Source organism: Pseudomonas sp. R1-7 (assembly GCF_051132105.1).
In the GTDB taxonomy this organism is placed as follows: Bacteria; Pseudomonadota; Gammaproteobacteria; order Pseudomonadales; family Pseudomonadaceae; genus Aquipseudomonas.
Map to the genome: position 1 here is coordinate 4,305,106 of NZ_CP071661.1, position 57,671 is coordinate 4,362,776.

45 protein-coding genes and 2 pseudogenes (1 of these 47 running past the window's edge) are annotated in these 57,671 nt (G+C 57.4%); 20 read left to right on the top strand and 27 right to left on the bottom strand.

All coding sequences use genetic code 11. The features are described 5' to 3' along the window. Nucleotides 1–999 carry the start of a retention module-containing protein gene (locus J3P79_RS19140; protein WP_434605066.1) on the bottom strand. The gene continues 5,373 nt to the left of window position 1, outside the view, so the window shows 999 of its 6,372 coding nt (coding positions 1–999); it begins with the start codon at nt 997–999; the stop codon falls past the left edge of the window. A gap of 449 nt (nt 1,000–1,448) precedes the next feature. Here J3P79_RS19140 and J3P79_RS19145 point away from each other — a divergent pair, with 449 nt between their 5' ends. From J3P79_RS19145 to J3P79_RS19155, 3 genes are all read left to right on the top strand, one after another. Next, entirely contained in the window at nt 1,449–2,807 is a 1,359-nt protein-coding gene (locus tag J3P79_RS19145; RefSeq protein WP_434605068.1) for a TolC family outer membrane protein, read from the top strand. Between the two features lie 19 nt (nt 2,808–2,826). Further along, a complete protein-coding gene (locus J3P79_RS19150) occupies nt 2,827–4,986 on the top strand; it encodes a type I secretion system permease/ATPase (RefSeq protein WP_434605070.1) in 2,160 nt (719 codons plus the stop codon). Between the two features lie 70 nt (nt 4,987–5,056). Then, nucleotides 5,057–6,421: an HlyD family type I secretion periplasmic adaptor subunit gene (locus tag J3P79_RS19155; RefSeq protein WP_434605072.1), complete on the top strand. Its 1,365-nt coding sequence runs from the start codon at nt 5,057–5,059 to the stop codon at nt 6,419–6,421. A gap of 143 nt (nt 6,422–6,564) precedes the next feature. On the opposite strand, the gene J3P79_RS19160 is transcribed toward J3P79_RS19155, so the two are convergent. Together J3P79_RS19160 and J3P79_RS19165 are read right to left on the bottom strand one after the other, a co-directional pair. Beyond that, nucleotides 6,565–7,161, bottom strand: a complete 597-nt coding sequence (locus J3P79_RS19160; protein WP_434605074.1) for a tRNA-uridine aminocarboxypropyltransferase — start codon at nt 7,159–7,161, stop codon at nt 6,565–6,567. A gap of 3 nt (nt 7,162–7,164) precedes the next feature. After that, nucleotides 7,165–8,058: a LysR family transcriptional regulator gene (locus J3P79_RS19165; protein ID WP_434605076.1), complete on the bottom strand. Its 894-nt coding sequence runs from the start codon at nt 8,056–8,058 to the stop codon at nt 7,165–7,167. A 163-nt stretch (nt 8,059–8,221) separates the two neighbouring features. Between J3P79_RS19165 and speB the strand changes: the two genes are divergently transcribed. The 4 genes from speB to J3P79_RS19185 all read left to right on the top strand — a co-directional run bounded on the left by speB (nt 8,222) and on the right by J3P79_RS19185 (nt 12,723). Then, a complete protein-coding gene (gene speB, locus J3P79_RS19170; protein ID WP_434605078.1) occupies nt 8,222–9,172 on the top strand; it encodes an agmatinase in 951 nt (316 codons plus the stop codon). A 9-nt stretch (nt 9,173–9,181) separates the two neighbouring features. Next, nucleotides 9,182–9,589 (top strand): YybH family protein, encoded by a 408-nt coding sequence (locus tag J3P79_RS19175; RefSeq protein WP_434605080.1) that lies wholly within the window; start codon nt 9,182–9,184, stop codon nt 9,587–9,589. Between the two features lie 49 nt (nt 9,590–9,638). Beyond that, nucleotides 9,639–11,144, top strand: coding sequence for a purine-cytosine permease family protein (locus J3P79_RS19180; protein ID WP_434611546.1), 1,506 nt, complete (start codon nt 9,639–9,641; stop codon nt 11,142–11,144). A gap of 190 nt (nt 11,145–11,334) precedes the next feature. Continuing rightward, on the top strand, nt 11,335–12,723 hold the full coding sequence (locus J3P79_RS19185) for a sodium:solute symporter (RefSeq protein WP_434605081.1): 1,389 nt from the start codon (nt 11,335–11,337) through the stop codon (nt 12,721–12,723). A gap of 121 nt (nt 12,724–12,844) precedes the next feature. Here the strand turns inward: J3P79_RS19185 and J3P79_RS19190 are convergent, their stop codons facing one another. Both J3P79_RS19190 and ptrR read right to left on the bottom strand, forming a co-directional pair. Then, nucleotides 12,845–12,973: a PA1414 family protein gene (locus tag J3P79_RS19190; RefSeq protein WP_256222727.1), complete on the bottom strand. Its 129-nt coding sequence runs from the start codon at nt 12,971–12,973 to the stop codon at nt 12,845–12,847. Between the two features lie 139 nt (nt 12,974–13,112). After that, nucleotides 13,113–14,006: a putrescine utilization regulator PtrR gene (ptrR, locus tag J3P79_RS19195; protein ID WP_434605083.1), complete on the bottom strand. Its 894-nt coding sequence runs from the start codon at nt 14,004–14,006 to the stop codon at nt 13,113–13,115. A 103-nt stretch (nt 14,007–14,109) separates the two neighbouring features. Here ptrR and J3P79_RS19200 point away from each other — a divergent pair, with 103 nt between their 5' ends. Then, nucleotides 14,110–15,282 carry an MFS transporter gene (locus J3P79_RS19200; protein WP_434605085.1) on the top strand — a complete coding sequence of 391 codons (1,173 nt, stop codon included), beginning with the start codon at nt 14,110–14,112 and terminating at the stop codon, nt 15,280–15,282. On the opposite strand, the gene J3P79_RS19205 is transcribed toward J3P79_RS19200, so the two are convergent. Then, nucleotides 15,283–16,737, bottom strand: coding sequence for an NCS1 family nucleobase:cation symporter-1 (locus J3P79_RS19205; RefSeq protein ID WP_434605087.1), 1,455 nt, complete (start codon nt 16,735–16,737; stop codon nt 15,283–15,285). It abuts the gene before it with no gap. A gap of 304 nt (nt 16,738–17,041) precedes the next feature. Continuing rightward, on the bottom strand, nt 17,042–17,878 hold the full coding sequence (locus J3P79_RS19210; protein ID WP_434605089.1) for a CvfB family protein: 837 nt from the start codon (nt 17,876–17,878) through the stop codon (nt 17,042–17,044). 329 nt (nt 17,879–18,207) lie between these two features. Here J3P79_RS19210 and J3P79_RS19215 point away from each other — a divergent pair, with 329 nt between their 5' ends. The 3 genes from J3P79_RS19215 (at nt 18,208) to J3P79_RS19225 (ending at nt 20,251) form a co-directional block, all read left to right on the top strand. Further along, entirely contained in the window at nt 18,208–18,396 is a 189-nt protein-coding gene (locus tag J3P79_RS19215; RefSeq protein WP_018607615.1) for a hypothetical protein, read from the top strand. Between the two features lie 196 nt (nt 18,397–18,592). After that, a complete protein-coding gene (locus J3P79_RS19220) occupies nt 18,593–19,303 on the top strand; it encodes a TorF family putative porin (RefSeq protein WP_039593143.1) in 711 nt (236 codons plus the stop codon). An 81-nt stretch (nt 19,304–19,384) separates the two neighbouring features. After that, nucleotides 19,385–20,251, top strand: a complete 867-nt coding sequence (locus J3P79_RS19225) for a DUF6279 family lipoprotein (RefSeq protein WP_434605092.1) — start codon at nt 19,385–19,387, stop codon at nt 20,249–20,251. 136 nt (nt 20,252–20,387) lie between these two features. Here J3P79_RS19225 and J3P79_RS19230 read toward each other — a convergent pair whose 3' ends face one another. After that, entirely contained in the window at nt 20,388–20,780 is a 393-nt protein-coding gene (locus J3P79_RS19230; RefSeq protein ID WP_030141150.1) for a hypothetical protein, read from the bottom strand. 180 nt (nt 20,781–20,960) lie between these two features. On the opposite strand from J3P79_RS19230, the pseudogene J3P79_RS19235 reads away from it, so the two are divergent. Further along, nucleotides 20,961–21,691 (top strand): annotated as a pseudogene (locus tag J3P79_RS19235) (DUF899 domain-containing protein). Between the two features lie 235 nt (nt 21,692–21,926). Continuing rightward, nucleotides 21,927–22,199 (top strand): hypothetical protein, encoded by a 273-nt coding sequence (locus J3P79_RS19240; protein ID WP_434605094.1) that lies wholly within the window; start codon nt 21,927–21,929, stop codon nt 22,197–22,199. 198 nt (nt 22,200–22,397) lie between these two features. Here J3P79_RS19240 and imm45 read toward each other — a convergent pair whose 3' ends face one another. The 16 genes and pseudogenes from imm45 to J3P79_RS19320 all read right to left on the bottom strand — a co-directional run bounded on the left by imm45 (nt 22,398) and on the right by J3P79_RS19320 (nt 47,670). Then, a complete protein-coding gene (gene imm45, locus J3P79_RS19245) occupies nt 22,398–22,736 on the bottom strand; it encodes an Imm45 family immunity protein (RefSeq protein WP_434605096.1) in 339 nt (112 codons plus the stop codon). Beyond that, nucleotides 22,736–23,416: a hypothetical protein gene (locus tag J3P79_RS19250; RefSeq protein WP_434605098.1), complete on the bottom strand. Its 681-nt coding sequence runs from the start codon at nt 23,414–23,416 to the stop codon at nt 22,736–22,738. Before J3P79_RS19250 ends, imm45 begins: the two co-directional genes overlap by 1 nt. Before the next feature lie 422 nt (nt 23,417–23,838). Continuing rightward, on the bottom strand, nt 23,839–24,540 hold the full coding sequence (locus tag J3P79_RS19255; RefSeq protein ID WP_434605100.1) for a transposase: 702 nt from the start codon (nt 24,538–24,540) through the stop codon (nt 23,839–23,841). 139 nt (nt 24,541–24,679) lie between these two features. Further along, entirely contained in the window at nt 24,680–24,955 is a 276-nt protein-coding gene (locus J3P79_RS19260; RefSeq protein WP_434605102.1) for a YrhB domain-containing protein, read from the bottom strand. Beyond that, a pseudogene (locus J3P79_RS19265) lies at nt 24,955–27,942 on the bottom strand (DUF637 domain-containing protein); the annotation flags it as partial. The gene J3P79_RS19260 and the pseudogene J3P79_RS19265, both read right to left, overlap by 1 nt. A 342-nt stretch (nt 27,943–28,284) precedes the next feature. Further along, the gene (locus J3P79_RS19270; protein ID WP_434605105.1) at nt 28,285–28,839 is read right to left on the bottom strand and encodes a hypothetical protein; all 555 of its coding nucleotides are present in this window, start codon (nt 28,837–28,839) and stop codon (nt 28,285–28,287) included. Between the two features lie 34 nt (nt 28,840–28,873). Beyond that, a complete protein-coding gene (locus J3P79_RS19275) occupies nt 28,874–29,239 on the bottom strand; it encodes a hypothetical protein (RefSeq protein WP_434605106.1) in 366 nt (121 codons plus the stop codon). Next, entirely contained in the window at nt 29,232–29,612 is a 381-nt protein-coding gene (locus J3P79_RS19280) for a hypothetical protein (RefSeq protein ID WP_434605108.1), read from the bottom strand. Before J3P79_RS19280 ends, J3P79_RS19275 begins: the two co-directional genes overlap by 8 nt. A 239-nt stretch (nt 29,613–29,851) precedes the next feature. Continuing rightward, nucleotides 29,852–30,298, bottom strand: a complete 447-nt coding sequence (locus J3P79_RS19285) for a hypothetical protein (protein WP_434605110.1) — start codon at nt 30,296–30,298, stop codon at nt 29,852–29,854. Beyond that, nucleotides 30,295–30,492, bottom strand: coding sequence for a hypothetical protein (locus J3P79_RS19290; RefSeq protein ID WP_434605112.1), 198 nt, complete (start codon nt 30,490–30,492; stop codon nt 30,295–30,297). Before J3P79_RS19290 ends, J3P79_RS19285 begins: the two co-directional genes overlap by 4 nt. Nucleotides 30,493–30,826: 334 nt before the next feature. Then, nucleotides 30,827–31,570 (bottom strand): hypothetical protein, encoded by a 744-nt coding sequence (locus tag J3P79_RS19295; protein WP_434605114.1) that lies wholly within the window; start codon nt 31,568–31,570, stop codon nt 30,827–30,829. A 70-nt stretch (nt 31,571–31,640) separates the two neighbouring features. Then, complete coding sequence (locus tag J3P79_RS19300) at nt 31,641–32,342, bottom strand: transposase (protein WP_434605117.1); 702 nt, start codon at nt 32,340–32,342, stop codon at nt 31,641–31,643. A gap of 263 nt (nt 32,343–32,605) precedes the next feature. Further along, nucleotides 32,606–32,998, bottom strand: a complete 393-nt coding sequence (locus J3P79_RS19305; protein ID WP_434605120.1) for a hypothetical protein — start codon at nt 32,996–32,998, stop codon at nt 32,606–32,608. 339 nt (nt 32,999–33,337) lie between these two features. Further along, on the bottom strand, nt 33,338–33,739 hold the full coding sequence (locus tag J3P79_RS19310; protein ID WP_434605122.1) for a contact-dependent growth inhibition system immunity protein: 402 nt from the start codon (nt 33,737–33,739) through the stop codon (nt 33,338–33,340). Continuing rightward, a complete protein-coding gene (locus tag J3P79_RS19315; protein WP_434605125.1) occupies nt 33,736–45,942 on the bottom strand; it encodes a hemagglutinin repeat-containing protein in 12,207 nt (4,068 codons plus the stop codon). Before J3P79_RS19315 ends, J3P79_RS19310 begins: the two co-directional genes overlap by 4 nt. Nucleotides 45,943–45,963: 21 nt before the next feature. After that, entirely contained in the window at nt 45,964–47,670 is a 1,707-nt protein-coding gene (locus tag J3P79_RS19320; RefSeq protein WP_434605128.1) for a ShlB/FhaC/HecB family hemolysin secretion/activation protein, read from the bottom strand. Nucleotides 47,671–47,913: 243 nt separating this feature from the next. Between J3P79_RS19320 and J3P79_RS19325 the strand changes: the two genes are divergently transcribed. Further along, entirely contained in the window at nt 47,914–48,189 is a 276-nt protein-coding gene (locus J3P79_RS19325) for a hypothetical protein (protein WP_434605131.1), read from the top strand. Nucleotides 48,190–48,313: 124 nt separating this feature from the next. Here the strand turns inward: J3P79_RS19325 and J3P79_RS19330 are convergent, their stop codons facing one another. Continuing rightward, nucleotides 48,314–49,660: a DEAD/DEAH box helicase gene (locus J3P79_RS19330; RefSeq protein WP_434605133.1), complete on the bottom strand. Its 1,347-nt coding sequence runs from the start codon at nt 49,658–49,660 to the stop codon at nt 48,314–48,316. 191 nt (nt 49,661–49,851) lie between these two features. On the opposite strand from J3P79_RS19330, the gene J3P79_RS19335 reads away from it, so the two are divergent. From J3P79_RS19335 to J3P79_RS19360, 6 genes are all read left to right on the top strand, one after another. Continuing rightward, nucleotides 49,852–51,141 carry a mechanosensitive ion channel family protein gene (locus tag J3P79_RS19335; protein ID WP_434605135.1) on the top strand — a complete coding sequence of 430 codons (1,290 nt, stop codon included), beginning with the start codon at nt 49,852–49,854 and terminating at the stop codon, nt 51,139–51,141. A 156-nt stretch (nt 51,142–51,297) separates the two neighbouring features. Then, a complete protein-coding gene (locus J3P79_RS19340) occupies nt 51,298–52,677 on the top strand; it encodes an iron-containing redox enzyme family protein (RefSeq protein ID WP_434605138.1) in 1,380 nt (459 codons plus the stop codon). 10 nt (nt 52,678–52,687) lie between these two features. Beyond that, the gene (locus J3P79_RS19345) at nt 52,688–53,014 is read left to right on the top strand and encodes a Rieske 2Fe-2S domain-containing protein (protein ID WP_434605140.1); all 327 of its coding nucleotides are present in this window, start codon (nt 52,688–52,690) and stop codon (nt 53,012–53,014) included. Beyond that, nucleotides 53,011–54,192 carry an MFS transporter gene (locus tag J3P79_RS19350; RefSeq protein ID WP_434605142.1) on the top strand — a complete coding sequence of 394 codons (1,182 nt, stop codon included), beginning with the start codon at nt 53,011–53,013 and terminating at the stop codon, nt 54,190–54,192. The genes J3P79_RS19345 and J3P79_RS19350 overlap by 4 nt, the downstream gene beginning before the upstream one ends. Before the next feature lie 10 nt (nt 54,193–54,202). After that, nucleotides 54,203–55,420: an ATP-grasp domain-containing protein gene (locus J3P79_RS19355; protein WP_434605144.1), complete on the top strand. Its 1,218-nt coding sequence runs from the start codon at nt 54,203–54,205 to the stop codon at nt 55,418–55,420. A gap of 4 nt (nt 55,421–55,424) precedes the next feature. Beyond that, a complete protein-coding gene (locus tag J3P79_RS19360) occupies nt 55,425–56,108 on the top strand; it encodes a phenylalanine--tRNA ligase beta subunit-related protein (protein ID WP_434605146.1) in 684 nt (227 codons plus the stop codon). A 42-nt stretch (nt 56,109–56,150) separates the two neighbouring features. Here the strand turns inward: J3P79_RS19360 and J3P79_RS19365 are convergent, their stop codons facing one another. Both J3P79_RS19365 and J3P79_RS19370 read right to left on the bottom strand, forming a co-directional pair. Then, the gene (locus tag J3P79_RS19365; protein ID WP_434605148.1) at nt 56,151–56,567 is read right to left on the bottom strand and encodes an Lrp/AsnC family transcriptional regulator; all 417 of its coding nucleotides are present in this window, start codon (nt 56,565–56,567) and stop codon (nt 56,151–56,153) included. Nucleotides 56,568–56,626: 59 nt separating this feature from the next. Beyond that, on the bottom strand, nt 56,627–57,502 hold the full coding sequence (locus J3P79_RS19370) for a carboxylate/amino acid/amine transporter (RefSeq protein ID WP_434605150.1): 876 nt from the start codon (nt 57,500–57,502) through the stop codon (nt 56,627–56,629). Nucleotides 57,503–57,671 lie beyond the last annotated feature (169 nt).

Genomic DNA, 57,671 nt, shown 5'->3' on the forward strand with positions numbered 1-57,671 from the left:
GATCGCCCCAGGGACGTCGTCGGTGATGTTGACGTCCAGGCTTGCGTTCGCGGTATCACCGTCGGTGTCGATGGCCACCACCGGAAACTGCTCGCTGATGGTGTTGGCACCGCCGCCCGCCGGATGCGTTTCGTTGTCGGTCAGGGTGTAGCTGTAGCTGACGACGCCGGTGGCCGGATCATAACCGGTAATTGTCAGCGTATTGCCCAAGGGCGAAGTGACGGACTGCGGTAACCCTGCGGGCACGCCGCCGGTGATGACGCTGATGCCGCCGATGCTCAAGCTGCTCAGGCCGTCAGGCGCCGAAACGCTAAAGGTGCCGCTTCGCACCAATGCACCGGGGTTGCTGGCGGTGCCCTCGGCAAGGTTGGATTCGTTGGCGGTCAGTTCACCCTCGTCCACGGTCAGGCCACCGAGGGTGACGGGGTTGTCGGGGGTTTCTGGAACCACCGGCGGTACGCTTGCGTCGTCGCCATCGACGTCGCCATCCGGGTCAGCCGCCAGTTGCAGCTGCGGGAGCTCCGGTATGCCATTGAAGCCGGCAGTCGGGAAGCCGATTTGTGGATCGACCTGTCCAGCAACCTCTTCAAGCAACACAAAGCTGTGCCCGCCGCCCACCGCGCCCGGGTTGCCGCCCTCGGCCCCGGCAGCCGTGGCCTCGCCAGCCTGGGTCGGGTCGGCGCCGGCGGCGATGGCTTGCTGCAGTTGCTGCACATCAGTGAGCTGGGCCTCGCTCGGCGTCGGCGTTTGTGGTGTGTCCACCCGAGGCGCCTGCTGGTCGGCGAGCAATTGCGGGGTCAAGGTCAAGTCGCTGCCGCGCCCCAGGGTCAGCTCATGGCCGTTTTGCAGATGCACCGCGACAGCGCCTTCAGCCCCGGTGACCAGGTGCTCGCCGGCATACAGCCGATCACCTTCGACCAGGGGGCGCCGCAGCCCACCGGCGTCCTGTGCGAAAACCTGCCCCACCACCTTGCTGACGGTACCGATGAGCGCTGCCATGTGCTTTCCCTCCGCTGCCAACCAAGTCGGCACCTGTCTAGGTGAAGAATCTGTGCTCAGGTCGCCGTCAGATTTTGGAAAATCTGTCAGCTTTCGGAACGGTAGAAGGGACCATCAAATTGTCACAACGACAAAAAAACGTCACTAAAACTGTCTCGTTTTTGAACCATCCAGCGCTTCTTCACATCGTTTCAAAAATTATCAGGAACTTTTTATTGACGCCCAAAAGTCGTCAGAAGCCTTGTACAGAAAGGCTTTCGCTTTGAACAATGTGCTGGTTTTTTCCAACCACATAAGTTTTTTTTGGAATAAGCGTTATGAGAAATTCTTCTTAGGTTTGCTCTAGGATGTTCTTAGCTGTGTTGTTACAAGGTTGAAACGGTTTTGATCTTTTAAACGTCAATATTCTGGCGACAACGAAGCACAACAGACCTCAGGAGAAGCACCCCATGCGCGTTCTTACCCCCCTCTGCAGCGCGGTTTTACTGGCCATGGCCTGCTCTTCTTACGTGCAGGCCATGTCCTTGACCGAAGCGATCCAGAGCACCATTGCGACGCACCCTGAACTGGCGCAACGGGTGGACAGCCGTTTGTCGGCCAACGAAGACGTCAAGGTCGCCAGGGGGGGCTTTTTCCCGTCGGTGGATTTGAACGCAGGTTATGGCCGCGGCTACAGCGACAACACCAATACCCGCGCGCTGGGAAACCATCACACCAACATCCTGACCTACACCCAGTCGGAGCTGCGCCTGCGGCAAATGATCTTCGACGGGTTCAACACCGCCAATGAAGTGCAGCGTACCCAGGGCGTGGTCAATTCCCGGGCCTATTACGCCCAGGGCACCGCCCAGGACCTTGCGCTGCGGACCATCGAGGTCTACCTGGAAGTGCTCAAGCGCCGGGAATTGGTGACCCTGGCCAAGAACAACCTGCAAGCGCACCTGCGGGTCAACGACCAGATCGGCCTGCGCACCGAGCGCGGGGTGGGCAGCACCGCCGACTCCGACCAGTCCAATGCCCGTCGAGCCTTGGCGGAAAACAACTACGACACCGCCCAGGTCGACCTGGCCGACGCCGAAGCGAACTTCTACAGCGTGGTCGGGCGTATGCCCGATGAGTTGGAAACCCCAGCGTCCACCAAAGGTGAAATCCCCGCCGACCTGCGCGAAGCCCAGCAAAGTATGGTGGATAACAACCCGTACCTGAAATCGGCCCAGGCTGACATCCAGTCCGCCGAAAGCCAGTACGAAGTCGCTAAGTCGCCGTTCTATCCGCGCTTCGATGCCGAAGCAGCAGTGGGCGCCAACAACAACCTCGGCGGCGAGGAAGGCCATGACAACAACTGGCGGCTGGGCGTAGTCATGAACTACAACCTGTTCCGTGGCGGCAGCGACAAGGCGCGGCTGGCGTCCAACGCCCACCAGATCAACCAGGCCATGGACATCCGCAACAACGCCCTGCGCCAGCTCAACGAAGACACGCGCCTGGCCTGGAACGCCATGCTCAACGCCCGCAAACAGACCCCGACGGCCCGCGAGTACGCCGAAACCACCTCCCGCGTGCGCGCCGCGTACCAGGACCAGTTCGGCCTCGGCCAACGCACCCTGCTCGACCTGCTCGACAGCGAAAACGAGCTGTACAACGCCAACCGCCGCTACACCGAGGTGCGTTACACCGAGGAGTATTCGATGTACCGGGTGCTGGCGAACATGGGCCTGCTGCTGCAAAAACAACGGATCGTGCTGCCGGCCGACGCAGTCGCGCAGACCGAAGTCAAGAACCAGGCTCGCCTGCCGGAACTGAAGTAATCCAGTGGGAGCGATCGAAGTGACCAGCATGGAACCCACAAACCCGAGCGCCGACCCGCGCTTGAATTTCGATGATCCCTTGCTGGACGGCTTGTTGATCCTCTGCAAACTCCATGGCGCGACCGTCAGCCGCGCCAGCCTCAGCGCCGGGCTCCCTATGGCGCACCAACGCTTGAGCCTGGACCTGCTGCCCCGCGCAGCGGCCCGGGCCAGCTTGCAGGCGCGACTGTTGCGTCGTGAGCTGGCGGACATTTCGGCGCTCAATCTGCCGGTCATGCTGATCCTCGCCGGGGGCCGCTGTGCAGTATTGCGGCGCTGGGGCGAGGACGGTCGCGCACTGATCCTGCCCAGCGAGGCCGATGGCGGCGAACAATGGGTCAGCCGCGAGGAACTGACCACCGACTACAGCGGCCAGGCACTTTTCGCCCGGCCGCGCCACGAACTCGAAGACCTGCGCGCGCCGCTGGTGCCGCGGGTCGAAGCCTGGTTTCGCGACACCTTGAAACTGTCGCGCTGGCTGTACAGCGACGCGATCCTGGCGAGTTTCCTGATCAACCTGCTAGGGCTGATGGTGCCGCTGTTCGTCATGCAGACCTACGACCGCGTGGTACCGAACCAGGCCACCTCAACGTTGTGGGTGCTGGCCGTGGGACTGTTGATAGGTACCGGTTTCGAACTGGTGTTGCGGGTGGTGCGCGCTCATCTGCTGGACACCGCCGGCAAGAAGACCGATGTGATTCTTTCCGCCACCCTGTTCGAGCGCATCACCGGCATGGCAATGAAGGCCAAGCCGGTGACCATCGGCGGCTTTGCCCAGAGCATCCATGACTTCCAGGGCCTGCGGGAATTTCTCACGGCGGTGACCCTCACCAGCCTGATCGACCTGCCCTTCGCCCTGCTGATGCTGGTGGTGATCGGCCTGTTGGGCGGCTGGCTGGTGGTGATTCCCGTGGTCGCGTTTCCGATCACCATTGTCTTCGCCATGATCATCCAGGCGCGCCTGCGCGACACCGTGCAAAAAAGCCTGGCCTTGGGCGCCCAACGCCAAGCCCTGTTGATCGAAACCCTCGGCGGCCTGGAAACGCTCAAGGCCTGCAGCGCCGAAAGCGAGCGCCAGCATCAATGGGAGAGTACCCACGGCGCCCTCACCCGCCTGGACAGCCATGCGCGCAACCTCTCGGCCCTGGCAACCAACGGCACCTTGTTCCTGCAACAACTGGCGGGCATGGCCACCATCGTCGCCGGGGTCTACAGCATCATCGCCGGCAACCTCAGCGTCGGCGCACTGGTGGCGACCTACATGCTCGGCAGCCGTGTACTGGCCCCACTCGGGCAGATCGCCGGGCTTATCACCCGTTACCAGCAAGCCCAGCTCACCATGCGCAGCACCGACGCGCTGATGGCCTTGCCCCAGGAGCGTGACGCCAAGCAGCGCCCGCTGGATCGCACCCAATTGCAGGGCGCGCTGGACGTCAACGGCGTGACCTTCCACTACAGCGGCCAGGACGCTCCGGCGCTGGCCGATGTCAGTTTCAGCCTCAAGCCGGGCGAACGGGTCGGGATCATCGGCCGCAGCGGCTCGGGCAAAAGCACCCTGGCGCGCCTGGTGATGGGTTTCTATGCACCGGAGCAAGGCCAGTTGCTGCTGGACGGCCTGGACCTGCGGCAGCTGGACGTCGCCGACCTGCGCCAACAGATCGGCTACGTCGCCCATGACCTGCCACTGCTGGCCGGCAGCCTGCGGGACAATCTCACACTCGGCGCTCGCTACATCAGCGACGCACGCATGCTCGAAGTGGCGGAACTGACCGGAGTCACCGAACTTGCCCGCCAGCATCCCCAAGGCTTCGACCGTCCGGTGGGCGAGCGCGGGCAGTTGCTGTCCGGCGGCCAGCGCCAGGCCGTGCTGCTGGCCCGGGCCTTGTTGCTCGACCCGCCGATCCTGCTGCTGGACGAACCCACCAGCGCGATGGACAACAGCAGCGAAGACGCCCTGCGGCAAAAGCTTCATACCCACGTGCAAGGCAAGACCGTGCTGCTGGTCACCCACCGCACCTCGATGCTGAGCCTGGTGGACCGTTTGGTGGTGCTGGATAACGGCCGGATCGTGGCGGACGGGCCGAAGGACGCGGTGATCGATGCGCTGCGCAAGGGACGGGTGGGCTCCGCGGCGGTATAGAAGCCGACACATCCCCTCGCCACCAAAGCCGCACACCAGATCATTACATTCAATCAACGGGTACCGCCCCATGTCTGCTCAAACACCCGATCCAGCCGCCCGAAGCTACTTCGGCAGTTTCAGCAAAAGCGCCGAAAGCGAGTTCATGCCGGAAACCGCCGGCGCGACGCTGCAGGACTCGCCCCGTCGCTCGCGCGTCACCGTGTGGCTGGCGGCCGGGCTGATTGTCAGTGGGCTGGTCTGGGCGAAACTGGCGGTCCTGGAGGAAGTCACCACAGGCGAAGGCAAGGCGATTCCGTCGAGCAAGATCCAGGTGATCCAGAACCTGGAGGGCGGCATCGTCACCGAGATTTTCGTGCGCGAAGGCCAGATGGTGAACAAGGGCGACACCTTGCTGCGCCTGGATGACACGCGGTTCCTGTCGAACAAGGGTGAGAGCGAAGCCGATCGTTATGCCTTGATGGCCCAGGTCGAACGTTTGTCGGCGGAAGCGGAAGGACGGCCGCTGCAGTTATCCACCGAAGTCACCGGCAAGGCGCCGCAAGTGGCCGAAGACGAACGCGCACTGTATGAACAACGCCAGCGGCGCCTGGCCAGCGAACAACGGACCCTGACCGAACAACTGCGGCAGAAAACCCAGGAACTGGCGGAGTTTCGTTCCAAGCAAGGGCAGTTCAGCTCGGCGCTGGCCCTGCTGCAAGAAGAGATGAACATGTCGGCCCCGCTGGTGCGCACCGGGGCGGTTTCACCGGTGGAGATCCTGCGGCTCAAGCGTAGCGCGGTGGAAATCCGGGGCTCGCTCAACGCCACCACCCTGGCGATTCCGCGGGCTGAGTCGGCGATCAATGAAATCAAGAGCAAGATCGACGAATCGGAACAGTCCTTCCGTTCCGACGCGGCCAAGGAGCTCAACGAGAAACGCACGGAACTGTCGAAAATCACCGCCTCGAGCATCGCCATCGATGACCGTGTGACGCGCACCACCGTGGTCTCGCCGGTACACGGGGTGATCAAGCAACTGAAGGTCAACACCATCGGCGGCGTGGTCCAGCCCGGCAGCGACATGATCGAGATCGTGCCCTTGGAAGACAACCTGCTGATCGAAGCCAAGGTCCGCCCCCAGGACGTGGCCTTCCTGCACCCGGGCCAGAAAGCCATGGTCAAGTTCAGCGCCTACGACTACACGATCTATGGCGGCCTGAGCGCCAAGCTCGAATTGATCGGCGCCGATACCATCACCGATGACAAGGGCAACAGTTTCTATCTGATCCAGGTGCGCACCGACAGGAACCATTTGGGTGGGGATGCAAAACCGTTGCTGATCATTCCGGGAATGGTGGCGACGGTGGATATCATCACCGGGGAGAAAAGTGTCCTCGATTATCTGCTCAAGCCGGTGTTGAAGGCGCGGACCGAGGCGATGCGCGAGCGGTAGTTTCTAGCTGGGCCTCTCTGATCATGAGGCCGCCATCGCGAGCAAGCTCGCTCCTACATTGGATTTGTGGCGGTCACAAATCTTGTGTGCACTGAAGATCAACTGTGCGAGCTTGCTCGCGATGGGGCCGGCAAGTACAACTCTCATTTCTCAGCATGATTGCGCCGAAACGTCTCCTCCCCCATCGCCGCAATCTGCCCCTCGATCAGCGTCTCGAATGGCCGTAATAGCGGCTCGAAACTCACCGGTGCCTCCAGAACCTGCAACGCCTGGACAATCGCCTCCACCGTCGACAACGCCCCCGGCCCTGGCGCCTTGCGCAAGCGGTAGCGAGACACACCGCCATCGGCCAACGTCACCCTCGGCAGCGCCGCCAGCAACGGATTGAGGTGCAGCAATTTGCGCGCCTTGCGCCAGGTGCCATCGGGAACGACCAACAGCAGCGGCTCGTCGGTGGGGCTGTAGGTTTGCAGCGGCTGTGCGTCGTCGGTGGGAAACAGCAACCGCGCCCGATAGCCCGGTTGATCGAGCAGCCGGGGCAGATCCTCGAACACCTCGCCCACGATCAACTCGGCATTCGTCAGCCCCAACGCCGCCAGCCGGGCGGTGTTCAAGGCGTGGTTCACTTCGCTGGGATGCTGCAACAACAAGACGCGAGTGCGGCTGTCGAGGCGGGGGATCAACGGGCACAGGCAATGGCTTTGGGGCCTGAGGCAGCGCGGGCATTGGAGTCTGGACATTGGTCAGGCCTGGTTCAGTTGAGCTTTGAGCAGATCACGGAAGGTCTGGATCAGCGGCTCGCGGCTGCGACCCCGGCGCACGATCATTGAGAACGGCGCTTGATAGCCGAAGGTCGCCGGCAGCAGCACGCGCAAATCGCCCTTGTCGACCCAGGCCTGGGCGTAATGCTCGGGCAGGTAACCGATGTAGGCGCCTGACAGCACCAGGATCAACTGCGCTTCCATGCTCTCCACTGTCGCCGCGCTGTGCTTGAAGCCATGGCGAGCCAGTTCGGCCTGGCTCCAGTAACCGCGCCCGACCATGCGTTGCTGGGTGATGAGTTGTTCCGGGATACGTCGTTCGCTGAACAACGGGTGGCGGTTGCTGCAATACAGCCAGTGCTGCTCGCGGTACAGCGGCATATAGACCAACCCGCTCATGCGCGTGGAAAACGCGCCGATGGCCAGGTCCAGGCGGTTGTCCTGCACGCCGAGTTGCAATTCATAAGGGCTGAGGACCGACAGATGCAGGTGCACCGCCGGATGTTCCTGGCTGTAGGCACCAATGGCTTCGGCGAACGGCAAGGCCTTGTCGCTGACGGTGGAGTCGATCACACCCAGGTTGAGCGTGCCACGCAGTTCACCCTTGAGCGCGGCGGCGTATTGCTCGAACCCTTCCAGCTCGCCCAACAGGCGCAGGGTTTCCTGATGGAACAACTCGCCCTTGCTGGTCAGGCTGAACCCGCCCCGTCCACGATGACAAAGCACCAGGCCCAGGGTCGATTCGAGCTGGCTCATATAAGTGCTGATGGCCGAGGTGGAGAGGTTCAGCTCGTGCTGGGCATTGGCGAACCCCTGGTGCCGGACCACGCTGACGAAAATGCGCAGCAGTTTCAGGTCGGGTAGAGGGTTGGCCATTGGGGGACTCCAAATTCGGGCGGGGCACGGCGGAGTCTATCCCCTGGCCCACCATTAGTTTAGAAAAATCTGAACTAAGTATTTGCCGCCAGCGATTCTTCATGCCAACGGCTTTTCGCAAAATCGGCCCCTGATAAATAAAACAAACGATGAGGCCCTACCCGTGGACAAGATTCTTCACCAACCACTGGGCGGCAACGAAATGCCGCGCTTCGGCGGCATCGCCACCATGATGCGACTTCCCCATTTGCAAACCGCTGCCGGCCTGGACGCTGCCTTTGTCGGCGTGCCGCTGGACATCGGCACCTCCCTGCGCGCCGGCACCCGCTTCGGCCCGCGCGAAATCCGCGCCGAATCCGTGATGATCCGCCCCTACAACATGGCCACCGGTGCCGCGCCGTTCGACTCATTGGCGGTGGCGGACATCGGTGACGTGGCGATCAACACCTTCAACCTGCTGGACGCGGTACGAATCATTGAAGAGTCGTATCACAAGATCCTCGAACACAACGTCATCCCGCTGACCCTGGGCGGTGACCACACCATCACCCTGCCGATCCTGCGGGCGATCCACAAGAAACACGGCAAGGTCGGCCTCGTGCACATCGACGCCCACGCCGATGTGAACGACCACATGTTCGGCGAGAAAATCGCCCACGGCACCACCTTCCGCCGCGCCGTGGAAGAAGGCCTGCTCGATTGCGACCGCGTGGTGCAGATCGGCTTGCGCGCCCAGGGCTATACCGCCGAGGACTTTAACTGGAGCCGCAACCAGGGCTTCCGCGTGGTCCAGGCTGAAGAGTGCTGGCACAAATCCCTGGCACCTTTGATGGCTGAAGTGCGCGAAAAAGTCGGCGGCGGCCCGGTGTACCTGAGCTTCGACATTGATGGCATCGACCCGGCCTGGGCGCCAGGCACCGGCACCCCGGAAATCGGCGGCCTGACCACCATCCAGGCGATCGAAATCGTGCGTGGCTGCCAGGGCCTCGACCTGGTCGGTTGCGATCTGGTAGAAGTTTCGCCGCCCTACGACACCACCGGCAACACCTCGCTGCTGGGCGCCAACCTGCTGTACGAGATGCTCTGCGTACTGCCCGGCGTGGTTCATCGCTGAGGCGCGGCCATGAACGATCACGATCAGGTACTGGAGGCCGCCGCTGAACTGGTATCGGCCTTCGCCCGCAACGATCGCGAGGCTTATTTCGGCGCGTTCAGCACCGATGCGAGCTTCGTGTTCTACACCCTCGACCAACCCTTGCTGTCGCGCGATGCCTATCAGGCATTGTGGGATCGCTGGCGGTCCGAGGATGGCTTCGAGGTGGTGAATTGCACCTCGAGCAACGCCTTCGTCAGCCTGCAAGGCAACATGGCGATTTTCATCCATGACGTGGCCACCGAGCTGCGCATGCAAGGGGAGCTTCACTTTAGCCAGGAGCGCGAAACCATTGTGTTTCGCCAAGAACAACAAGGCCTATGGCTGGCCTGTCATGAACATTTGTCCGCAATGCCGGAAGGGCTGCCACCCCCTTAGCCACAGGCGACATTCACAGCCGATGAATGCGCCTCGATGATCGGAGCAGATCATGAATAACAATAACGATAAAAGCCTTACGCAGATTGAAACCAACGGGGTCGAGCAGATCCCGGACCATGAACGAACCGCCGGCCCGGGAGATCTGTTTCGGCTGATCTTCGGCGGCGCCAATACCTTTGCCACCGCTGTGCTCGGCAGTTTCCCGGTGCTGTTCGGCCTGTCCTTCCAGGCCGGTGTCTGGGCGATTGTGCTGGGGGTATTGGTCGGTTCGATCATTCTCGCGCCGATGGGCCTGTTCGGACCGCTCAACGGCACCAACAACGCGGTGTCTTCCGGTGCGCATTTCGGTGTGCACGGGCGCATCGTCGGTTCATTCCTGTCGCTGCTGACCGCCATCGCGTTTTTCTCGCTGTCGGTGTGGAGTTCGGGCGATGCGTTGATCGGCGGCGCCAAGCGATTGATCGGCGTGCCGGAAACCGACCTGAGCCTGGGACTGGCCTACGGCCTGTTTGCCTTGCTGGTGCTGACGGTGTGCATCTACGGCTTCCGCTTCATGCTGTGGGTCAACCGCATCGCCGTGTGGGCCGCGAGCCTGTTGTTCTTGCTGGGTATCTTTGCCTTTGCGCCGAGCTTCGACAGCCAGTTCGCCGGCACGGTCGTCCTCGGCCAGCCGGGCTTCTACGCGGCCTTCATCGGCGCAGCGCTGGTGGCCATGAGCAACCCGATTTCCTTCGGCGCGTTCCTCGGCGACTGGTCGCGCTACATCCCACGCAACACGCCCAAGCCGCGCATCATGCTGGCGGTGATTGCCGCGCAACTGGCGACGCTGATCCCGTTCCTGTTCGGCCTCGCCACCGCCACCATCGTGGCGATCAAGGCGCCGGACTACATCGCGGCCAACAACTACGTGGGCGGACTGCTCGCGGTATCGCCGGGGTGGTTCTTCCTGCCGGTGTGCCTGATCGCGGTGATCGGCGGCATGTCTACCGGCACCACGTCGCTATATGGCACCGGGCTGGACATGTCCAGCGTGTTCCCAAGAGTGCTGTCGCGGGTCAAGGCGACACTGCTGATCGGCGTGCTGTCGATTGCCTTCATCTTCATCGGGCGCTTCGCGGCGAACCTGGTGCAGAGCGTGTCGACCTTCGCCGTGCTGATCATCACCTGCACTACCCCGTGGATGGTGATCATGATCATCGGCTTGCTGGTGCGCCGCGGCTTCTATTGCCCGGATGACCTGCAGGTGTTCACCCGCGGCGAAACCGGCGGGCGCTACTGGTTCAGCCATGGCTGGAACTGGCGCGGCCTGGGCGCGTGGATTCCCAGTGCGTTGGTCGGCCTGTGCTTCGTCAACCTGCCGGGGCAGTTCGTCGGGCCGCTGGGGGAACTGGCCGGAGGGATCGACATCAGCCTGCCGGTGACCCTCGGGCTGGCATCGGTGGTGTACCTGGCGTTGCTGGGGCTGTTTCCAGAACCGGCGGCGGTGTATGGGCCGCGGGATCCGCGGAGCACAGCGCCGCTGGCCGATTCGACGCTCCGGCAGACCGCCTGACTGAAAAATTCCGTGGCGAGGGAGCTTGCTCCCGCTGGGTTGCGCAGCGACCCCAAGGTTTTCCGACTTGAAAAGCGGCGACTGCTGCGCAGTCGAGCGGGAGCAAGCTCCCTCGCCACAAAAAGCTCGTTCGCCAGGGACAGCAGCACTTCATCCCGTACATAAAAAATAAAACCGGAGACACGCCATCATGGCCTTGGATTTAATCGTCGTTCTCATCTATGCCGCCGGCATGATCGCCCTCGGCTGGTACGGCATGCGCCGCGCCAAGACCCGTGACGACTACCTCGTCGCCGGGCGCAACCTGGGCCCGGGCTTTTATCTGGGCACCATGGCCGCCACCGTGCTCGGCGGCGCGTCGACCATCGGCACCGTGCGCCTGGGCTATGTCCATGGCATTTCCGGATTCTGGTTGTGCGGCGCCATCGGCCTGGGCATCGTCGGGCTGAGCCTGTTTCTCGCCAAACCGTTGCTCAAACTGAAGATCTATACCGTGACCCAAGTGCTGGAGCGCCGCTACAACCCGGCCGCGCGGCATGCCAGCGCGCTGATCATGCTGGTCTACGCGCTGATGATCGGCGCCACGTCGACCATCGCGATCGGCACCGTCATGCAAGTGCTGTTCGGCCTGCCCTTCTGGGTTTCGATCCTGGTGGGCGGCGGCGTGGTGGTGCTGTATTCCACCATCGGCGGGATGTGGTCGCTGACACTGACCGACATCGTGCAATTTTTGATCATGACCATCGGCCTGGTGTTTTTGCTGATGCCGATGTCCATCAGTGACGCCGGTGGCTGGGACGCGATGGTGGCGGCCTTGCCGGCGCGCTATTTCGATTTCACCGCCATTGGCTGGGACACCATCGTCACGTATTTCCTCATCTACTTCTTCGGCATCTTCATCGGCCAGGACATCTGGCAGCGGGTGTTCACCGCCCGCAGCGAAGGCGTGGCGAAAGTCGCCGGCACCGCCGCCGGCCTGTACTGCGTGCTGTACGGCCTGGCCGGTGCGCTGATCGGCATGGCCGCCAAGGTGCTGCTGCCGGACCTGGAAAACGTCAACAACGCCTTTGCCAGCGTGGTGCAACACAGCCTGCCCAACGGGATACGCGGTCTGGTGATCGCCGCCGCCCTTGCGGCGCTGATGTCCACGGCGGCGGCGGGGCTGCTCGCGGCTTCCACTACGGTGGTGCAGGATTTGTTGCCGCGTCTACGCCAGGGTCGTGAAAGCGGCAACGGCGATGTCCATGAGAACCGGATCGCGACCTTGCTGCTCGGTGCGGTGGTCTTGGCGATCGCCCTGGTGGTCAGCGATGTCATCAGTGCGCTGACGCTGGCCTACAACCTGTTGGTGGGCGGCATGCTGATCCCGCTGATCGGCGCCATCTACTGGAAACGCGCCACCACGGCCGGCGCGATCACCAGCATGTCGCTGGGCTTCGTGACCGCGCTGTTCTTCATGTTCAAGGATGGTTTGGATGCGAACACCCCAATCTATTACAGCTTGAGCGTCGCGTTGGTGAGTTTCGTGGTGGTGAGCTTGTTGTCGCCACGGTCGAATGTGGTGCCCAAGGCGGCTTGATCGCCAACTCTCAGCAAGCTCGCTCCCACAGGTTCTGTCTTTCAGAAATAAAAAGATCGCAGTTCCGGGCCATCTCGACTGAAATGGTCCGGAACTGCGATCTCTCCAAAAACGGGTGGGTTTACCGGCGGCGCGGCTGGCGGCGGCGTTGCTCATCGTCAGTGCGGATCGGTATCGGCTGCATGGGCGGCTCGATCAGGCCGAGCGCGACACCCAAGTCGTGAAGCCAGTTCTGGATTTTCTCTTTCATCGTGGTGCCCCCTCAGGGTGGTGCGAGCGGCAGATTTCTGTGGCCCCTTCGCACTGATAATAGTCCGAAGTCCTACGCAATGCTCGTTACAGATTGCAATGATCTGTTACTGAATTGATCCAAATCCCAGGCGGTGAGTTCAAGCCGATTGTGCCGTGATCATTGGCGCCCGCGGCCACGCTTGTTGTTGCAACTCGATCCAGGCGTTCAGGTTGGCGCCGACCATGCCTTTGCGCCACATCAACCATGTCGTCGCGCTGGCAAACGGCTCGGCCAGCGGATGCGCCACCACACGTTCGCGACCCGGCAGGCTGGCGAGCATCGACTCGGACATCAACGCCACCCCGGACCCGGCAATCACGCACGCCAGCATCCCCTGATACGACTCGATCTCCATCGCCCGGCCCATGGTTGCGTGATCATGGGCAAACCAGGCCTCCAGGCGCATCCGGTACGAACAGCCCCGGCGGAAGGTGAACACCGCACGACCCTGCACATCCAGCGCACTGCGCACCGGCGGGTGATCGGCCTCGGTGATCAGCACCAGCCGCTCGTCGCACAACGGCACGCCATCCAATCCCGCCAGCTCCAGGGGGCCATCCACCAGCGCCGCATCGAGGCGATTGGTGAGCAGGCCTTCGAGTAATTCACCACTCGGCCCCGATTGCACCTGCAGGTTCACCGCCGGGTAGGCCCGGTGATAAGCCGCCAACAGGTCCGGCAAATGCGTCGCCGCCGTGCTGTACATCGTGCCCAGCAGGAAATCCCCGGCCGGCTGACCGCCCTGCACCGCCGCGTGGGCTTCGTCATGCAGGGCAAACAGCTTCGTCGCATAGTCCAACAAGACTTTTCCTGCAGGCGACAACTGCAAACGCTGACGCTCCCGTAGGAAAAGATCGACACCCAGTTGCTCTTCGAGCTGCTTGAGCCGGGTCGAGAGGTTCGACGGCACCCGGTGCAAACGTTCGGCAGCCCGGGTGATGGACCCTTCTTCGGCCACGGCCTGGAAAATCCGTAACTGACTGAACTCCACAACCTTCTCCAAAAAAGAACAAGTTACTCACTATTATTCATTTTTAATGAAAGTCAATCAGTCCTAGCCTGACGGTCATTCGCCTCAACGCTGGAGAACGACCATGTCGCCCTTGATTCGCCTGCTTGCCAGCTTCATAGCCCTGATGATGGCCATGGGCATCGGCCGCTTCGCCCTTACGCCCCAGTTACCTCATTTGATCGGCGAAGGTCAGGTGGACTTGACCGCCGCCGGTCTGATTGCCGCCGCCAATTACCTGGGGTATTTCCTCGGTGCGCTCGACGCGATGTTCGCCCATCGCCCGGAACAAGTGCGGCGACGGTTGCTCGGCGGCCTGTGGCTGTGCGTGCTGCTGACCCTGGCGTCGTTCTGGGCCTGGGGCTTCTGGCCGCACCTGGCATTGCGCTTTGGGACTGGCGTCGCGAGCGCCTGGGTGATGGTGATGATCACGGCCCTGAGCCAGCCCTTGGCCGCGGCGGCAGGACGGCCACGGCTTGGGGCGCTGGTATTTGCCGGACCCGGTTTGGGGATTTTTCTTACCGGTCTATTGGCGCTTGGCTCGAACCTGTTGGGCCAGGCCTCCGACGTGTTGTGGCTGGTATACGCTGGCGCGGCATTGGTGATGTTGCTAGTGATCCTGCCGGCCCTGCCGAAACCAGTGCCTGCGGCTACCGTTCCAACGCCTGCCGCCGAGGCCAGCAACCACGGCATCGCCCGACTCTGCGTGGTCTACGCCTTGTATGGCGTGGGCTACATCATTCCAGCGACGTTCCTGTCGCAGATGGCTTCCGCACAGTTTCGCGGTCAATGGCAGGCGGATCTGTTCTGGCCTTGCTTCGGCCTGGCCGCCGCGATCGGTGTGCTGCTGGTGAGCTTGCGCCGACCGAACCCGAACACCACCAGTCGCTGGCTGATGGCGACGTTGTGGTTGCAAGCCGCTGGTGTGTTTGCCTGTCTGCTGGGCAGCGGCACCGGATTGGCGCTGGGTGTGATCCTTTGCGGCTCACCGTTCCTGGCCTGCATGCAATTGATGGTGATGCGTGCCCGTGAACTGGCGCCCCACGCAACGCAGCGCAACATCGGGCTGCTGACGGCATGTTTCGCCATCGGCCAGCTCAGCGGCCCCTTGTTGGCGGCGCTGAGCAGCCACTTCAGCGGCGGCTTGCAACCGGCGTTGATCGTTGCCGGCAGCGGTCTGGTGCTGGCGGGCAGCCTGTTGCTGCGCCCCGCCAACGCAAGCGCGGTGAAGCCTTGCGCCCAGACCGCACTGCGTTGATCAGGCTTGGCCGGCCGGGTTCAGCGACGTGTTCAGTTGTAGGACGGATTGGCGTCGCGCCAAGGCGAAATACAACACGCCGCCGAGGAAACAACCGGTGAACCAGGCAAAGTTGGCCATCGGTTGGAGGAACGGCGTGAACGTGATCGCCACGCCCATCAGCGTTGCCGGGATCAACGCCTTGACCGCTGTCCAGTTGATGCCCCCGCTGTAGTAATAACGTCCAGTCGGGCCATCGTTGAACAGCGAATCGACGTCGATCTGCTGCTTTTTGATCAGGTAGTAATCCACCAGCAGGATGCCGAACAACGGGCCGATAAACGCCGCCAAAACGTCCAGGGTGTAGTGGATCACTTCAGGGTTGTTGAACAGGTTCCACGGCGTGATGAAAATCGACGCCACCGCGGCGATCATGCCGCCGGCACGCCAACTGATCTTGCTCGGCGCAACGTTGGCGAAGTCGAAGGCCGGGGATACGAAGTTGGCAACGATATTGATGCCAATGGTCGCGGTGACGAAGGCAAAGGCCCCGAGCAGGACGGCGACATCATTATCGATGCGCGCCACGGTGGCGATCGGGTCGTGGAGCATTTCCCCGAACACCGGCAACGTCCCGGAAACAATCACCACGGTGACCAGGGAGAACGCCAGGAAATTCACCGGCAACCCCCAGAAATTGCCACGACGTACGTCAGACATGCTCCGACAGTACCGACTGAAATCACCGAAATTCAGGGTTGGGCCGGAAAAGTACGACACCACCAGGGCCGTCGCCACGATCACTTGTCCGAATGCCTGCCAGCCCGACAAGGATTTTTCCGCCAGGGTAAAACTGATGTTGCTCCAACCCGCCTTCCAGACAATCCATCCCGCCAACAGGAACATCACGGCATACACCACCGGCCCGGCCCAGTCGATGAAGCGACGGATCGACTCCATGCCCGTCCAGAACACCAACGCCTGGACGAACCACAACCCAAGGAAACCGAACCAGCCCAGGTAGGACAAACCGGCAAAATGTGGCGTCGCGTAGGCTTCCATCGAAGGAAAAAACCGCAGGACCACGATGATCAGCGCGCTGGACGCCAGATACGTCTGTATTCCATACCAGGCCACGGCGATCAGCCCCCGAATCACCGCCGGGATATTCGCCCCGAACACACCAAATGCCAGCCTGCAAATGACTGGATAAGGCACTGCGGCCTGTTGGCTCGGCTTGGCGACCAGATTGGCAATCAACTGCACGATACAAATCCCGCCGAGCAAGGCGATCAGCACCTGCCAACTCGCCAGGCCCAAGGCGAACAGGCTGGCGGCAAACACATAACCGCCGACGCTGTGCACATCACTCATCCAGAACGCGAAGATGTTGTACCAATTCCATTTCTGCGGCAGCGGGCCCAGGTCTTCGTTATAGAGACGAGGGCTGTAGCCGTTGGGCAATTGCTCGGACATTGCGGGGCTCCTTTGGATGCCGCCGTGCCCCCGAGTTTGATTGTCCACCACACTGCGCACGGGAGCCGGCATGGTTTGTATACGGGTTTCTACGCAGAATGCGTGCCATAGGCGCCGGATACGAGACAAACCGTGGTTTACAGCGCAGGTAATAGCCAAATGAGCACAGCAGAACGCCCGCGAACGGGGCGTGGGTGCATGCTTAAGGTGCAAGGATTTTGTATACAGCGATGATCTGTGGCGAGGGGATTTATCCCCTCGCCACAGGATGACCTAGCCAAAGGTGGTTTGCTCGGCCTAACGATCAGCTCAGCTCAATACGATCAGCATGAATAACAATCTGCCCATTCTTGTAAAGCGCACCAATGGCCTTCTTGAAGTTGCCCTTGCTCACGCCAAACAGGCTGCTGATCAGCGCCGGGTCGCTCTTGTCACTGACCGGTAGCGTGCCGTTGTTCTCACGCAACTTGGCAAGGATCTTCGCGTTAAGACTAGTGGCCGCTTCCTGACCCACTGGCTGCAAGCTCAGGCTGATCTTGCCGTCCGGGCGGATTTCCTTGATGAAACCCTTTTCCTGCTTGCCGGCGCGCATGAACTTGAAGATTTCGTTCTTGTGGATCAAGCCCCAGTGCTTGTTGTTGATGATCGCCTTGAAGCCCATGTCGGTGGCTTCGGCGACCAGCAAATCAACTTCCTGGCCCGGCGTGTAGTTGGCCGGGGTCTTGTCCAGATAACGATCCAACCGCGCCGTGGCGGTGATGCGACGGGTGTGCTTGTCTAGGTAAACGTGCACCACGCAGTACTCACCCGCAGTCAATTGGCGTTTTTCTTCGGAGTACGGCAGCAGCAGATCCTTGGGCAAGCCCCAATCCAGGAACACGCCGATGCTGTTGACTTCAACCACTTTCAGGCTGGCGAATTCGCCAACCTGGACCTTCGGTTTTTCCGTGGTAGCGATCAGTTTGTCGTCGCTGTCCAGATAAATGAAAACATTCAGCCAATCTTCGTCTTCACTGGGAATATCCTTGGGGATATAACGGTTGGGCAGCAGGATTTCACCGTCCGCCCCGCCGTCCAGATATAAACCGAAGTTGGTGTGTTTAACCACTTGCAAACTGTTGTAGCGCCCGACTAAAGCCATTTCCAAATACCCTCGTTGCGTGGGCGGCATTCTACCCGGTTTTGCGGCGCGATTCGTGCCGCTGAGGGGGCTTACCGCGCAAGCCTTGATTCGCAAGGGTTTTCTCCCTTGAGAGGGCCATTCGTCAGACTGTGCAAGGTTCGAATCGCCCCGCTTCAGCGTTGAATAAAATGAAACGTTGTTATTTAAAACAGTGGCTTAGGGGCAATAAACAGGCACGAATGGGTCGATATTCTCGCCTTGGTGCAAATAATCCAAGGGGATATTTGCCAAGCAATTGTCAAGTATTTCCTGTACGATGCCTGGCCCAATTAATTATCCATAGGTTAATGGCCGTCATGCGCGTAAAAGCATCCAACAGCAAAGCAAAGCCCGCTCCAGCCGTTGAAACCAGCGAGTCGATCAACGACCAGATCGCTGCGTTCCTCAAGTCCGGCGGTGAAATCCAGCAGATTGCAAAAGGTGTCAGCGGCCAGACCTTCGGCCCGTCCAAGCAGATCAGCCTGGGCAAAAAGTAATCCCCGCGTCACCTGGTCCCTAAGCGCTTTGACTCTCGAAGCGCTTGGACTGGAACCCTTCCCCTCACACCCATCTGCACAAAAATCGACGAACGGCCATCGCTGCCGAACATTCGCCGGTATGCTTGCACCTCTCTAGCTCAAGTGTTTCAGCTTGTTTACGATTCCCTGCTCCTCGCTATTCATGGAGTGAAGCATGCGCATCCCTGTTGTCCTGATGTCGTTCAGTCTGCTCGCTTGCCCCGCTTCTTATGGGCAGGTGTTTCAGCGCGAGCTCGGTGACTTCGACCTTAAACTCGGCACCACCCCCAGCCGCAGCATGGCCCAGGGCCTGGTAACGCCATCGAGCATCGGCTCTTTCCACGGTGGCCTGGACCTGAGCCATGACAGCGGCTGGTATATCGGACAATGGTCACCCAGCGTCGGCTTCTCCGCCGACCTGGAAGTCGATTCCTACATGGGTTTCAAACAACCCTTCGACCAGACTCTGGGTTACGAAGTCGGCCTGATCCACTACAGTTACCCCACCGTCGATACCGTCGACAGCCAGGAATTCTATGGCGGCCTGACCATTCTCGGCAGCCGCTTCGGTGCGGCGTTGAGCAACGACCCGGACAAACAGAACAGCACCCTGTTCGCCGACCTCGGTGGCAACGTGCCCTTTGGCATCGGCATCAGCGCCAAATACACCACCCACCAACTCAATACTCCAGTCTCGGTGGAGGATGGTTACGTAGGCAGTTTCAGTGACTGGTCGTTGAAAATTTCCCGTCCGTGGAGAGGCATCGACCTGGACCTGATCTACAGCGACTCAAGCCTCAGCGGCAGCAGCTGCTCGGCCTACTCCGGCCACAACAGCGAATGCGACAGCCTGTTGACCTTGAAGATGGCCCATCCTTTTTACTAAGCGTTACGTATTCAACCGGCTGAACTGCCGCGTGTCTGCGATGCTCAAACAAAGCACCTCCGCCTTCGCAAGGACCCGCTCATGTCGCGCTGGTTAACACGCACCGCCATGTTCATCGCCCTGCTGCTGACACTCACCGCTTGCAGCCGTATCGGATTGGCCTACCGCAACCTCGACCTGATCATCCCCTGGACCCTCAACGATTACCTGGAGATCAACGGTCAACAAAAAGACTGGTTCGACGATCGCCTCAAGGAACACTTGAGTTGGCATTGCACCACGCAATTGCCCGGCTACCTGGACTGGCTCGATCGCCTGAAGACCATGGTGCAAACCAACACCGTGACCGACGAAGCCCTGCAGCAACGCACCCACGAAGCCAAGGCCGCCATCGCCGAAACCGCCCGAGCAATCACCCCGTCGGCCATCGAACTGCTGCAGCGCCTCAGCGACGAACAGGTCGACGACATGGACGCCGCGTTCGTCAAGGACCAGCGCAAGCGCCAGCGCGAATACCTCAAGCCGACCTTGCAACAGCAGATCAAGGAACGTGCCGAGCGCATGGAAAAACGCCTCAATGACTGGATCGGCCCACTCAGCGATGCCCAGCGTCAAAGAGTAATGACGTGGTCCTCCGCCCTTGGCGATCAAAACCAACAATGGATCGCCAACCGCGCCCACTGGCAAAACCAATTCAGCGAAGCCGTCGCCCAGCGCCACAGCCCGGACTTTCCGAAACGCATCGAGCAACTGCTGGTCAACCGCGAGAGCCTGTGGACGCCCGCTTATCGCGAGGCCTACAACAAAACCGAAGCCCAGGCCCGCAGCCTACTGGTGGACCTGATGGCCGACAGCACCCCGGCGCAGCGTGAACGGTTGTTGCAGAAGATTGATGGGGTGAAGAAGGATTTCAGCGATCTGAAATGCTTGAAGGCAGCACGCTCATAAACCACTGAGATCCATGTGGGAGATCCAATGTGGGAGCGAGCTTGCTCGCGATAGCGGCCTGACATTCAACAGGTGTTTTGCCTGTTTAATCGCTATCGCGAGCAAGCTCGCTCCCACAGGGTTCAGTGCCAGCCTGTCAGGCAATCTGCGCCTTCGAAGCCAAATCATCAAACGTAAACTCATCCAGCGCATCTTCCTGTTCATCCAGCACCTGACGCGGATGATCATTGCCCGGAATGCTGCTGTCGATCAGGCTCAACAACCGCGAGCCGCGTGGTGTCAGCACAAAATTCTCGCCATTGCCGCCCTCTTCCTCCGGCCGAGGCTCGATATACCCACGCTCCAGCAGTAACTTTTCGTACTCTCCGGCGACCGCTTTCAGATGATCGAGGTTCTCGATTTCCTCGCCCTGAGCCGCCTTCTCCGCCGCGTGCTGCTCCGCGTAGGGCCGAGGGGTAAAACTGTGGCCGGCGCCGTTCTGCACTTCGTGCAGCAACCGTTCGATCAAGTCCCAGTTATAAGTCGTCATCCTGGTCCATCCTCTAAAGAGTGAGATGCCTACCTGATTTGTGACCGAGGCGGTGCCGCGCCGTTCAGCCGGATTTACGATCGGCCCCTTCCCTAAGCCGACCAACGGCTTGTCGAATCCGACGCCGATCAAACGACTAGGCATTGCAACCGTCGGAAAATCAATCTCAGGAGAAGCCCCATGAACATCGAGCATCCTCCAGTCGTCTCGCGTGAAGAATGGCTCGCCGCCCGCCGCCAACACTTGGCCCACGAAAAAGCCTTCACCCGCGAACGAGACAAACTCAGCGCCGAACGCCGCGCCCTGCCCTGGGTAAAAATAGAAAAACCCTACCGCTTCCAAGGCCCCCACGGCGAACTCAGCCTGGCCGACCTGTTCGGCGGTCGCAGCCAACTGATCATCTACCACTTCATGTTCGGCCCCGGCTGGACCGAAGGCTGCCAAGGCTGCTCCTTCCTGTCCGACCACATCGACGGCGCCAACCAACACCTGGCCCACCACGACGTCGCCGTCGTCGCCGTCTCCGCGCGCCCTGCGCCGAATTCCAACCCTTCAAACGCCGCATGGGCTGGGCCTTCGACTGGGTCTCGTCGCAAGGCTGCGACTTCAACTACGACTTCGGCGTCAGCTTCAAAACCGAAGACACCGTCGCCGGAAAAGCCACCTACAACTACGAAAAAACCGACACCACCGAAGGCGAACTCCCAGGCCTGAGCGTCTTCTATCGCAACGAAGCCGGCGACATCTTCCACACCTACTCCACCTACGCCCGCGGCCTCGACATCCTCGTCGGCACCTACAACTACCTCGACCTCACGCCCAAGGGCCGCAATGAAGACGAGATCATGGATTGGGTGCGGCATCATGATAAGTATGAAGAGGCCAGGCCGCGTGGTTGCTGCCACAGTTGATACGTCAGCCCGTCCAGTCGAGCGACGTGGCGAGGGAGCTTGCTCCCGCTCGACTGCGTAGCGGTCGCTTGCTTTAAGCCGACAAATGCCAGGCCAAACGTCCTACATAAAGCTCGGAAAGCGGTGTCTTGTGGCTCCGGAGTGGACCAGCCTATAGTCCCTCGTCGTCCAAAAGACGACCGGGTTTGGCGACCCGAATCAACAGAGAGGCTCATTAACTTACGAGGCTCTTGCTATGACCAGATTCATGCCCATCACTGGCGTCGACTGCACGCCCGCCACCCTGCTCATCGACACCGAAGCCCCACTCGACGTCCTCTTCGAAACCGCCGATTACCGCATTTGCACCGTGACCCAGCTGTTGGAAAACATCGCGTTCCGTTCGGATATCAGTTCCGATACGGTGGTGCTTTCTGATTTTTGCAAACTGCTAACGATATCGCTGCGCGATGGGTGTGATGTGTTGGATGTGATTGGGAGACGGTTGCGGGCGCAAGCTGCTGAGTAACGAAAACGGGCGATCTTTGGGTCGCCCGTTTTCACATGTGCGGAAAGCTAAAGAAAACCAGCGACACAGATAACGTAGTCTGTCCCCCGGTTCTGCTCAGCTCCATCTGTGCTCTCATTTAAGGTTTGTATTGTCTGGTCCTGAAACGGCTGTAAACCTATTTCAGGACTAGACATCCTTTTAAGAACAAGCCAACACTTAACGACCTACAAAATTAGACGGAATCGCTGCTTGCTTAAATAAATAAACCTTCTCAACAGGGCAATCGGGATAGATCCATTTGGCCCAGTTCTTAATCAGCCATTCCCTTGAAATCTCTCGGGTATCTGAAAAACGACTTTCAAGAGGTAGGCGCACCACCAAAAGCCCCGCCTTATTACCGGACGCAACGGCAATAGAATGCCCGTACTGGTCGTCCGGAATATCAACGACCATGAAATCTACGATCTCCTCATACGGCCATTTAGCAGGGAGTCGGAATATCTGCCCACGAGTTATCGCTGGAGCCAGACTATCGACTAGTTTGATACCTTCCATTATTTAACCCTCAAATCATGCCCACCAGATGTGTCCTTTGAATTAGGAACAGCAACCAAATCAAAATAATACTCGCCAATGTGTTGTCCTGTTTTGCCGTGCACCTGCTCCAACCTGCCATGCTGCGTATCCAAAGCATAAAGGAAGCCGTCTCCGTTCGTATACACGTCCCGATCGTTTATTCTCGTTAGGCGATTATCTTTCTTCCAACCTAATGCCTGAGCCAACTCCCTACCCCTGCTTTTTACAACAGCGACCCTTTCATCATAGGGAAGATTAACTAGGCTCTTCTCAAAATCTGCAGCAGACTGCCCCCAAGGCAGACTGTAAAGAATACCCGGGGACGGAATATCAACAGAGGGATTGGTATAACTGGTGCCTTCCCCCTCAACAATCGGACTACCATCTGTACTGCCTGGCAAAGGAGGTACATCAACTCCATCCCCGATGCTTACCGGATGAAGTACGTCAGTATCTTCTGCCGGGTAGTCTAGTATCCCGTATTTTGGATCAAGCAACTCAATTGGAAAGGTAGTACCAAATACCAAAAGCCACAACTCCGCCGATAAAGACAGTTGCTGCTGCCCCTTGTAACCAGCCTCATCCAAAGAAGCTACAACCGAGTTCACCGCTGCCCGCAAGTTTTCTTGCTTTTGTGGCGAGCCCTCAGTTGACAGCAACGCCGCGCCCAACGTAGCAATGGCGCCGCCGGCCAGCAGCGGTATTGGTAATAAACTCGTAGAAAAAAGGGGACGGATTTATTTTCCGTATTGTCCCCTTTTTCTATAGTTTTTGCTTTTGCACCTACTCAGGAATGATTTGCAACTCACTCCATAGTGGTTTCAGCCCTAGGCTTTCCATATAAGTCCCATAGTCGACAAAGGCCTTAACCCCAATGTCTTCGTATAAAAGCCATGAGGCTTCGCACTCTTGACATACGAACAAGCAAGTGTCGTCAGCTATAATTCTAGCCTTGACAATATCTCCCTGCTCACACCTTGGACACAACATATAGAACCTCTCTATTTAACAGGATAGGCGGTAATGACCTGATTGGTCCCAGGCCGAACAAAAAAAAAGGGGACAAAAAAAGGGGACGGATTTATTTTCCCGTCTTCCTCCTTGGCCGCCCCTGACCTCGTTGTTCTACCCGGATACCAATAATCCGCTCTACCTCATCAACGAAGCGCCCTGTCCCCGTCAACTGACCGCGCTGCAATGCATCACGGATCAAACGGACCTGCTCTGTTGGTATGGCCTCGCGCACGAAAGCATCATACTTGCGACGCCGCTCCATCGCCGTAGCGCCTAACGCAACGAAGCAGGGATCGACATCCAGCCATCCGCTGTCAGGACAATCACCTGCCCGGCTTCGGTAGCTCGACCAACGGTAGTCTGCTATGTCAGCCACCATCTGAGCGCGTACAGGATTCAATTCTATGTAACGGCAACAGGCAAGGAGATAAGCATCTGACTGCACGACACTGGATTTGTAACGGCTTTCCCATAGCGTACCGGAGCGTCCTTCCAGCCGATTGCGGTAACGCGTGGCACGCGCCGCTAAAGCTTTCATCATCTGCCCCAACCCAGTGATCGACTCACCCGGAGCGAGTAACAGGTGGACGTGATTGGTCATCAGACAATAGGCGTAGACTCTAACCCCAAACGCATCCTTGAGCTCGCGCAGATCCGCTAGATAGCGTTGATAATCCTCGGGAACCGCAAAAACCACCTGACGGTTATGACCGCGTTGCACAATATGGTGTGGGTAATTCGGCAAAATAATACGTCCCATCCTGGGCATATCTGACCTCTCCTCCGTGGAAGCTTTCAGCGTAGCAAAGGCTCAGAAAATAAATCTGTCCCCTTTTTTTATTAGTTGACGCAAGATCATCTACCTTTTCAGCAGCGCCACCAGTAGCTTTTGCACCGAAAAACCAATCTTATTTTTTTGACTTACTGATTACATAGTGATCAAGATATTCTTTCAGCGGCTTGGCGGTCCCTAAAACATGAAGCTCTCCAGTTTCCTTATCAATCAGGAATGGTCCATTTCCAGCCAGTTGAGCCGACAGGTTCCCTGTCTCCAAATACTCTTTAGATTGATAGCAAAAAAACCATCCCTCAGAGAACTTGCCCTCATGCGTTAGCTGCAAAGGAATCTCAGAGTCTTTCAAATATTCCTTAGCTTTTTCCAAAGCGTATTCGTAGGTAATCATTAGTTAGTTCTCAGTAACTGCAATGTCTTAAAATTACTCATATTTGCCGGCTTTCCAGTCTGCCCATCGAGATAACGAATAGCCCCATTCTGATTAACCACGTTGAAGACATGGCCTGGCTGGCCTGGACCATAGGAGCCAAACACAATCCCACGTGCGCCGTCCCCACCACCAATCATGTGCTGGGTGATGGTTTCGGGTGAAGATACTCCGCTAAACTTAGATCCATATTGCTTCTCCAGCACTGTCAACGGAACACCCTTGGTGGAGTTTATCGGCAATGCAGATGCTGGATTACCTGCCAGTGTTGCATCAGTAGCAATTGAACAATTAACGCAGTTATGAGTTCGCCCAGCGTCTGGATAACCTGGATTGACGTTCCTTATTGAACCGGCAGTTTCGTCCGCAACCCCTGCCGCTTTTGCACCCCCAACTTCCCCCAAGCCTTTCGTCACGATAGCAGAGCTTCCCCCACCTATCGCCTCGCTCGCAACTCCTTTTCCAAAAACAGATCCTAAGACCTTACCAACCCACGCCATGGGCAAAGGCACGAGCGACCCGATTGCCAAGGCATCTTTTGCTGCCCTCGCGTCTCCTGCGCTGATCCAGCGCTGGGTTTCTGGATCCGTCAGGTCAATGCTGCCCCCGTTCGCAACACACGAAGCGTCACCACAAGGTAGGAAGCGCGGGTTAAACGCCTCTCCATCTACAAGAACAGGCGAGCGGAAACCGCCCTCAGCATCAAGCACTCGACCCGAGAGACGATCACGAACCTCATCACTAATATTGGGGGTTTTGCTCCAGTCCTGATCAGGAGCAACGGGGAAAGCCGCCCAAGTGTAGTTGCTGGTTGACGCTCGGATATAGGCTACGAGATCCAGATCGAGCTTTGCTGGTTGCTGGACGTATTGGCCGTTACCCAAGTCCACCCATTTTGCCGAAGGATCGTAAATGCCGTCCTGAGTGACAACCATGTCAGAGGCAGCATGAATGTCAGTGCCGTCTACAGAAGAAAGACGCAACTGTTCTTCGATTTGTTCAACGGTGTACTTTCCACCACTGCGCGCGGCCAGTTGCTCGGCGAGTTCGTGATCTGCTTTGTGCAACTGTCTGTTGTATTGCGAAGCATTCTTTGCAATCCACGCCGCCTTCTCCAGTGTGCTTGCATCGACGTTTTGTTGCGCCGTGGCGGCCAAGACCCCAACGATCTGAGAACTCATCGTCAAGAGGTTTTCATCGCCCCTGACCAGATTGTCCAAGACGCCGATAAGCGCCTCATTCGCTCCTGCGGCCAAAGCACCAGTCTTGAAGTCCCCGCCAGTCACTTTGGCCAGTAAACCGCCCACCATTGCATGTACAGCGATTTTTTGAAGAGAGCCGTCGTCAACCACTCCTTTCGTGTAATCACCTACCGCATTGAAACTGGCTGCCGCCAAGGTGTTGAATAAGGCCGCTTTCAACGCGCCACTTGCACTACCCCCTTGCCCGAGAGCCTTGCCCAGCAGCGCTGATGTTTCGCCTTGCAGAATTTGATTTCCGGCAAACCGACCAACCCCTTCCAGGCTGCTCAGGTCGACGGTAACTTTCCCCGTTATCGGATTAGTCGTTGTTTTCAGAATGCCGTCAAAGACACCTGCCGTTAAACCAGCCGTCACCCCTGAAATGGCATAGCCTTTAAGCGCATCCGAAGACGTCACATCCTTGAATACCGCCCCAAGATTCCCTCCATTGTTGATAAAACTAGTCGTCGCATTCGTTGCAGCACCAGTAGCCACCGCCGCAAGACCTGCGGCTCCGATGGTCCCCATACTGGCGAAAGCGCTCAGTGCCGCAGGACCGACAAAGGCCGCCATCACAATCGCAATGATCAACTGCGAAGCTGGGCCAAGTCCCGAGTTCTGGTACTTGAACGACTCGTGGATTTCCTTGACCAAGTGCCAATCCACGTCGCCTCGCGCTTCAGCCTCTTTCAGCCAGGCCAATTTCGGGTCGGCCTGGACCATTGCATCAATGGCTTGGCTAACCGTTTGCTGATCGACGTGCTTGATATCAATCTTCAGCCCTTCAACCGCCTTGATGGTGATACTTCCTGCCGCCACCATCTGCGTCTGACGCAACGTTTCATCGGTATTGCCTTTCCCCTTCGACGATGTCCAAAAAGCATCACCATCACTTTTCAGATGGCTCTCGTCATGCAAATCCTTCAAAGCTTCGAAAGTAATCGAACCACCACTGTCGAGTGCTATATCCCCACCACTCTCCAGCCTCGCCACCTGATACCGCTGATCCCCACCGCTGACCAACGTCAAATCGCCGCCTGTAGTGACCTGGCTCCCAACGTTCCGCACATCAGTCACTTCATCCCGCTGAGTCTTCTTGCTTCCCCAACCGCCCTTTTCCTTCATGTCGTACAGCGTGTAATCCAAGTTCTGCGCCGCCAGCAGGTTCAGCCGGCTCCCGGCGTACACATAGGCTTCATCCCCCGCGCTGACCTTGCTCGCCACCAGCGTGGTATCGCCCCCGGAATAGCTTTCTACATTGCCTCCTGCACTAAACTCAGCCGCTTTCTGAACGGTATGGTTGTCCTCTTTCCGGATGCGTTTCTTGCCGTCCTTGATCCGCGTTTCAACGTTGTGTTCGTCACCGGCCGAGGCCAGGGTCAGGTCGCCGTCGGCGACGGCGGTGAGGTCTCCTTCGGCCTTGGCCGTGCTGGCGATGACGTTGATGTCACGGCCGGCTTCAAGGACCAGGTTGGCGCCGCTGGTGACGCTCGCGGCGAGGTTTTCTACCGTGGTGGTGATGGTGCTGCGATGGCCGCCATGGGCGGAATTATGAATTTCGCTTTCGTTGCGCGTGGCCAGCAGGTTGAGGTCGCGACCGGCGCTCAGGCGGGCGTCGTTGCCGCTACTGATGGCCGATGAGTTGGTCAGGTCGCGACCGGATTGGATCGTCAACGTGTCGCGGGCGCTGATGTTGCCGCCAGCGTCCACCAAGAAAAAAGCAGAAAAAAGGGGACAGATTTATTTTCCCATCAGCTTTTGCCCCTACACAATCAATCAGGGCCTGACCACTCCCCGTCATGACAGGCTCAGAAAATGAATCTGTCCCCTTTTTTTCGTTTTTTATTAAGAAAATAAATCTGTCCCCTTTTTTTTTCTGCAAGTCAATGGGGAATATTCGTTCCGTCGATTCCTACGACGAGCTCGCTTAAGCATTCCACCACCGAAGCGCTGCGCGACGGGTGCGATGTAATTGGGCGCCGATTGCGGGCGAAAGCTGCGGAAAAGATGGGAAATGAGCAATCTTGGATCGCCCATTCGATTCAGCTGCTAAGGCAAACTTGCGACAGGAATACGTCCCTGTGGCTGGGTAACGTCGTAGACATGCTGCTCACAACGAGCACCCACAAACTGAAACTCCACCAGATAAACCTTGCTTCGCTCCGGTGTAAAAGTACTTCTGAGTGGACCACAGCGGTACCCAGTCCCGATGCTCTCGCCGCTGGCGTAGCCCGACACCTCAAACGGCTGATCAGGGTCAGCTTGTACTTCCAACTGCGGGAAGTGTTTCAAGGTAACGCTGTGGACCGTTTCGTTAACCTTGGCAATCCAGCCAAACACCTTGCCCCGACCGGTATCCACTACGGTTCCCTGCACATCCAAACGCTGATCAGGATCCGCCGCACGCCTGATGGAAAACTCCACTGGATAAGTAGCCCCGGACGCTTTCATGATGACCTTGGCGTGCTGCGCATCGACGGTCACTTTGTTTTGCTGGAACTGGATGTCCTTGTTGAGCAGTGTGGGGGAGGAATCTCTGACGTTGGATTTACAGCCTGGCAAGGTCAGGATCAGGGTTAAGACCATCAGTGAAAATTTACTCATAACTGCTCCATGCGCATAGTCTCGAAAAAACATCCTACCCCCAGTTAAAATCAGGAGAAATACTACATTCAATCCCAACATTAACTAGAGCATTCCGAACCCGTAAAACTTCCTCTGCCTGGCCGACAAACACAAGAAAACGACCGCTCTGAAGTTCTTTCCTAGCCACTAAAAAATTACAACCCGCGACATCAGAAACAATTTTTATGTGCGCTACATTTTTATAATCGCCAACGCAGCTAACTCTATATTCAATCTCGTCGAGCTTAATATCCGCTATATGCGTCGTAACCACCGACCAACCGCAGTCATAGCACTTCAACCCTTGAGCGCTAGCCTCTTTAAAGAGCTTTAGCTTCCCTCCGCACCGCTCACAGGTTATGCAATCTGATTCACTCATTCGGCCCACCAGGATTAAATATTTTAAATGTTCCTTGATTTGATAAATCGGGAAGATTAAACAACGGCGAACTCGGATTCGACGAAGATCTAGGAGCTACCACAACCTTGCCATTACCGTAAGCCCATACCAAATTGGTTGGCGCCTTCACTGGAACTCCCATTTTGTTTGCCAGATTTTGCGCAAACCCAGTGTCACATGCCCCAGTATCACACGACAACAAACGGATCGGCTGTCCATTATAGCTGGGGTTATTCTCGATAAGCCGAGACACGACGCGTTGGTCAGCCATTACCGTACCATTAGGTGTAACTATTTCGATTTTCTGTTTACTACCGTGAGCTATTACATCAAAAAAACCATCTGCATCCACGTCAGACCTCTTGGATGCATTCTTAAAAAACAGGTCCGTATCACCCATGAAATTGGCAAAGAAAAGGGGACAGATTTATTTTCCGATCGGCTTTTGCCTCCCACGGGATCAACCAGGTCCGGATCGCTCCGCATCATCACAGGCTCAGAAAATAAATCTGTCCCCTTTTCTGCACTTTTCTGCAGGAAATACCGGCGCAAGAGTGCGCCGGATCTCAGCCAAAGCAAAACACCTGATGATTAAGACTCTGGCAAAACCGAAAGTACTGCTTTAAAAATATGAGTTCCATCATCAACAGCTGACGATGCTTCATATATTGCTTCGGTCGCTGTCATAAGCGAATTATCTCCACCAGCTAAGGACAGCGCCGATACAGCACGAGCTTGGCTAAACAACCGAAGACCTTCTAGATTTAAGTTTTGCCCTCCATCCAGGCTGTCTTGCAAGTCAAAATACTTCTCATCTAACTGTGCAGCTAAAGCATCTAGCCCAGAAACCTGATCAGTTGTGAGTCTATTACCAGACAGTAGCTCCATAAGAGACTCGACAACAATAGGTACTTCTACTGGACAAGCCTGAAAAGCAAGTTCGCAAGCCACTCTTACAGCAGCTCTTCGTTGCTCCTCACTGACCAACTTAAGCTTTTCTACAAGTCCTTTCTCAACCATTTCTAAACGCATAATCATTGTTTAGCCTTTGGCAGTGGTTTTAATGGCGTTGACACATTGGCCCCTGTCGGCTCAATTACATTCTGACATGATGCACAGACAGGACGCGTCGCACCGATATCAACAACTTTCAATCCGTTAGCGTTGGCATAGCTGACAATATCCGCTTCTGCGTGGCCAGTTCCAACAACTGCTTTCTCGCCTTCTTGCAAACTCACTCCAGGACGAAGATAACCACGAAAATAAAGGGGACAGATTTATTTTCCGATGAGCTTTTGCCCCTACACAATCAATCAGGGCTTGATCACTCCCCGTCATGACAGGCTTAGAAAATAAATCTGTCGCCTTTTTCTCGCATAAGAACGCCGGTTTGTTAGATGTGTTTGCTCGCACGAACATCATCAATCAAATCGGCGTTCTTGTTTCTGTGTTTCCCGGGATTCCGTGAAGAACCTTTTTTTTGGACTAGACAGGCTCAGAAAATAAATCTGTCCCCTTTTTTCTCGTTTTTCCAAACCGCTCCGCGTCGCCCCCCTTTCTTTACCGCTAACTTACACCAAACAAAGCGAGCCTAAGTACACGTTGCTTATCCGCTGTTAAATCATCATGGAAACACTTTTCAGACGCAACCACCTTTACAGTGCTCCCACACTCGAAAATACTAACCCCTCCTCTCCTCAGGGATGTCAGACTTTCCAGCTTATCCCTTCCCGTCCGCTCCCAGAATTGGTCACCTAACCACATAAAACTTCCGATCGCCGCCATATACCCTTGCTTCAACAAGACGCGACCGGGATTTACTGATGTATCTATTTCCATTTGATTTAAGGGCGCAGGCAATCCATTCGATTTTAGGGGGAGGTTTGCAAATGATCTACCAGCATATTCGTACTCCAAAGGATCTGTCGCATTTTGCCAAAATTCGTATTCAACATCAGCAAGCCATGCCTGGATAAAACCTTCAACACCGAGAAAAGGACTTACAGCCTGATCCCAATCAAAACAATGAAATTTTCGCACTTCTTCAACCACCAAAAAACACTGACCCAAGGCAGGCAGCGTTCCAAATCGAAACTCGAAGTTATTTGATACAACACCACTAGGCCAAGATTTTTTTTCCTGGATTTTTTTCTCAAGTGTTGCGACATCAACCTCAACACCCTGCAGCGAAAATACAGGGGGAAAACCGAAATCATTCAAAATGCGAACAACCAGATTCAATGCCTGCAAGCCATTTATCGAGCCAGCACAAAAAACAAGCTTTAATCGCTCAAGCCTCTCAGACCTCATTTGAACTCCTTTATTATTACCTTAACGTTGTACTCTCGACCAAAATCGATGAGCAAAAAAGGGGACAGATTTATTTTCCCGTCTTCCCCCTTGGCCGCCCCTGACCTCGTTGTTCTATCCGGATACCAATAATCCGCTCTACCTCATCAACGAAGCGCCCTGTCCCCGTCAACTGACCGCGCTGCAATGCATCACGGATCAAACGGACCTGCTCTGTTGGTATGGCCTCGCGCACGAAAGCATCATACTTGCGACGCCGCTCCATCGCCGTAGCGCCTAACGCAACGAAGCAGGGATCGACATCCAGCCATCCGCTGTCAGGACAATCACCTGCCCGGCTTCGGTAGCTCGACCAACGGTAGTCTGCTATGTCAGCCACCATCTGAGCGCGTACAGGATTCAATTCTATGTAACGGCAACAGGCAAGGAGATAAGCATCTGACTGCACGACACTGGATTTGTAACGGCTTTCCCATAGCGTACCGGAGCGTCCTTCCAGCCGATTGCGGTAACGCGTGGCACGCGCCGCTAAAGCTTTCATCATCTGCCCCAACCCAGTGATCGACTCACCCGGAGCGAGTAACAGGTGGACGTGATTGGTCATCAGACAATAAGCGTAGACCCTAACCCCAAACGCATCCTTGAGCTCGCGCAGATCCGCTAGATAGCGTTGATAATCCTCGGGAACCGCAAAAACCACCTGACGGTTATGACCGCGTTGCACAATATGGTGTGGGTAATTCGGCAAAATAATACGTCCCATCCTGGGCATATCTGACCTCTCCTCCGTGGAAGCTTTCAGCGTAGCAAAGGCTCAGAAAATAAATCTGTCCCCTTTTTTTATAGCAAAGGCTCAGAAAATAAATCTGTCCCCTTTTTTTAGAAAATAAATCTGTCCCCTTTTTTTTGTCCCCTTATCTTTAAGCCTTACCCCATGCTGATGAAAACACGTCGATCAGCCAGCGCCGAGGTCAGGAAGAATGGAAATCCGAAGAAGGTTAAGTAAGTGCCATTCAAATCTGCCCCCTTTTCTCTCTATAAATAATCCAACCAGTCATCCGACTCCACCCCCCCAACGGCGTCAAGAAAATATGTATACCTAGCCTTATATTTTTCAATCGTATGATCATCAATGTCTATAGCTACGAAGCCCCCTCCCCTTTCCTCGACAAATAACTCAAAGGGCTTAATTTTTTTTGACAACCCCTCTATTAAAGCCCCTGAAATTTTTGACCTATGAAATATATAGCTTTTCCCTCCAGCCAAAGGAAGAATTTTGTCCACTACCGAAAATATTATTTCAGGATTGGACACTTCAATTTTTTCACCAACTTCGTAATCATCTGAGTACGACTCCGGTATGAGAAACAGCCTGTAGTCGATGATAACCAGCCATCCTTCCAGATCAACAACCCCTTCGATATTCATTATTATTTACCCATCCCTCAGGGACAGACCAAGTTTTCTATCTGAGAAACGCACAGATAACGTGGTCTGTCCCTGGTTCTGCTCTCGGGCTGTGTCCTTGCTTGATCGGTGTGTGTTCGCAACTATCACCGTAGACCAAGGCCAGCCTTTTTTCATTTTTTTCATTTTTTTCATTTTTTTCATTTTTTTCATTTTTTTTTCAGGTGTATCAGCTAGTTAGCTGTTAAGTAAGTGCCATTCAAATCTGTCCCCTTTTTTCCGCAACTTTGATTTCCTGTACGAAAATTCAGGGATCCCTCAGGGTCTGTCCCCGGTTCTCCCGCAGACCTATTTCAAGACTCAACACTCATCAAAACCTTTAAGAGCGTTTATTAAACTGAAAGAATCCTTTAGCAACTCAGCGTCATTAGTCACTTCAATAACCTTATGCGTTGCCTCGACAATCTGGCGGACCGCACTTGAGTTCTCTTTAAAAAAACTCACATTCAAACCCGCAATAGCCGAAATAAGTTCACCATCATAGCGTTCGCCGGCCAAAACATCACTACTTAGCATCTCTACTGCCACAGGCAATACATCGCAAACGAATAAATTCTGTCTTAACGAACGGCAGATGTCTCCTACCCCTAACTTAGTCAGCGGAATATCACGCACTGAGAGATACCACTCTGTTAGCGCAGATGGATCTTCTTCTGGCAACCAATCAAGATTTTTTTTTCTTTCTAGCTCACGGAAATTCATATACCTACACCATTTAAAGCCGACTCAATACGACGTACAGAATCTAAAGCCCTTTGACGTGCGGCTTGTGCAGCGGGATCACTCACGCCTTTCAAAGTATCAGCATGATTCCGTAGCCCGCGCAGTAAATCGTTCATCTCTTTCAAGTGATCCCAATAACCACCACCTGGCTTCGGAACAGGATTTCCAGCCATGTCCTTCAAAGCTCCGACAATGTCGCTTTCCTTGAAATTACCGAGAATATTTTCAATCTTATTGATAGCTCTTTGCTGCCCCTGACTCAACTTAATTACGATGTGCCCGGTTCCGTCTGAAACGCTTCCCTTGCCTACAACCGACAGTACCCTTTCACCACCTTTCATGCCAAGAGATTTAAGCTCTCCCAGCACCGCATCGATCAGAAACCGAGTCGCAACGACGTACCCATCACCGTCGTACTGATATTCATCATTACCCTTGTCATGTTCACCTTTGGCTTCCTGGTGCCTCTTGGCCAGCTCTTCCTCAGATTCTCCGATCAGTTTCGACGCCACCTTGATCGCAGCCAGATCTTTCAGCTCATCGACTTCAGGGCCATATGCAGCGTTGAGCAACCCATTAGCGGTCATGCTTAAAAGGAATTTCATGGGCCCCATCAGTGCCTGAATTCCGATAATGGTGGCTTCAACTGTCTCCGTGGGCATGCCTTGGGCGAGATCAATCACATTCAACACTTGATTCAGAGCAAGCTGTCCGTGGGTAATGAGCTCCGCCGGAACCTGAATAGGCGGTAGCTCAATAGAGCCCGGCCTATCAGGCCCACCCGATGTCGTCATGCCCGGGCAGGTATTGTTTGCGGTGCAACTCTCTACCAGTTTTTCGTAATCAGCAGCCTGCTTTGCAAACTCAGCCAGTCCATCCAGCACGGCGGCAGGCAATATTTTGATCTGCTCTGGATCAAGCCCCTGTCGAACGAAGTTTTTAGTAACGGCAAGCGCCCGCTCGCTGCCCAACTTATCGATAAGTGCTTGAGGAACATCGCCAGTCCCGACTAACTGGGCACTTATTGCTCGATCCAGATTTGTAAGGAAATCGACCCCGGCCTCGGCCTCTTTGACCATGTTCGCCTTGAAATTGACAACATTGTCGCCCCACTTCGTCACCGTCTCAACCGGATGGCTGACCGCATCGATTGAAGAACTACTCACGTACAGATCAGTCCGATGCTCCTTATCCCTGGTGATCTCGTACGCCTTGCTCACATCCCGATTGAGCCCCGCAGTGGAATCCGTACCCGCGACATCATCGTCACGCACAACAATCTCACCCGCCCCCACCGTGGCGCGAAGAATCTGCTCCCGATCCTTGTTGTAGTTGTACCCCTCAAGCGCCCAACTGTTCTTTTCCTTCCCTTCCATCCCCTTGTTAGGCTTGTCGGATTGCGAGCCACCGTTGTTGTAGCTACCGCTGACATTAAGGTAGTAACCGTGCTCATTGTCTTTACCGGTGATATCCCGGAAACCCAAGGTATCGGTATCGAGCTTCAAGTTGCCGTTGTCCGCAGACAGTACCGCACCGTCCAGCTGGGTATGCTTTTCCGTGCGGATATCGACTTTGTTCTGGCCACTGATGACGGTCTGGTTGTTGACCCAGTTGGTTTTGCCATTGGTCTGACCGTAGCCGACCGAGCCACTGACAGTTATGCCATAACTCACGGCGACCGTGAGGCTGGCGTCGAACTCCTTGCCCTCGGCTTTGCCTGTATTCGGTACGGAGGTAACGGTGAGGTTGCGACCGACATCGCCGATTACTTCGTTAGCGCGCAAGGTGGCGCCAGCAACGGTGGTGTCCCGATTGCTGTCGAAGTTCAGCTTATTGCCCGCATAGAGATAGGCTTCCTGCTGCTGGACTCCCTCTCGCTCAAGTTTTCCAAGGCCCACGTTTACGCTGCCGTAGACGCCGAAACCGTCTTGTCCTGCGATGAGCCCACCTTCGGCGCCCCAACTACGTCGGTTGCTTTCACTGCTGGAGGCGTTTTGCGCCGACAGGATTTTCAGGTCGTTGCCGGCCTTGAGCTTGATATCCCGCTCAGCCGTCGCCTCAGTGCCTATCAGGGTCAGGTCGTTTTTTGCATCCAGGTTGATATCACGTCCGGCATTGAGCTGCGTCGGCGTGGAGGTACCTTGTGTCGACTGGTCCTTGCCACCGGCATTGCTCACGCCCACACCCAGCTTGAATCCGCCAGTGGTTCCGCCTTTCACCCCACCTTTACTTTGAGTTTGATGGCTATCGCTGCTTTGGGCACCATGAGCTACATCGAGCGTAATGTTGCGTCCGCTGGCGTTAATGTCACGTCCAGCCTCGAACTGACTGCCAAGTACATTCACATCGTTACCGGCCTCAAGGCTGATGTCGTTACCGGCCGAAAGGCTTGAAGATCGGTTGGTCAGTGATGTTGCTGTCTGGCTCTGACTTGTACTTGAGCCGCCAATGTGCCCATCAAATTTAGGGCCGCTGAAGAACTGGTCCAATGCATCGACTGTTTTCAATACGCTTGACGTCTTGCTCACACCGTCTTCGCCTTTGCCGGTATTGCCCAATGTATCCAGCGTATTACCGAGGTTATAAGCAACGGTAGTGGTTGTGCCGTTACGCTTCACACTTTCTGTGTTCGTAACCTGATAAAGCTCGTTGGCGGCGAGAATGTTGATGTCACGTACCGCTTTTAACTTGATGTCGTTATCGGCGTGAACATCAGAACCCAGCTGATTGATATCTCGGTCAGCATTGATTTTTACATCATGTCCGGCTTCAACAACGCTGCCCGCAGCAGTATTACCGTTGGCATCGCGTCCTTTCTTGATCGTTTCATTGCCTACGAAAGTCGTGAATCCGTTGTTATCGACGTCTTGCTTGATGCCGTAGCTTTTATCAGTTTTCCACGTATTGCTTCTTTGCTGATTGGTCCCGGCGAGGATGTTCACATCCCGCCCGGCATCCAGCGTCACATTTCGGTCGGCGCTCACGCCACTGCCGACGATGTTGAGATCTCGAGCAGCGTCCAGCACGGCATCGTTGCCCGCCGTGACCTGGCTACCGACGCTCGTATTGCTAACGACCTCACGACCGCCCTTATGCGATGCGCTCAGGGTGATGTCAGCGCCCGCCCCAGGTGTACCGGCAAATAACCCCACCGTGTCCTTGAGGGAAAGACCGATTTTTTTCTTGTACTCCTCGGCCCGGCTATAAGCTTGATCATCCGCAGCGGTGAGATTGATATCGCCCGTCTTGTCGATCAGTCCAGCGTGCAGCTCGGCGTTGTTCTTCGCAGCGATTTCACTCGCCTGCATACGCACGTCATGGCCAGCAACGACCACCACATCATTACCAGCGCTTAATTCGCTGCCAATTTGGGTCACGTTAGTCTGTAGTTGGCTTTTGCCGCTTTTCGACAGACCGAACAAACCCGATTTGGTCTTCTTGCTGTAGGCCCCGCTTTCCTCCGTACCGGAGAGCACCGCCACATCATCGGTGGCACCTACGACCATATCGTTCCCGGCCTTCAGCTCGCTACCAATAACCGTGACGTTTTTCCCGCCGTCCAGACTGACATTGCCGTCATCGTCCACGGATGTGTTGACTGTCAGATCCCGGCCCGCCTCGATGACGGAAGCGACATTAGTGCTGCTGTAACTTTGTTTCTCCGTCGTCTTGCTCCGACCGAACGAACCTTTTTTCTTCCGGTAGTAGTAAGAAGAACTTTCGTCTTGCGCGGAGGCAATGATGACGTCTTGTTCAGCGTCGAGACTGATGTCTTCCTCGGCCTTGATTCGGCTGGCGATAACGCCCAAGTCATTGCCCGCGTAGAGCGCAATATCGCGGCCAGCATCGAGCGAGGAAGCTTGCTGTGTGACGCTGTGTTTTTCCTCCTTGCGTCTTTTGCTGCGGGAAACAAAATCGCTCGTATCGGCGGCCGACGTGATCAGGAGATCGGAGCCCGCCCCCATCTCAATATCGCGCTTGGCATCCAGCCGACTGGCAATGGCTGTTACATCACGTTCCGCACTGATTGAGAGATCTCGTCCAGCGGTCACTTCCGCGCCAAGCTGCTTGATGGTCTGGTTGAGGAAGTTGCTGCCTCGCGAAACCGTAGTGCGATCCTGGATGGATGCAATGTTCACGTCACGCTCGGCCGCAAGTTCCAGATCGCGCCCGCTTTGAATAACCGCCCCGATGTTATAGATGTCACGACCGGCGTCGATTTTCAGGTCATTCGATGCCTCGATTCTGGAGGCGTTATCAAGATAATCACGATGAGTCGAGTTTTTGCCAAACCGGGTATCGATGCCCGTCACATCACGTTGATTGATCACATCGCCATGTGTTGTCGTCAGGCTCACGTCACGACCAGCAATGATGCCGCCCGATTTGTTGACGAGATTATTACCGGCCAGCAGGTCAAGTCGGCCACCCGCTTCGATCAGCCCCGCGTTGGTAAGATCGCTGCCCGCCTCAGCGGAAAGATTGTTCGTGGCGCGTAGCGTACCTGCGTTAGCAAGCCCTTGCCCTGCGATCAGAGAGACATCACCGCCTTGAATCAACGCACCATTAGGTGCCAGACGGTTATTGGCCTGGGCCATATACAGCACCGGCACCAGCACCTTCTCGCCATTCACTTCATGCTCTTCAAGCCAGACGATGTCGTGGGTCAAGGCGGCTACTTGTTGGGCGGTGAGGGTAACGCCTACCGACAGGTTGAGGGCGTCTTTGCTGGCGATGGCGTTGTTCATCAAATACTTGAACATGCCTTCGTCGGAGGTCTGGCCGTCGATGAAGCGTTGGCCCGTGCGGGCAACGACGGCCTGCTGTATCAGACGTTGTTCGAACAGGCCGTCGCCCAACCGCTTGGCGCTGGTGTCCGCGTCGTAGCCGAGTTTTGTTAGCAGATAATCCGAGCTGGTGAATGACTTGAGGTCGGTAAGGACCGGGTTGGTCTCGATCAGGTACTTGTGTGGCTTGGAGGAGACGGTCGCGCTCGGCAGGCCCGTCACTCGGGCCAATGACTGGCCCGCGGTAGATGCAGGTGGCGGGGCTGATGTTTGACCACCGTTCAATGGTTGCACTTGGCGATCAGTGGTCGAAAGCTGGCTTTGATCGGCAATCTCGATAGGGCGTACATCGGTTATTGGCACGCCAACGGATCGATCCAATGCGCTTACAGCGCTGCTACCGATTGTCCAGTTCTGTGGTGCGATCGGAGCTTGGGATGCCGATGCGTTGCTGGTGCCTTGACCGCTCAAACGGAACAGGCCGTTTTGCCCGCTGGGTAGGGTGAAACCGGGGAGCGTCAGCGGGTTTATCTGTTGTTGGGCCAGGTCCGGCGGGAGTTGGCTGTTCAGGGTTACGACTGTGGTCTTGCCTGAACCTGACGCGGCGGTTGTGGTGTTACGGGATGAAGTAGATATGCCTGTGGAGAAGGGGCGCTCCACGCCGTTGGTGATTTTGTTTGTTGCGGTAATGGAGACGTTGCCGCCGGCTTGGATGATGGCGGGCACCAAGCTGTCGGACGAGGTAGACGAGACGACGACTCGACTGAATGGAGTAGAATTTTTTATGAAATCAGGCAACTCGGCCCGAACACCCGTTGAATACTTGGACTCCCCCAATACAACTGCCGGCGTACGACTCCAAGTCATTCCAAGCCAAAGAACAACCGGCCCAATCAATTGATAGCTCTCTCTATCCGGAGGCTTAAAACCTATTTGTTGAATACGAGAATATTCTACCGTTTCAACACCCACCGAGTTCCAAAAACGCACTCCCCCCTCAGTGTAGCCAGCGTCATTATATATATTGTAGTTTATGACCTGCCTCATCTGCTCCAACGTCAGATTATTGGCACTATAGTAGTAGTGACTAGCATAATCGCCCAACGCCGCACCTGAATTTTCAAAGTCATCTACCGACACTGCGATATCATGACCAGCGGTAACGGATGACATTGAGTTCAATAAAGAACCCCCTTTAAGGCTCAGGTCTCTTCCTGCAATCAACGAGGCTGCTTTAGCTGTCGAGTCCCCAGACACCACAACTCGGTATTGTTGCTGATAAACCAAATGCGAGGAGGGCTGCCTATCCATCGAGTAAGGAAGCGAATCACAACTATAACAACGAAATCCCAACGCCGAAGAATACAACTCCGCCTCAGTCCTAAACTCCCCCCGCTTGTTAACAATAGAATCCGCATTAATAGAAAAATCCAGCCCACTCTCCATCGTGCCCGAATCATTCTCCATCAACGCCGACCGACCACCCTGTTCATTGCGCGCTACATCAATGTTACCTAACGCATAAACGTCCGACTTACGGTTGGTCAGACTCCCCACCCGTAACTTCATATCTCCACCGCTGAACAGAAAACCGCCCTGGTCGTTCAGCAATGTCGAAGCCGTCAGTTTCAATCCGCTCGCGCCGGCAACCGTTCCATAGTTATTGACGATGCCCGCATTGATATTCAACGAACCCGCCGATGTCAGGCGCCCGTAATTGTTCAGGCTGCCCAAGCCACCGAGCCCACCAATCGTCGTGTTCGCGCCGCCGGTAATGCTTGCCATGCTGCTCAGGTCGATAGCTGCGGCGTCCACCACCATGTCGCCCAGGCTAGTGATGCGGCCATTGCCGCTGTACCGCCCGGTCAGCTGCAATGCCAAGCTCCCATCGCTGGCAACCAATCCATTGTTAACCCAATTCCCGCCCTTACCCTCCAACCGCGTCGAAGCCAGCAACTGCCCCGTCTCCGTCTGGGTCAGGTTGTTGACATTAACCATCAGCCGCCCCGCCTGGATCACGCTGCTGTTGGTCCAGGTATCGGCGTTGAGCGTCAGGCCGCCGCGGGTGACAAGGCTGCCGCCTGCGTTGGTGAGGTTGGCGGTGGAGACATCAAAGGTGCCGCTGCCGGTGTGCAGTACGCTGCCGCCGAGGTTCTGGAAGCCAGCGACGTTGAGGGTCAGCTCGTTGTTGGCGGTCTCCAAGACGCCATTGCGGTTATCGAACAGGCCGCCGATTTGGAAGTCGGTTTTGCCACTGGTACCCAATGCACGCAGCTTGCCGCCCTGGTTATTAACGCTCGCGGCCCGCACCGCCAGGGTGCTGTCGCTTTCCAGGATGCCGCCAGTGTTGGTCAGGATGCCGCTTAGCCCCAGTTCAATGCGGTTGCCGGCGATCTGGCCGGCGCTGTTGTCCAGGCTGGCGCCGTTGGCGTTGATCAACCCGGTGGCATAGAGCCCACCGCTGCGGTTGTTCAGGCCAGCCGTGTTGATGATGACATCCCCAGCCTGAGCCGCGATCCGCCCGCCGTTGTTGTTCAGCCCGGCCAAGGCGCGGAGGTTGAGGCGCTGGGCCTGGATCACGCCGCCCTTGTTGTTCACATCGAAGCCGTTACGCAACACGCCCACGGTGCGCGCTTCAAGGGCGCCCTTGATTGCGGCGAGGGTGCCGCCGCGGTTGTCGATGTTGGCCGCCGTGATGCTGACGTCGCCGGTCTGGGCGATGAGTTTTCCGCCCTGGTTATCGAGATCACCGCTTAACTGGAGATCGAGACCGGTCTGCCCCTGCATCTCGCCCTTGCCATTGGCGAGGCTCGCGGCATCGAGTTCGATATCCGCCGTCTGGCTGTAGATCAGGCCGTTGCTATGGTTCTGCACGGCGCCGGTGGCGGTGATCGCCAAGGCATTTTTTGCCGCGATGGTCCCGGTGTTGCTGTTGTCCAGCGACCCGGTGGTCAGGGTCATTTGATCCTGGCTGGCGATCTGGCCGCCCTGGTTGTTGATCGCCGTCGCGCCTTTTATGGTCAGCGGGCCGGCGCTGGCGAGCTTGGCGGCGCTGTTGTCGAGTGTGCCATTGAGGTTCAGGTTGACTTCGGCGTTACCCACCAGCGTGCCCTGGCGGTTGTTTACATCGTTGGCATCGAGGGTCAGCGTTTGCTGCGCGTTGACCGCGCCACTGACGTTCGCCACGGAGGTGGCCTTGATGGTCAGGCCGGCGCCGCTGTCGATCAGGCCGCCCTGGCCGTTATCGAGCGCGCCGCTGAGGTTGAGGTTCTGCGCGCCGCCGCTGCTGAGGATGCCTTTGGTGTTATCCACCGAAACGGCTGTCACGCCGAGGCTGCCCTGACTGACCAGCGCACCGCCGTTGCCGTTGAGCAGGTTGCCGAGCAGGTTGAGGGTCACGTTGCCGTTGCGGCTGGACAGCGTGCCGTTGTTTCGGTTGTCCAGGCTCGTGCCTTTGACGAGCAGTCCTTGCCACCCGGAAATCAAACCGTTCTGGTTGACCAGCGCTTGACCGTCGAGGCCCAGGTTCTGGCTGCTGATCAGCTTGCCGCCGCTGTTGTCCAGCGTGCGGCCTTTGAGGTCGAAACTCTGGCTGCTGGAGATTTCGCCGGCCTGGTTGTTCAAGTCGCGCAAGGCGTTGAACGTCAGCGGACCTTTGGCGGTGATCAAACCGTTGCGATTGTTCAGGTCGCCTTTGCCGAGGTTCAGGGTGACGGCTTTTTCGCCGAGCAGGCGGCCGCCGTCTTGCGTCAGCGATGTCAGGGTCAGGTTGATGTCGCCCTTGGCCGACACTTCGCCGCCATCGCTGGAGTCCAGGGAGTCGGCGTCGAGGGTGAGGTCGCCTTGGGCGTTGATCAGGCCGTTGGCGCTGTTGTTCAGGGCCATGGCGTTGAGGACCAACGCGCCGCCGGCCAATACGCTGCCGCCCTGGTTGTTCAGGTTTCCGCTGTTGAGGGTGAGCAGTTGCGCGGCGCTGATCAGGCCTTGGGCCTGGTTATCGAGTTGTTGATCGACGGTCAGAACGAGGTTGCCGCGACTGGTGACGGTGCCGCCGTTGTTGTTCAAGCTTTGTGCGTGGGTATCGACGGTGGCCGCACCGATCATGCCTTTGACGTTGTTCAATGCCTGGGCGATGCGCAAGGTCAGGCCTTGGCTGCTCAGCAGTTTGCCGTTGTCGTTGGTGAGGTTTTGCGCCGCCAGGGTAAAGGCTTCAGCGCTGGAGATTTCGCCGCCCTTGTTGTTCACGCCGTTGAGGTTTTTCAGCAGCAGCGTACCGGGGGCGTTGATCAGACCGCTCTGGTTGTTGAGCTGGCCGTTGTTCATGTCCAGGCTCAACGAGGCATTGCTGAACAGCGTGCCGCCCTGCTGATCCAGTCCGGTAACCGACGCCGTCAGCGCACCTTGGCTGCCGATGCTTCCGCCATCCTGGTTGGTGACCTGGCCCGCGACGAGGTTCAGCGTGCTGGCGCTGTTGAGGCGGCCATTCTGGCTGTTATCGAAAGCACCGGTGGTGACGCCCACCGCGCCCTTGGCGCTGATGTGGCCCTGCTGGCGGTTGTCCAGCGCGGTGCTGGTGAGCAGCAACGCGCCGTCGGTGACCAGTTCGCCGCCCTGGTTGTCGAGCCGTCCCAGGCTATGCACGGTCAGGTCCTTGGCGCTGGACAGGCTGCCGCCGGTGTTGGTCAGGTTGGCGGCGGTGACGTCCAGCGATCCTTCGCTGCTGAGCTGGCCTTGGCTGTTGAGCAGGTCGCGGCTCAGGTTGATGCGCTGGTTCTGCTGGCTGATCAGGTAGCCGCCACTGTTGTCGAGGTATCCGCCATCCAGCTCGAGTCCAGCCTTGGCACTGAGCAGGCCTTTGGTGCGGTTGAGCAGTTTATCGACCGTCAGCTTCAGCGCCTGGCCGGCGAACACCTGGCCGCCATCGCTGTTGTCGAGGTTCTGGCTGGCCAGCGTGACGTCTGCGTTGCTCGACAGCTCACCGCCACGGTTGTCGAGGTCGTCGACATCGAGATCCAGCGCTTTTGTCGCGCCGATCAAACCGGCCTGGCGGTTGTCGAGGCTGGCAGCCTTCAGCGTCAGGGCATCGGTGCTGATCAGGGTGCCTTGGCGGTTATCCACGGTGTTGACGGTGGCGTTGAGCCCGGTCTTGCCGAGGATCTCCCCGACACGGTTGTCCAGGCCATCGGCAGCCAATAGCAGCGCGCCGTCGGCGATCACTGAGCCGCGTTGGTTGTCGAGCAGCGTGTCGACCGTCAGATCGAGTCGGCCGCGGCTGCTGATCAGGCCATCGCTGTTGTCCAGGCTGTTGCTGCGACTGTCCAGCGATGCGGCCGAGATGGCGCCGCGGGCGTTGTTCAGCACTTGGACAATGCTGAGCATCAGACCTTGATTGCTCAGCAACTTACCGCCGCTGTTATCCAGGTTCTGTGCGGCCAGGGTGAACGCTTGTTTGCTGGAGATTTCGCCGTTCTGGTTGTTCACGTCCTTGAGGTTGTTCAGTAGCAATGCACCCGAGGCATTGATCAGACCGCCCTGGTTGTTCAACTGACCCTGGTTCATGTCCAGGCTGAGGCTGGTGTTGCTGAACAGTTCGCCGTCCTGTTGCTCTAGGCCGGTGACATTGGCTTCCAGCGCCTTGGCACTGGCGATGCGGCCAGCGGCGTTATTCACCTGGCCGGCCTTCAGTTGCAGCGTGTCGCTGCTGATCACGCTGCCCTGAGCGTTGAGCAATTGCCCGGCCAGGTTCAGGTTCAGCCCTTGGGCCGAAAGCGAGCCCTGGCGGTTATCCAGCGACCCGGCGATCAACTGAGCGTTTTTGCTCGCCGTAAGCCGCCCGCCCTGGTTGTTTATCTGGCCGCTGGCGGTGATGTTGAGCATCTGCCCTGCCGCCACCAGACCCGCGACGTTATCCAGCGAGGCAACTCGCAACGTGGCGTTGCTCAGGCTGCTGAGTTCGCCGGCGCTGTTGATCAACTGCCCGACATCGGCCATCAGGTGGCCATTGCTGCTGACCACGCCCTGGGTATTGAGCAGCTTGTCAGCGGTAACGTCCAGCGCGCCGTTGCTCAGCACGCGGCCCTTGTTCTGGTTGTCCAGCGTCGCGGCTTTTACCGTGGCGGTTTGCCCGGCGCTGAGGGTGCCGGCCTGGTTGTTCAGCGTCTGTGCAATGTTGGTTGTGAGGTTACGGCTGGCGACGATGCTCTTGCCGTTGTTGTTCAGGTTCTGCGCCGTAAGGCTCACATCTCCCGAAGCATTGCGCGTGTTATCCGCGTTAACTCCAGCTTCGATAATGCCGTTGTTGGTTAGCTGCCCACCGGCATTCAACGTGATGCTATCCCGCGCCGCGAGGTTTTGTTGGTTAGTCAGGTTGCCCTGGGTCTGGGCGTTCAGGGTCGTCCCGGCATAAACCGGTCCCTGCACATCAAGACTCGCAGCCTTGACATTGACCGCCCCGCTGGCCGAGGTATCAACCATACTCAAACGCCCATTGGCATCGAGCTGAATATCACCGCCACTGGCAATCAACTTGCCGTCCAGCTTCACCCCAACCCCAGCCTCGGTGCCCACCAGCTTGATCGCCCCGGCATACATCCCACCCAACGCCGAAGAGTCGATCGCCAGTTCCGGCTTTGCACTGCCATCATCGGCTCGAGCGGTGGCGCTCAAAGTTTCTGCATTGACGTCATTGCGCCCCGCGACAATCGTCAGGTTCTTGGCCTGAATCTCGGCGTTGATCTTGGCGCTGCGGGTGATGATTTCGAAGTGGTCGACGTTGTTCGCGTTAAGGCCCGCGCCTTCGATGGCGACGCTGCCCTGGTCGACCTGGTAGCGATCCAACCGACCGTTTTCCACCACCGGTTTGCCGGTGCTCAAGGTCACTTTCGGGCTGTTGATGAATCCGCAACCGTTGCAGGAGATGCCATACGGGTTGGCAACAATGACGTGGGCCGACTGCCCCGCCACTTCGGTGTAGCCGCGCAGTTGGCTGGGGTTACCGCCGTTGACTTCGTTGAGGATGGTTTGCGCAGCGGCACCCTGGAGGTTCGGGTTGCCGAGGATGATCCCGCCCAGTTGCGTGGACTGCGTACGGGACGTGGCGTTGTTGAGAATCACGCCGTTGCCGTCGACGTTGTAGTCCTTGAACTGGTTGTGCGACAGGCCGTTGGCGTTGGGCTTGGCGATGTTGACGATGGGCACGCCGTTGCCCGCGCGGTCCAGGCCGGTGCCCGGCGCGCTGACCACGATGCCCTCGGCCTGGGCCCACATCGGTTGCCAGAACATGACGTTGGCCAGCAAAAACGCCAAGCCGCGCTTGGGCATGCCGAGGAACCGCTCGCGGTTTTTCAGGGCAGCAGAAGGTTGGCGGGCCAGGAAGGCGTATTGGCGGTCGTCCATGATCGGGGCTCGTGCAGCGAATTAGATGGATAGGTCGAGGCGGAAGTAGATCGGTGCTTCGCGCTCGGTCAGGGCGTCCGGGCGTTCCAGGGAATGGGCGAAGGTGACGCTGGCGCTCAGGTGTTGGCCGCGGGCAAACAACTCCAGCGAGTTGCTCGTCATGCGCCCGTGCTGATCGCCGTTATAGCGATCACCGCGGATCACGCCCTGGTCGTAACCGAGGCTGGTGCCGTACTCGGCGAACACCGGGCGCAGCCATTCCAGGGTCACCGGGCGGCTCCAGCGCAGGTCGTTGCGCCAGTAACCGCCGCTGTCCCCAGCCAAGGATTGATCCTTGTAGCCACGAATCGATGATTCCCCGCCCAGGCTCATGCGCTGAGGGCTGAACAACACGTCTTCGCTGCGCTGGCCGGTCATCAGGCTGCTGAAACTGAAGGACTCGCCCCACACCTTGAACGGTTGCAGGTAGCTGGCGGTGGCGGTGTATTTGCGGTAGCGGGCGTCGGCCTGGCCTGGGCCCGGATCGTTATCGCCCTGGGCATCGAAAGCCCCGATGCCTTGCTGCACGCCCAAGTCCAGGTTGACGAAAGCGTTGCCGACCCGGCGACCGTGGTTGATGCCGAACTGGCCTTCGCTGATGCGATTGCTGCTGACATCGAGTTTGCTGTCCTCGATGTAGCTGTTGGTACGCAGGTAGGCCAGGCCGGTGTTGAGTGAGGTCTTGCTCACGGCGTCGCGGTGGATCACCCGCTCGACGCGCAGCTGATGGTTCTGGCTGTCGCCGGTCTGCTTGAAGTTGAAGCCGTTGGCCGGGATCTGCGAGCGGTATTCGCTCTGGCTGTAGGTGTAGCTGACGTTCCACCAGCCCCAGGGCAGGTTGTAATAGAGCATGGCGTTGTTGGAGGTGTGCTGGTGGTCGGTCATGGCATCGTGACCGCCGCGCAACATCAACTGATCGGCCAGCCCCAGCGGGCTGTCCCATTCGAAACTGGTGCCCCACTGTTGTTCGCCGGTGCTGCGCTGGCCGTCGTTGCTGCGGGACAAGCCGGCACGCCACGGCTTTTGCGGATCGTTGGTGACCAATACTTGGCTGCCGCCGACGTTCTGGCCGGGGGTCAGCTCCATCTTGGCCTGGTTCGACGGCAAGCGATTGAGCTGGTCCACCAGTTGCTCGATTTCCCGCAGGTTGACCAACTCGCCGGTCTTGCCGGGAAACGCCAGCGCCAATTCCCGGTCCGACAACCCGCTGTTCTCGGCGCCCTTCAGACCTTCCAGTCGCCCCTCGACCACCAGCACCTGCAAATGGCCGCTGGAAAGATCCTGTTGCGGCAAATACGCCCGGCTGGTGACCAGGCCTTTTTCGATGTAGTGATCGGTGATGACTTTAAGCAGTTCGTTGAGCTGCGGCACGCCCAGGCATTGGCCGATGTAGGGCTTGAGCAAACGTTCCCGATCGCTGGCGGACAAACTGTCGGCGCCTTTGAGTTCGATGGTCTTGATGGGGAAGCAACGGGTGTCGGCAGGCGCTGTCGGTTGGGTAGGCTTCGCCTCCTTGCCCGGAAGGTCCTTGAGCTCTTCGAGGCGCCGACGCTGCTCTTCGAGCAAGCGATTCTGGCGTTCGCGGATCAGGTCAGTGTCACCGGGAGTCGGGGCGGCGTGAGCAAGGGAAAGCGGAGAAAGGCACAGCAAAGCCACGCACAACCTCGCCCAAGGGGCGGGTGAGAACATGTTCGATCCCTCGACAGAAGTGACATCAAAATAGTGGCGCGATATTAATGAGCCATCATTTTGACGTCAACCAACCGTGCCGGTTTTGGCGTGATTGACGTAGCCGTTCATCTGGAATCAAACCGGAGCTGCAAAAGCGAAATCCGCCACGTCCAAGGGCGACGCCATGACGTTCAAATGAACTTCCCCACGCACCCCGGCCTCAACCGAGTAACAGCCCAACCAGAAGTACGAGGCCCAGCCATGAAGACCTTCATCAAACTCACCCTCGCCGCCACCCTCGCCTGCGCCCTGCCCGCCTGGGCCACCTGCACGCCTGAAGAGGCGACCATCAAGCGCGAGCAACTGGCGGACAAGGTCGCCAAGCTCACCGAGCAGGACCCCTCCAAGGCAAAGGAAATGAATGACGAACTGCAAGCCATGGATCTGGGGACTTCCAGCAAGGATCTGCCGGACAAGTGCCAGTTGATCGACAAGCGCTTGAAGGAGCTGGAAGAGGCGCAGAAGAAGGCGGAGTGATTGCCGAGCTCAGGACACACCGCTTTTGTGGCGAGGGAGCTTGCTCCCTCGCCACGGGATTGTGGAACCCCCAATAAAAAACCGGACTCAAGGTCCGGTTTTTTCATGCACCGCTAACGCGATTTCACTCAGCCGCCGGCGCCTCTGGCTTGCGGCGCTTGAGCGGGGCCATGCCGTCCTTGCTGACCAGCGACGGGGCGTCGGTCTTCGGGCGGTTGGCGGTCTTGCGCTTGGTCGGGGCCTTGGCGCCGGTTTTCTTCTTGTCGCCCTTGGCGTCGACCTTTTTCTTCTTCACGCCAACGGCCTTGCCCGACGCCTTGACCTTTTTCGGTCCGCTGTAGGTGCCTTTGACTTCCTTGATGGTGCGGCGCTCGAAGCTCTGCTTCAGGTAGCGCTCGATGCTCGACATCAGGTTCCAGTCGCCGTGGCAGATCAGCGAAATCGCCAGCCCATCGTTGCCGGCACGGCCAGTACGACCGATGCGGTGCACGTATTCATCGCCGCTGCGGGGCATGTCGAAGTTGATGACCATGTCCAGGCCATCCACGTCCAGGCCACGGGCGGCAACGTCGGTGGCGACAAGGATCTTCACGCCGCCCTGCTTCAGGCGGTCGATGGCCAGCTTGCGGTCCTTCTGGTCTTTCTCGCCGTGCAACACGAACGCCTTGTATTCCTGGGCAACGAGGCGGCCGTAGATGCGGTCGGCCATGGCCCGGGTATTGGTGAAGACGATGGCCTTTTCGTAGGTCTCGTTGGCCAGCAACCAGTTCACGATCTGCTCTTTGTGCTGGTTGTGGTCAGCCGTGATGATCTGCTGGCGCGTGGTGGAATTCAGTTGGCTGACCGCGTTGAGCTGCAGGTGCTCAGGGTTGTTCAGCACCTTGGCGATCATCTCGCGCAAGCCCGAACCGCCGGTAGTGGCGGAGAACAGCATGGTCTGCTGACGGTTCACGCATTCGTCCACCAAGCGCTGCACGTCTTCGGCAAAGCCCATGTCGAGCATGCGGTCCGCTTCGTCGAGCACCAGCACTTCGACTTCCTTGAGGTCGAGGTTGCCGGCGTTCAGTTGTTCGATCATCCGTCCCGGTGTGCCGATCAGGATGTCCGGCACCTTACGCAGCATGGCGGCCTGGACCTTGAAGTCTTCGCCGCCGGTGATCAGCCCGGACTTGATGAAGGTGAACTGCGAGAAGCGCTCTACTTCCTTCAAGGTCTGCTGGGCCAGCTCGCGGGTCGGCAGCAGGATCAGCGTCTTGATGCTGACACGAACCTTGGCCGGGCCGATCAGGCGATTGAGGATCGGCAGCACGAACGCGGCGGTCTTGCCACTGCCGGTTTGCGCCGTCACCCGCAGGTCACGCCCTTGGAGCGCGAGCGGAATAGCCGCTGCCTGCACCGGCGTTGGCTCGACAAATTTAAGCTCGGCCACGGCTTTGAGCAGGCGTTCGTGCAGGGCGAATTGGGAAAACACGGGTGCTACCTCGAAGAAATGCAAAAAAACAGCTGCATAGGGTAACGGTTTCGAGCGAGAAGGCCGAGTTTCTTTGTGCAAACGGCAGCAAATCAGCGTGTTTTCATGATTGGATTCACGATCAACGGTCACTTCGCGGCGCTTAAATGCTCTAATTCGCCCATCGCGCCCATAGAAGAACCGTCTCGCCCATGGATATCAAACAACTCTGGCTCAAGCTCCAGGACTTCTGGGGCGCCCTGGATCAACATCCGCTGCTGCATTCCAGCCTTGCCCTTGTGCTGCTGGTGGCGATCGCCCTGGTGCTCGGGCGCGTGGCGCGCTACCTGATCCTGCACGGCGCCAAGCTGATCGGCCGCCAGCCGGCCCTGCATTGGGTCAACGACCTGCGCCAGAACAAAGTCTTCCATCGCCTGGCGCAGACCACGCCGTCGCTGATCATTCAGTTCGGCCTGCACCTCGTGCCGGGCTTGAGCAAGACCAGCATGGTTTTCCTCGGCAATGTCGCGCTGTCCTTCACCATCCTGTTCATGTTGCTCGCCATCAGCGCGCTGCTCAGCGCTCTGCTGGACGTCTACGCTCGCACCGAACATGCGCGCACCCGCTCGATCAAAGGCTATGTGCAACTGACGAAAATGGTGCTCTACGTCTTTGGCGCGATCATCATTGTCGCCACGCTGATCGACCGCTCGCCCCTGTTGCTGCTGTCGGGCCTGGGTGCGATGTCGGCGGTGATCCTGCTGGTCTACAAGGACACGCTGCTGTCGTTCGTCGCCAGCGTGCAGTTGACCAGCAACGACATGCTACGGGTCGGCGACTGGATCGAGATGCCGCAAGTGGGGGCCGACGGTGATGTGGTGGACATCACGTTGCACACAGTGAAGGTGCAGAACTTCGACAAGACCATCGTCTCGATCCCGACCTGGCGGTTGATGTCCGAGTCGTTCAAGAACTGGCGCGGCATGCAGCAATCCGGCGGACGGCGGATCAAGCGCAGCCTGTTCATCGATGCCAGCGGCGTGCGCTTCCTGCATGACGACGAAGAGCAGCGCCTGTCCCAGGTTCGCCTGCTGACCGACTACATCGGCCGCAAACAGGCGGAGCTCAAGGCCTGGAACGAAGCCCAGGGCAACGTCGCGGCAATGTCGGCCAACCGCCGGCGCATGACCAACCTGGGCACTTTCCGCGCCTACGCCCTGGCCTATCTGAAAAGCCATCCCGAGATCCAGCCGAACATGACCTGCATGGTCCGCCAGCTACAGACCACCGCCCAGGGCATTCCGCTGGAAATCTACTGCTTCACCGGCACCACGGTGTGGGCCGACTACGAGCGCATCCAGGGGGATATTTTCGATTACCTGCTGGCGGTGATGCCGGAGTTCGGCTTGGGCTTGTACCAGCAGCCGAGCGGCACGGATTTGCGGGCGGGGTTGTTGGCCATCAAACCGGACGTCAAGGCAGTCGAACGCTTGGAAAACTGAACGCTACGACTGGCAGATCGATCATGAATCGAATCAGCCGAAATACCGCTATGCCTTTAGTGGATTTCACTACGAGCGCGGACATATCTCGTCTATTTCCAAGTGTTTCAAACCTTTAGCATCTTGCCTTCATTCATTGAGCGAAGGCGCTACAACATGTTATGGACGACAAAACTCACCCGTGAGTCTGCCTACGATGGATCGAATGCAGAAGCCGAGGCACTCGCCCTCTATGCTCAGGCCGATGCGTTCGCCCAGCCCAGCAGTTTTTATACCAGCAGCCCGTATCGGCGCCCCTCGCGACCTCAAGATATCAATGACTCGCTGCTTACCGAAAATCTGAAGAGCAACCAACTTTCCAGCAGCCACCATTTGTTGGCGCAACGGTTGTTGTTGAACATCTACGAGCAAGACCTGGTTTTCCTCCCCAAGCCGCCCATGGCGTTCAACCTGAAGGAGTTCAAGGACTTTTATGAGCCGCAACACGTGGCGCTCGGTAAAAAGATCCGTCCCGTACTGGAGAACTATGTTTACGGCTGGCTCAAGGAAGAAGTCCATATCAACGGCCCGTGGGAACTCGAATCGTTCCTGGCGCATACCGATAAAGTGTTGGAAGACGTCGCTCGGTCCGAATCACGACTCTTTGAAGTCCTTACAACCAGCCGGGATCCACAACGGGCTGCCAAGTTTTTCATGACTCAGTGCGCAGGAGACTTTCTCAGCGAAGCGTCAGCCATGGCCCGCAACGTGCTGGGCAACTGCGGTGTGTTCACCAGTGAATTGTTCAAGATCCTGATTGACGAGTACGGCTATGGCGTGGACAAGAAAAAACACAGCACTATTTTCGAGGACATGCTCAAGGAGATGGGCATGTCTCACCACGTCCATCATTACTGGCAGTTCTACACCGCCAGTTCGCTGTCGCTGACTAATTACTTCCACTACGTCTCCGCCAACCATGGCGAATTGTTCCGCTACATCGGCGCCATGTACTACACCGAAGCCACGCTGGCCTTGACGACCAAGCACCAGTCTCGTGCCCTCCGGACAATCTTTGATAACACGGTGTCCACCGAGTACTTCGACGAACACTCGCACATCGACGTTCATCATGGGCGAATGGCCTTGAAGCGCCTGATCATCCCGATGATCGAACAGTTCGGCGACAAAATCATTCCCGACCTGATCCGCGGCTTCGAGGAATTCAAATTGCTCCAGGACATCGCCGACGAAGAGCTCTACGCACACATCAAATGGCATGACGCGCTCGACGAACATCGCGCCCGTGCAGCAGAACTTCATGGCAAGCGCAATGTAGACATGCGCATCACCGAGTCGGAAAACGAACTGTCGGTACTGCACACCCATTCCAACGATGAGTTGTTCTGGGTCGAGTCAGGCGAGCTGGACTTTGTCATGAGCCCGGAATTGTCGATCCGGTTGAAGGCTGGCGAAGGCGTTGTCATCCCAAAGGGGATGATTCATGGCACCTGCGTCACCAGCAAGACTTGCACTTACACCGTTACGGCAATCTGAGTAGCCCACCATGAAAGTCATCAGCCTGAACCTGGCCCACGCTCATTATGTGGCCGTGGACGAGAAGACCTACTTCCTCAAGCGGCATCCTCATTCAACTCAACTATTGCCCACCGAATGTCCCCATCGAGGCGGCCCGCTGCACATGGGCGACGTCACCCAGGATGGGCAAAGCGTCATCTGCCCTTGGCACGACAATGCTTACAAGTTGTGCAACCTGGAAAAGAAATCCCTGCCAACGGTACGTGTGCGTAACGTCATCAGCACCGTGGTCGGCGAAAACAACCGGTGCGTACCTCTGCTCAAACTTTCTCGCCATGTTGAGTTAAGCCAATGACCCATAAATCCACCTTAGGCGCGTTCTATTCGATCGTGACGCTCTTCACCGGCCTGGACATGGCGATCGTCATCGCCATGGTCTGGTTTGGCCTGGAAACCACCGGCTCGACTTTCCTGGTGGGCGCGACGCTGTGCGTGGCAACCGTGGTGCCCTATCTCTGCGAACAGTTCATCGGCAGGTTCTTTACCGTCGAACTGAGCATGCGACGACTGCTTTATATCCGGCTCACCGCGTTCGGAGCCGTTCTTGGGCTGTCATTGACGGATGCGGCGCTGCTGCCGATCGGCTTCTTGAGCATCGCGTTCGTAGTGGGGGTCACCGATTACTTCACCATCAGTACCCTGGAGTCGAAAAACACCAAGCTGGTGTTGGCAGGCGTGACCAACAGCGACACATCCGCGCGACTAATGCAAACCTCCATCCAGATCGGTGCCTTCGGCGGAGCGCTCCTCGGTGGCGTGATCGTGGACGTCTTCTCGGTCAACCAGACACTGCAGATCATCAGCCTGGCCGCTATCGTGTCACTGGGAGCGATGCTGCTTGTAGCCGCGACGCCGACTTCCGACGACCCGGTCCAAGCACCTCAAACCAGTTCAACGCCCACCCGAGCCCTGCCGGCCAATCTTTACATCCTGATCATTGTCCTCAGCATGATTGGCTTCCACATTGGCGCGTTCAACAGCCTGGTTCCGATTGTTTTCCAGAAGCTCAATGAGTGGAACGCGACCCTCTTCGGCGTTGCCAGTGGCCTGGCCGGCCTGGGTGCTTTCAGCGCTGCCGTATTGCCACGGATCAAGCTCAACAGCTATAGCGCCATATTGCTGGTGGTCCTGGCCGACGTCGCGATCGTTTACCTGCAGAACCTCTACGTGATGATGGCCGCAGCGTTCCTGCTGGGCTTCTGCATCAACAGTTTGAGAATCCAGCTGCGCAAGACGCTGATCGAGTCAGCGCCCAATGCCCGGACTGCCGACGTCATCGCCGCCAAAAGCTCGCTTTATTACCTGCTGGTCAGCGGCTCGGCGCCCATGATCCTGACCTTTTTCACCACATCCGGTTTTTTGGGCATGGAAGGCGCACGCCTGCTGATGATCGTGTCCGCCGCATTGCTGGGATGTGCCGTGCTGGTCTGGAACCTCAGCCCCGCCACCGCGCCCGCAGTCACCGCTGAATAGGAATGACCCATTGAAAACCGTACTGATCGTTGATCCCTTCTCCACCGGCAAGCTCTATGCGCCGTTGCTCAATAACCAAGGCGTACGCTGTATTGCCGTTGTGTCCTCCCGGGAGCTGCCCCAACACTTCACCTGCGACTTGGTGGAAGATAACTTCGCAGCCATTTATTACTGGGACGATCAACCGCTGGATACACTGAAGGCTTTGTCCGTGACGGCGGTGATCGCTGGCTGCGAGACCGCGATTTATCTGACGGACTACCTGACCGAATCCCTCGGCATCGTGGGAAACAGCAGCAGTACCAGTGACCTTCGTCGCAACAAGTCCGCCATGCAGAAAGCGCTGGAGGAGCACGGCTTGCGCCACATTCCTTCCAGCACCTTGAAATCGCCAACGCAAATTGCCGACTTTGTAGCCACGCTGGATCCGGCTCAGCAATACGTGATCAAACCATTGAATTCGGCGGCCACACAGGGTGTGGTATTTGCCGAAGGCGCTGCAGCGGTCCGGGCTGCCTTGAACGACGCAGCATGGGACCAAAAAAATGACCTGGGTGAAATCAACCTGGGCTTCATTGTCCAGCCGTTCATATCCGGTCCGGAATACGTGGTCGACATGGTCGCTTTCGAGGAAGCATTCGTCATTGCGTCGGTGTGCAAATATTCAAAGATCCACAAGAACGGCAGTCATTTCGTCTATGAAAGCCTCGACACCCTTGATCCCCGTTCGCCGGGCTTGCAGCCGCTGATCGACTACGCTCGCAAGGCCGCCGCCGCGCTGGATATCAAGGTGGGGCCGATCCACATGGAAATCATCTGGTCCGACGCTGGCCCAGTAATGATCGAGGCGGGAGGCCGCTTGCACGGGGGAATCGCGCCACAGCTCTTCCAGCAGGTCTATCAGCCGGATTTACTGTCGCTGTCCATCGACAGCTACCTCGGACGTTCGCGACCACAAGCAGAAGAAGCGGGCGCGATCAGCCAGGGAAGAATCGGTTTTTTCTGTTCCAACGAAAACCGCACGTTCAATGCGCCTTCTTCGACGACGCTGCAAAGCGTTGCACAGGACAGTGCATATTGCGGTCATAAGTACTTCATCAGCCCTGGGGACACTACGCCGGTCACGATCGACTTCGCCACGTGCCCCGGTTTGTTCTGGCTGCATCATCCCGAGGCCGGTCAACTGGATGCCAGTACTGAAAACCTACGCAACCAACTATGGGGCTGATCCGATGAAACCCCGTTTGATTATCCAGAAATCAGCCAGTGACCTGGGCATCAACAACGCCTGCGCCGCAGTGATCGACAACATCACCGTTTCCGATGACCGGAGTTTCATGGGCGTGTTGCAAAACAACCTGAATCACGTCGCCTCACACCTGAACAATCTCATCTCGAACAGCGTATACGAAGGGTTCTCTCGGCAGCTCAGGAAGCTGGGCTATGAAAATACCGTCAGCGCCAACGAGAAACTGCTCAGGCGATTCATTTCAAAGGGCGCCCAGCCCATCAATAACATCGTCGACGCTTATAACGCCGTTGCGATTCGCCATGGTGTCAGCATCGGCGTGCACACCTACCATCATCGGGAGGACATCCACGTATTGCGCTCGGAAGAGCCCAGGAAGTTTCGCCCGTTGTTTGCCAAGAAAGACATCACCATCCCCACCGGTGACCTGATCTACAGCTGCGGCGATGTTCCCCTGGCAAGCATTGGCAAAGTGGACGCCGACGCCCACGACTTTCGTCTGACCCAGGACTCGTCCAGCCTGCTGGTAGTGGTACTGGGGCACGACGAAACGCCAGGGAAATTCAATCAATCGGTTATTGAGGAATTGATAGAACTGCTTCGTCAGAAAATGCCGAGCCTGAATCACTATTTCCTTGAAACCGTGCTCGCCCAGCCGGCCCACTAAGGCATAAAGATGAGCAGAGGCGATTGACTCTGCTCATTCATCCTAGCGCCAGGCCTTGAGCACCGGATTGACCACCACCTCATTGACGTGCTCGATTTTCAGGAAACTGTCCTTGAGCACCATAAGCGCCTCGAAATTTCTGTATCTGACCTCAAGCATCATGTCCACATCGCCAAACAGCGAGTAGGCATGGATCACTTCCGCGTAGTGATGGATTTTCGGAAATACCAGGTGACAGCTGTTGCCATCGAGCCGCAGCATCAGGAATGCCGATTGCTGGGCTTCTTCATCCTGAGCAACATTGATCGTAAAGCCCAGGATCACGCCTTTTTCAATCAGCTTCTGGACTCGCGACTCTACCGCGGTACGGGATTTGTGAACTTGCCTGGCAAGCTGCGCCAGACTGACTCTGGAATCATCTTTCAAGGCCGCAATTATAAGCTCATCAACCTTGTCCACTGCGCAGCTCCCTATTGATCCGTTCCGTCGTCATGGCAGTCGTCCGATGCCAATGTTGATCATCCTGCGGAGTTTACGCCAGGCACGGGTCTGTTACCCAGCCGACTGATCCACACCGCCGCCAAAATCACCGACCCGCCCAGCAGCAACCGCCCCAATGCCTCGTGCTGGTTCCAGATCAGCAGGTTCACCAGCAATCCCACCGGCACATGCAGGTTGTTCATCACCGCCAGCGTGCCGCCGTTGACCAGGCACGCGCCTTTGTTCCACCAGTACAGGCCCAGCGCGGTGGAGACCAGGCCGAGGAACACCAGCACGCCCCACTGCAACGGCGCTTGCGGCCAGAAATCATCCTTGCCGAACAGCAGGAACGCCGGCAACGCCACCATCAGCGCGCCGAGGTAGAAATAACCGAAACGCCGGTAGTGCGGCAGATCGCTCGGGTGACGCGCCACCAAGTGCTTGTACAGCACTTGCCCCGCCGCGTAGGTGAAGTTGGCCAGTTGCAGCAGCAAGAAGCCCATGAAGAAATCCGGGTTGATCTGGTCATATCGAATCACCGCCGCGCCGGCCACGGCCACCAGCGCCGCGATCAATGCCCAGGGATTGAAGCGCCGGTTGAGGGCGTCTTCGATCAAAGTGACGTGCAGCGGCGTGAGGATGGTGAACAGCAACACTTCCGGCACCGTCAGCACCCGGAAACTCAGGTAGAGGCAGACGTAGGTCACGCCGAACTGCAAGGCGCCGATCAACAGCATGCCGCGCATGAACGACGGCTCGACCTGGCGCCAGCGCGTCAGGGGGATGAACACCAGCCCTGCCAGCACGACCCGCACCAGCACCGCGAAATAACTGTCGACATGCCCCGCGAGGTATTCGCCGATCAGGCTGAAGGAAAACGCCTGGATCAACGTCACAAAAAGTAGATAGCCCATACCGCCCCTCATTTTGAATGGCGGCGAAGATAGCGGGTTTTGGTGATTGTCGCGAATAACTTCCACACACAAAACCCTGTGGGAGCGAGCTTGCTCGCGATAGCGCCAGGCCTGCCAACATCTACATGGCTGATCCACCGCTATCGCGAGCAAGCTCGCTCCCACAGCG

What these genes read in the sequence shown, in the direction of transcription:
- J3P79_RS19315 (WP_434605125.1), bottom strand. Translation starts at nt 45,942, where the DNA reads ATGGACGACCGCCAATACGCCTTCCTGGCCCGCCAACCTTCTGCTGCC.
- J3P79_RS19190 (WP_256222727.1), bottom strand. Translation starts at nt 12,973, where the DNA reads ATGAAAGAGAAAATCCAGAACTGGCTTCACGACTTGGGTGTCGCGCTC.
- J3P79_RS19155 (WP_434605072.1), top strand. Translation starts at nt 5,057, where the DNA reads ATGTCTGCTCAAACACCCGATCCAGCCGCCCGAAGCTACTTCGGCAGT.
- J3P79_RS19210 (WP_434605089.1), bottom strand. Translation starts at nt 17,878, where the DNA reads ATGGCTTTAGTCGGGCGCTACAACAGTTTGCAAGTGGTTAAACACACC.
- J3P79_RS19325 (WP_434605131.1), top strand. Translation starts at nt 47,914, where the DNA reads ATGAAGACCTTCATCAAACTCACCCTCGCCGCCACCCTCGCCTGCGCC.
- J3P79_RS19260 (WP_434605102.1), bottom strand. Translation starts at nt 24,955, where the DNA reads ATGATTACCTACGAATACGCTTTGGAAAAAGCTAAGGAATATTTGAAA.
- J3P79_RS19275 (WP_434605106.1), bottom strand. Translation starts at nt 29,239, where the DNA reads ATGAGTGAATCAGATTGCATAACCTGTGAGCGGTGCGGAGGGAAGCTA.
- J3P79_RS19240 (WP_434605094.1), top strand. Translation starts at nt 21,927, where the DNA reads ATGACCAGATTCATGCCCATCACTGGCGTCGACTGCACGCCCGCCACC.
- J3P79_RS19160 (WP_434605074.1), bottom strand. Translation starts at nt 7,161, where the DNA reads ATGTCCAGACTCCAATGCCCGCGCTGCCTCAGGCCCCAAAGCCATTGC.
- J3P79_RS19285 (WP_434605110.1), bottom strand. Translation starts at nt 30,298, where the DNA reads ATGATTATGCGTTTAGAAATGGTTGAGAAAGGACTTGTAGAAAAGCTT.
- J3P79_RS19255 (WP_434605100.1), bottom strand. Translation starts at nt 24,540, where the DNA reads ATGCCCAGGATGGGACGTATTATTTTGCCGAATTACCCACACCATATT.
- J3P79_RS19145 (WP_434605068.1), top strand. Translation starts at nt 1,449, where the DNA reads ATGCGCGTTCTTACCCCCCTCTGCAGCGCGGTTTTACTGGCCATGGCC.
- J3P79_RS19300 (WP_434605117.1), bottom strand. Translation starts at nt 32,342, where the DNA reads ATGCCCAGGATGGGACGTATTATTTTGCCGAATTACCCACACCATATT.
- J3P79_RS19200 (WP_434605085.1), top strand. Translation starts at nt 14,110, where the DNA reads ATGTCGCCCTTGATTCGCCTGCTTGCCAGCTTCATAGCCCTGATGATG.
- J3P79_RS19305 (WP_434605120.1), bottom strand. Translation starts at nt 32,998, where the DNA reads ATGAATATCGAAGGGGTTGTTGATCTGGAAGGATGGCTGGTTATCATC.
- J3P79_RS19340 (WP_434605138.1), top strand. Translation starts at nt 51,298, where the DNA reads ATGTTATGGACGACAAAACTCACCCGTGAGTCTGCCTACGATGGATCG.
- J3P79_RS19175 (WP_434605080.1), top strand. Translation starts at nt 9,182, where the DNA reads ATGAACGATCACGATCAGGTACTGGAGGCCGCCGCTGAACTGGTATCG.
- J3P79_RS19335 (WP_434605135.1), top strand. Translation starts at nt 49,852, where the DNA reads ATGGATATCAAACAACTCTGGCTCAAGCTCCAGGACTTCTGGGGCGCC.
- J3P79_RS19230 (WP_030141150.1), bottom strand. Translation starts at nt 20,780, where the DNA reads ATGACGACTTATAACTGGGACTTGATCGAACGGTTGCTGCACGAAGTG.
- J3P79_RS19320 (WP_434605128.1), bottom strand. Translation starts at nt 47,670, where the DNA reads ATGTTCTCACCCGCCCCTTGGGCGAGGTTGTGCGTGGCTTTGCTGTGC.
- J3P79_RS19165 (WP_434605076.1), bottom strand. Translation starts at nt 8,058, where the DNA reads ATGGCCAACCCTCTACCCGACCTGAAACTGCTGCGCATTTTCGTCAGC.
- J3P79_RS19225 (WP_434605092.1), top strand. Translation starts at nt 19,385, where the DNA reads ATGTCGCGCTGGTTAACACGCACCGCCATGTTCATCGCCCTGCTGCTG.
- J3P79_RS19345 (WP_434605140.1), top strand. Translation starts at nt 52,688, where the DNA reads ATGAAAGTCATCAGCCTGAACCTGGCCCACGCTCATTATGTGGCCGTG.
- J3P79_RS19205 (WP_434605087.1), bottom strand. Translation starts at nt 16,737, where the DNA reads ATGTCCGAGCAATTGCCCAACGGCTACAGCCCTCGTCTCTATAACGAA.
- J3P79_RS19360 (WP_434605146.1), top strand. Translation starts at nt 55,425, where the DNA reads ATGAAACCCCGTTTGATTATCCAGAAATCAGCCAGTGACCTGGGCATC.
- J3P79_RS19185 (WP_434605081.1), top strand. Translation starts at nt 11,335, where the DNA reads ATGGCCTTGGATTTAATCGTCGTTCTCATCTATGCCGCCGGCATGATC.
- J3P79_RS19310 (WP_434605122.1), bottom strand. Translation starts at nt 33,739, where the DNA reads ATGAATTTCCGTGAGCTAGAAAGAAAAAAAAATCTTGATTGGTTGCCA.
- J3P79_RS19220 (WP_039593143.1), top strand. Translation starts at nt 18,593, where the DNA reads ATGCGCATCCCTGTTGTCCTGATGTCGTTCAGTCTGCTCGCTTGCCCC.
- J3P79_RS19295 (WP_434605114.1), bottom strand. Translation starts at nt 31,570, where the DNA reads ATGAGGTCTGAGAGGCTTGAGCGATTAAAGCTTGTTTTTTGTGCTGGC.
- J3P79_RS19370 (WP_434605150.1), bottom strand. Translation starts at nt 57,502, where the DNA reads ATGGGCTATCTACTTTTTGTGACGTTGATCCAGGCGTTTTCCTTCAGC.
- imm45 (WP_434605096.1), bottom strand. Translation starts at nt 22,736, where the DNA reads ATGGAAGGTATCAAACTAGTCGATAGTCTGGCTCCAGCGATAACTCGT.
- J3P79_RS19350 (WP_434605142.1), top strand. Translation starts at nt 53,011, where the DNA reads ATGACCCATAAATCCACCTTAGGCGCGTTCTATTCGATCGTGACGCTC.
- J3P79_RS19270 (WP_434605105.1), bottom strand. Translation starts at nt 28,839, where the DNA reads ATGAGTAAATTTTCACTGATGGTCTTAACCCTGATCCTGACCTTGCCA.
- J3P79_RS19215 (WP_018607615.1), top strand. Translation starts at nt 18,208, where the DNA reads ATGGCCGTCATGCGCGTAAAAGCATCCAACAGCAAAGCAAAGCCCGCT.